The sequence below is a fragment of the Croceicoccus mobilis genome (genome assembly GCF_001661965.1).
Taxonomy (GTDB): Bacteria; Pseudomonadota; Alphaproteobacteria; order Sphingomonadales; family Sphingomonadaceae; genus Croceicoccus; species Croceicoccus mobilis.
Genome location: NZ_LYWZ01000024.1, coordinates 1 through 57,671, shown reverse-complemented (window position 1 = coordinate 57,671; position 57,671 = coordinate 1). Strand labels below are relative to the sequence as shown.

Here is a 57,671-nt window from a genome sequence, read left to right as displayed (position 1 = left end):
CGAACAGAAATAGGGGGTTCGCGAAGCCTCGGCCGAATTCATGCCGCGGATCGTGTCGCGCTGGCGGCCCAGCGTTTCGGCCCGCTGGAACAGATTGCCGATCTCGACGCCCAGCCCTGCGAGCCGGCCCACGATCGAAATGGCGATATCGACCGGCTCCAGCTGCTCGTCCGATGGGAGCAGCATGACGCCATTCTCGTCATTCTTGCCGATGACCAGGGGCTGTATGCCCGAATTATACAGGATCTGCTTGGCCTGGTTCTCGGTAATCGGGTCCTTTTCCTCGACGAACAGCAATTCGTCCTGACCGCGGGCAAAGTCCTTCAACCCTTCCGGTTCGACAGGATAGGAACAGCCCAGCTTTAAGAAGGAGATCCCCAGTGCGCCCGCATCGGTATCGGACAGGCCGAGCAGGATCAGCGCCTGGCGCGCATCCTCCACCGCCTTGCCGGTGGCGACGATGCCAAGCTTGCGAACGGGCGCATCGAACAGCACGCGGTTTATGGCATTGGCGCGAATGAACTTGTGCACCAGCGGCCAGCGGTAACGCTTGACGACGATGTCGGAGGCCAGCCGGTCGAGATGGCTGGGATAATTGTGGAACCCGTGCTGCGGCGCATCGCCGCGCTCTGGCTCTACCGGCGCGGGGGGCAGCGCGACATCGACCGTCATGGTCTGTTCCAGGACTTCGTTGCACAGCTTGAACCCGGTGAACAGCCCGGTATAGCGCGACATCGCCCAACCCTTGAGACCCAGTTCCAGCACGTCCTGCACGTTGGAGGGTGCCAGGATCGGCACCCCGGCATGGATCAGTGCATGTTCCGACTGGTGCGCGACCGTCGATGACTTGCCGGTGTGGTCATCGCCCGCCACCAGCAACACGCCGCCTTTGGGGTGACTGCCCGCCACATTGCCGTGCTTGAACGGATCGCCGGACCGGTCGACGCCCGGCCCCTTGCCGTACCAGATCGCGAACACCCCATCGCGGTTCTTGCCGGGCACGCCGTCCAGCATCTGGGTGCCCCAGACCGCAGTGGCGGCCAGGTCCTCGTTCACGCCGGGCTGGAACAATATGTCGGACTTGCCAAGCAGGTCCTTGGCGCGCCACAGTTCCATATCATAGCTGCCCAGCGGCGAACCCCGATAACCCGAGATGAAGCCGGCGGTGTTCAGCCCGTTCGCCTCGTCGATCTGCTTTTGCAGCAATGGCAGGCGCACGAGGGCATGAGTGCCGCTCATGATTACGCGATCATCGACCTGCGTATATTTGTCGGTCAGGGCTACGTCACGCATGGACTTTCCTTTGAGCTTGATACGCTTCCTCATCGAAAGCAGCGCCTCTGGCGGCGCGATATTCGGCAAATGCGGGCGCGAAATCGGCCAGCACGATCTTTGTGCTCTCACGCCCCTGCATCGCGTGCAGCCAGCGCCCGAAACCCGGTTGGCGGTCCAGCAGCCCATCCCGGCCAAGATGAAAACAGACCCGGTTGGCCAATTCGAAGATATGAAAGGCAGCAAGGTCTGCCATGGTCAGCGCGGAGCCGGTCAGGAACGGTTGGCACAGGCATAATTGGTGCAGCGCCCGCATGGCACGATCGGTCATGGCAAAAGCGGCGGTCGCGGCATCGGGATCGACCGGCTCACCCATGAACACGGCGGGGTAGAGCGAACGCATCGGCAGTTCGATGTAAAGCTGCACGATGTTGAACAGTTGCCGGACGCGGGCGCGTTCGAAAACATCGTCCGGCAGCAATAGCGGACCGGAGGTTTCCTCCAGATATTCCAGGATCGCCACCGTTTCGGCCAACCCGCCCCGTCCGGTGTCCAGCCACGGGATCTTTCCCATCGCGCTATTGGCCAGAAACCCGTCATCGCCCGCCGCGCGGGTAGCCACGTAGTCCGCGCCCAGCCCCAGTTCGATCATCGCGGCGCGCGCGCAATTGAACCAATTGCTGACCGGATAGCCATGGAGGACCGGCGCGGTCATACGTCAGACGCTCACGTAAATGTCGTCGCCGTCGAGAGTGACGGTGTATCGCTCGATCGTCAGGTCGGGGTCTTCCTCGCACTCTCCGGTAACAAGGTCGAAGGACCAGCCGTGCCACGGGCAGGTCAGCACCGCGCCGCAAATCTCGCCCTGATGAAGCGGGCCCTGCGCATGCGGGCACCGTGCCTGCGTGGCCACAGGCACGCCGTCGGCCATGAAGACCAGGATGCGGGTATCGGCGACCTTTGCCTTCAGAGGGCCGTTTTCGACAAGCTGCGAAAGCGTGCCGACTTTTTCTTTCGATTGCAGCATCGTGCCACTGTCCTCCCACCACTCTTTTCACATGCCCGTTTCCTTGCGCGGGAATCGGGCTTTTGTGATTTTTACCCTAGTGGGGGTTTCGGGGGCGGGCCATGGCAGAGCGTGCTAACGGTTGACCGTTCGTGCCAATCTGCACCCGCTGGATCGCGCGATCCCGTTTTTCGCGCCGCCCCATCAAAGAATCATGGGCCAACCGATCACGCAGCAATCGCCGCGCGCCCGCGCAAAGACCAGGGAATGGCAACGGCCGAAACGCCGGCCAGGATCGCCACCGGAATAATCGCTGTTAGCACCGATGCTGGCGAATTCGTCGATTGCAGCACCCATGCGCCGATCAGTGGCCCTGTGATCGATCCAATTCGCCCCCATGCGACGGCAGCGCCCACCCCGGTGCCGCCCAGTGCCTGGGGATAGACGGCAGGAACGATGCTATAGAGATAGGATTGCGTGGTCAGGATTGCCGCGCCCAACAGGAACGCCAGCGCAAGGCTGGACCATGTTCCGTTCGGCAACGCCATCGCGAACAAGAGGCACGGGATCGCGGCAAAGGCACAAAATGCAACCCGCCACGCGTGCCGCCCGTCAAACAGGGGGGCACTTGCGAGGCAGGCGATAAAGCCGCCCCCGTTGAACAGCACTTGCGCAAACAGCGCATGGCGTGCGGTCAGACCCGCCGATGCCAGCAGTATGGGAAGCCAGTTGAGCACGAGATAAAGGATGATCAGCGCAGCGAAAAAGGCGGTCCAGACCAGCAGGGTCGGTATCGCCCGGCCATCGCCAAACAGCGCATGGGCAACCGATGCCTTGCCACTGCGCTGGCTGTCTGCCGTTCCGGCAAAATTCCGCCTGGACCACAGTACCATCGCAAGCAAGACCGGCAGTGCGCCGCCGATGAAAAAAAGCATCGGCCAGTCGTCGGGCATGGTCGCACCCAGAATGCTCACTCCGACCCCGCCGACGGGCACTCCGCAATACAGATAGGCCACCGCCCGCTTTTCCCGCCCGGGCCGCGCACTTTGCGATGTCAGCGCGATCAGGTTGGGCAGCGCCCCGCCCAGCCCCAGCCCGGTCAGGACGCGCATCGCGACGAGGGTCTCCGCGCCGGTTGCAAGCCCGGTGGCGATGGACGCGATGCCGAACAGGGCACAAGATCCGGCGAGAACTTCCATGCGCCCCCACAGATCGGCCATGCGTCCCCCGACGATCGCACCGAACAGCAGGCCGAACGTGCTGGCGCTGAAAAACAGGCCCAGCGCCTGCGTATCCAGCGCCAGCGATACCGCGATGGCCGGTGCCGCAATGCCCGCAACTTGCAGATCGAAGCCTTCGAGTATGGCAACGCCGATGCACAGCCATCCAACCATTGCCCGCTGTGCGCGATCGCCCGCGCCTTCATTCCCCCCGGCCGTCATATGTTCCCCTAATGCCGCTTTCCGGGGTAGTTCGGAATATCGATCCGGTCCCGCATCCCGGCATAGCCGAGCGTCACCGACATGTCCCATTCGGTCATCGCATAGGGATGGCCCTTGTCGAATTCGCCCAATCGGTCCAGCCGATCGAGTGTTTCCGGCGACAGGATCAGGTCGCAAGCGGCAAGATTCTCGCGCATCTGTTCGGGCCGCGTCGCGCCACAGATCGGAACGATTCCGCGCGACATGATCCATGCCAATGCCACATGCGCGGGCTTTGCCCCGATTTCCCCCGCAATATCGGCAAGGCCTCTCGCTATTGCGCGATTGCGTTCGTCAAGCGGCTGCAACTGCATAGAATCCAGCCGGTTGCCACTGTCGGATGACTGATCCTGCCGCGTGTATTTCCCGGTTAATATCCCGCCTGCGAGCGGCGACCAGGCCGTAAGCGCGACATCGTGGGCGGCGGACAGGGGAATATGTTCGCGCTCTATCGAACGCTGTACCAGGCTGTATTCCAGTTGCATGCAGGCAACCGGAGCAAGCCCGCGCAATTCGTGAAAGGCCTGCGCACGCGACACGATCCAGGCCGGCACGTCCGACAGGCCGACATGCAGGATCTTCCCGGCACGGATCAGGTCGTCGAAGGCACGCATGACCTCTTCGGTGGGCGTGGTGAAGTCCCAGAAATGGGCGTAATAAAGGTCGATGTAATCGACACCCAGCCGGGTCAGGCTCTTCTCCACCGACTGCACGATATTCTTGCGGTGCATGCCGGCCTCATTCGGGTCGTTGCGGCCCGGCACGGCATTGACGTATTTGGTGCTGATGACAAAGCGTTCGCGGTCATCCTTCACGAAGCGGCCGATCATCCGCTCACTCTCGCCGCCGGTATACATGTTGGCGGTGTCGATGAAATTGCCGCCCCCGTCGACATAGGCGTCGAAGACGGGGCGGCATTCCTTTTCGGGGCGCGACCATTCGGCAGCTTCGCCAAAGGTCATCGTGCCGAGTGCGATTTGCGATACGCGCAGGCCGCTGCGACCAAGTATCCTGTAACGCATGATCAGCCGATCACGCGTTCAGACCGGGATTGTCGCGCCAATCCTCGCTCGGCGGCGGGATCAACCCCAACTGCATGGCGAATTCGCGGAAATTCCAGTGGGTCCGGCACCGCACGATCTTGCCTTCCTTGTACATCTGCGTGGTGGTGCCGCGCGTCACCGTCGTCTTGCCGACCGCTTCCTCGATCCCGAAGAACGGCGAATTATGCGTGGCCTTCCATATCCACTGCATATAGCCCCACTCGTCGTAGTCGAAACCCGCGCCCAGCCGCTCGGCATTGACGAAGCGGTTGTAGTCGGCCTCGTACCCTTGCCAGTCTGCGGGCATCGGACCCGTATTGGTCACGCCCTTCGATGCACCTGCCGGCCCGCCATCATAGGTGATAACCTCGAACTTGTGCACGCCGAACGGAGAATCCGGGCCGGAATTGTTGAAGACCACGAAGGCCTTGTACAATTCCTCCTTAGTCGTGATCGTCTGGGCGAATTCTATATCCTCCCAGACGAAATCGTCGGCGTAATAACCAAGCACCTCTTCCGCGCCCTTGTCGAAGAAAGCGGTGACCCAGTCCTGCGCCGCCTGGAAGTTCTTGTACTGGCGCGGCGGGGTGGCGCTGGCCGCCGGCATCGCCTGAACGCCGCCCGACGCTGCATCGGCGGTCGCGCATCCGGCCAACCCCACCGCCCCGGCTGCGCCCGCGGCGCCAAGCAGGCTCCTGGAAAAATTCCGGCGAGAGAACGCTCGCTGGTCGGTCGTCATGTGCTCTTCGGTCACCTGGCTGGAATATAGAATATGCACTGCTCTCTCTCCCGGTTGCGGCAATCGTCATGCGGCGAATGCCCGTTTTGCCTGAGACTAGCCGAACGACCGCGCAGGACCACAGCACTTTACGACAGCTTTGGGCCGTTCGTGCCATATGCGGGATTTGGCACAATATGCCTGACGCTGGCACCTAGCGCCCTTCGGATGTCATGCATCTGCGCGTATTCGTGATGCCAATGATGCCACGGCGCCTTGCGTCGATAGAGCCCGCTTGAAGGGAGAGGAACGCGTAATGACCATCCAGACGAAGCCGCGCAGTGCAGGTAAGCAATATGATCCTCTCGACCCCGCGGTAAAGCAGGAGCCCTACCCCTATTACGCGGACCTGCGTCGCGACGAGCCGGTGAAGTGGCTGGACGGGCTGCAGGCGTTTTCCGTCGCGCGCTATGACGATGTCGACAAACTGCTAAAGGACGGGCGAATCTTCAGCTCTGCGCAGTTCTGGCCGGCGCTTCTGGGCGAATACGATCCCGTTCCCGAGGTCGCGCCAATGATCTCGATGGACCCGCCCGGGCACATTCATCTGCGCAAGCTGGCCAACAAGGCGTTCGTGCCAACCAAGGTGAACTTGCTGCGCGACCGCACCTACAGGATCGCGCACGAGCTGATCAACGACATCATTGCCAAGCACGGTCAGTCGGGTGAGTTCGACTGGGCGTGGGAGTTTACCGCGCTCTACCCCGTGACCGTCATTGCAGAGGTCCTGGGCGTTCCGACCGAGCGTCGTTCCGAGTTCAAGGTCTGGGTCGACCTTGTCCTGTCTGCCGCTAACCGCGCGGCCTATGGTCCGGAAAAGCTGTCCGAGATCGAGAAGGCATCGAAAAGCCTGCGCGCTTTCATAGAGGACCTTTATGATCACCGCATCGACAATCTCGGCGAGGACCTAATCTCGTCCTTCATCCAGTCAGAGATCGACGGCCGCAAGATGACCCGGCTGGAAATCATCCAGATGGCGACGCTGCTCCTGATCGGCGGGGTCGAAACCACCACCAACCTTCTGGGCACCACGCTGGTCGAGTTGAAGCGACATCCGGAAACCTATGCCCGGGTGCGCGCCGATACCGGATTGATACCTGCGCTGGTCGAGGAAGTGCTGCGTTACAATCCGCCCGTTCAGATCATCTTTCGCCATACCACGGCAGATGTGGAACTGGGTGGTACAACCATCCCGGCGGGAAGCGCGGTCATGCCAATACTCGCCTCGGCCAATCGCGACGAAACGAAATTCGCGAACCCGGATGTGTTCGACATCGACCGCAAGATCGATTTTCCACTGATGTCGTTCGGTCAGGGGCCGCATTTTTGCCTTGGCAATTACCTCAGCCGGGTCGAGGCAAAGGCCGCACTGGAAGTCGCGATGGAGCGCTTTGCCCAACTCGACGTGATTTCGGACGAGATCCACTGGATCGATTCCTATTTCGCCCGCGGCCCCCATACCCTTCCGGTCCGCTTCAAGGCGGCCTGACCGCCACCCCGACAATGACCGCGGCGAAGCTGGAGCGAACCCATGCGCGCAGAAAAATGCCTGAACATCGGGGATCTGGAACGATGTGCGCGGCAACGGCTGCCGCAACCGCTGTTCGATTACATCCAGGGCGGTTCGGACGATGAAATAACGCTGGCCGCCAATGTCACCGGGTTCGACCGCTATGCGCTGCTGCCCCGATACCTGCGGGATGTTCGAGATGTCGATTCTTCCGTCGCGGTGCTGGGCAGCAGGCTGGCGTGGCCGCTATACCTTGCGCCGACGGGCATGACGCAGATGTTCCACCGCGATGGCGAGATGGCCGTGGCAAGGGCTGCGGCCCGATCAGGTGTCGGCTATACGCTTTCCACCATGGGTACGACCAGCATCGAGGATATCGGCGCGGTGCCGGACCTGCCCAAGATGTTCCAGATGTATCTGCTGAACGATGACAGCCTCAATCGCGCCATGGTTGACCGCTGCAGGGCCTCTGCCTTCGACGCGCTGTGCATTACCGTGGACTGCATCACTGCGGGCAATCGCGAACGCGACATCCGCAGCGGGCTGAGCGTGCCGCCACGGCTCAACCTGCAAAGCCTGGGGCAGTTTGCCCGTCGCCCCGAATGGTGCCTGAACTATTTGCGCGGCGGCGCATTCCGTCTGCCGAACATCGGCGACGGCAACGGCGACGGCAACGGCGGCGGCGATATTTCTACGCTTGCCAGCTATTTCGCACAGAAGATGGAATCGAACATCAGCTGGCAACACGTCGAGGCGATTGCCCGCCAGTGGCAGGGGCCACTCGCCATAAAGGGGCTGCAATCCGCGCAGGATGCGACCATGGCGGTGGAAGCAGGGGCGACGGCCGTGATCGTGTCGAACCATGGCGGTCGCCAGCTTGACGGATCGGCGGCATCCATAGACCTGCTTCCGGCCATTGCCGATGCGATTGGCGGCAAAGCCGAGATCATTCTCGATGGCGGTATCAGGCGCGGTTCGCACATGGTCAAGGCGTTGGCCTTGGGGGCCACGGCATGCATGACCGGGCGGCCCTATCTTTATGGCTTGTCCGCATTCGGCGCGGCCGGCGTGGACCGCTCGCTGGCCATTTTGCACAGCGAGTTCGAACGCACCATGGCGCTGGTTGGCTGCCGTTCGGTGGCGGATTTGAAAGCCGGCACCGCAATGCAGGGCGGCGCGGGTGCCAGATGCAATGGCGGTTTCCACACGCCGAAAGATCAGCCTGCCCCGGCGAACTCGTTCGTCACAGTGCTGGGCCGCCGCCCGGTCCAGTCCTTGAACGCCCGCGAAAACGTTCCATTGTCCGAAAATCCTAGCAGATAGGCCACCTCGCTCAGACTTAAGCCGCGCCTAAGATACCGGAATGCCAGCTCTTCACGCAATTGCTTGAGCACTTCTGCAAAGGTGGTACCCTCGTCCTTGAGGCGGCGCAGCAAGGTCCGCTCGGTCATACCCAGAAGCTTTGCCGTGCGGGCCTTCGTCGGCACTTCGTCGGGGAGCTGCGCGATCATCAGGTCGCGCACGCGGATCGCGAACCGGCCCGCCATGCGCTGCTCTAGGAAACGTTGAGCCGCGCTTTCCAGCATCGAGGCCAGCTCTTCGTCCGATGACATGATAGGACGCAGCAGATCGGCCTTTTCGAACGTCAATCGCGTTCGCGGTGCGTCATAGCTGATCGGGCAGCCAAAGAACTGTGCGAATTCGTCCTGCGCATCAGTCGAGGCGTGGGAGAAACATACTTTTGCCAGCGGCAGTTCGTCCTGCGCGATCCAGCGCAGCAGATTGACGACCGACGCCAGCACCGTATCCACGGTCTGATAGATCGGCGGCTCTCCGCCGGTGTCGAAATGAAACTCGACGATGACCTGCCCGCTGGTCTCGACCAGCCCAGCCGTCGCGGAATCGGAAATCAGCCGGGTGAAGCGGGTAAAGCGCTGAAGCGAGCGCAGCAGGTTCGAACTGCACATCATCAGATAGCCCACGACGTGAAAGGAGGACGGCCGGACCTGTTCCGCCACGCGAAGGCCGAAACACGGATCGCCGGTCAGCGTTGCCGCACGCTTCCACAATTGCGAGAGCTGGTCCTGCGAATAACGGCTATATCCGCCTTCCAGGCGAGAGGCGTCCATGCCGATTTCCGCCAGGACCGCATCGGCGTCGATACCGCGAACCTGCATGGCGCGGACGATGGCGAGAACCCATCCCGTCAATGCCGAACGTCGTGCGTCGTCCAAGGCTGACCTCTCTCATTTATCGGCAGTTCATGCCTCTTTGTCGCGATCTGCATAACAGTTCGCCATTCGGTCTGCAATGAGTTGCACATTCCGCAATCAGTGGATCGGTTTAGTCCCGGCATGTGTACGGGCATCGTTACGGGATGGGACCTTACGCCTGTATTGGCGCAGATCGCGGCGCGAGATCATGATACTTTGGCGGGAGTCGTTTCGGGCTATTGCCTATTTCACTTTCGTCGGCAAAAATCCGGTTAAAGCGGTAAGTGGCGTGACCTGCTTGCTCGAGCATCTCCATATCGTCTGGAAACCCTGAGCACTCCGGCCTTTGGTGACAGCGATACGCAATTCGAGACAATTTCATCAAGCTTGTCTTAAATTGTCGGATAGTGGCACAATCAGCCCTGTCTAAGGGGCCGCTCGCACGGCAGTTCTTTCATGAACGACGGTCATCAAGAAAAAGGGCCGCGACTGAGAGGGAACCGTGATGGCTTCGAAGAAAAAATCCGTGCAGGCGTCGTTGCTTGCTGTCGCATTCGTGCTTGGCTCGAATGCATCCACGGCTTATGGACAGGCGGCCGATACAAGCGCCGAAGATGGTGCGGACACCACCGGTTCTGCAAACGAAATCATTGTCACGGCCCAAAAGCGGGAACAGTCGCTGAACGATGTTGGCCTGTCGATTACCGCGGCGTCGGGAGATCAGCTGACCAATCTCGGCATTACCAACACTGGCGATCTCGCGAAAGTGACCCCCGGGTTCACCTTTACCAAGAGTCAGGACGGAACGCCGCTCTATACGCTTCGCGGGGTCGGCTTTAACGATTACACGCTGGGTGCCAGCCCGGCGGTCAGCGTATATGTCGATCAGGTTCCCCTCGCTTTTGGCGCCTTTACCCAAGGGGCTTCACTGGATCTCGAGAGGGTCGAGGTATTGAAGGGTCCGCAAGGCATCCTATTCGGCCAGAACTCCACCGGCGGTGCCATCAACTATATAGCAGCCAAGCCCACCGATTATTTCGAGGCGGGCGCGTCGGCATCCTTTGGCCGTTTCAATACGTTCGAAGCCAATGGTTTCGTCAGCGGCCCGGTGGCCGATGGACTTGGCGTGCGCGCCGCAGTGGGAACGACGATTTCGGGACCATGGCAATATAACTATAATCGCGATGAAAAACTTGGCCGGCAGGACAAGCTGCAGGGGCGGTTCCAGGCAGCGTTCGAGCCGAGCGACCGGATGAGCTTTCTGCTGAGCGTGAACGGGTGGCGCGATAAGTCGGATACGCAGGCCGGGCAGTTTCAAGGTCTTTATCTTCAGATCGACGAGACTGCAGTAGCCGCCGGAGGCCTGTTCGACCCTGAAGAGGTGCTCAGGCGGATTGCTGCGTTCCGCGCTCTTGAACCTGCCCCGGATAATGCGCGGGCGGCAGATTGGGACCCGAATCGCGATTTGAGGCGGGACGATGGTTTCTATCAAATTTCGCTCCGCAGCGATTTCGAATTGACCGGAGATATTACCCTCACCTCAATTACTGCCTATTCAAATTACAACGAAAATTACTCTGTGGACCGCGACGGAACTTCGCTTATCAATGCGGGGGTCAACGCCGACGGTACGGTTGACAGTTTCAGCCAGGAAATTCGCCTTGCTGGCGAGACAGGCATTTTCAACTGGTTGATCGGCGGGAATTACGCCACGAACGATGTCGTCAGCGCGAATGACATTCTAACGGGCGATTCTACGAATACCGCCATTCTACCCGGAGGGCCCTACATAGCGGCCTCGACCACGACGATCACTCAGGATATTGAGGATATTGCGGTATTCGGCAATGTCGAGGCGATCCTCAGCGACCAGCTCACGGTGCTGGCAGGCGCTCGCTATACCGAAACGACCAACGATTACACCTCATGCATGCGCGGCGATTTCGGAATGCAGACCACCTTCGCGTTCCTTTCCGATGTGCTGTCTGGAACGCCGGGCGCACCGGCCGGGCCGGATACCTGCCTGAACATGGACCAGAACACGTTCGAACTGATCCGCACGCCTTTCGAAGACACGCTGAAAGAAGACAATTTCTCGTGGCGCGTCGGTGCAAACTTTGCGCCCGATAGTGATACGCTGCTTTATGCCTTGGCCTCGCGAGGGTTCAAGTCAGGTAGTTTCCCAACCGTGCCTGCTTCCACCACGGCACAGTTTGCGCCAGTGACCCAAGAGTCGGTGACCGCATACGAAGCTGGCGCGAAGCTGACCCTGCTCGACGGCATGGCACAACTCAACCTGGCCGGGTTCCATTATATCTACAACGACAAGCAGGTCCGCGGGCTGGTCATCGACCCCATTTTTAACCAGCTCGAACAGCTGGTAAATATTCCCAAGGCTCGAATCAATGGCGGCGAGATCGAACTGACGGCCCGCCCAATCGACGGTCTGACCCTGCGCGGAGCGGTTACGTATGTTGACAGCAAGGTCAAGGAGTTCACCGGCATCAATAACGAGCGCATTCTTGCAGACTACAGCGGCTCCTCCCTTCCCTTTTCGCCGAAGTGGCACGTGGTGGCTGACGTCAATTACGAACGCCCCGTCAGCGCCGCTCTGAATGCGTTTGCAGGAGCCAACCTGCTCTACAACTCATCGACGAATTCCACCTTGGGCGATGCGCCGAATTCGGTCATCGATTCCTTTACGACTGTGGACCTCAGAGTTGGAATCAAAGCAGCCGACGATGCTTGGTCGTTCAGTGTCTGGGGACGCAATGTGTTCGATGAATATTACTGGACCAACCAGTTCGTCACCCAAGACGTAGTCGTCCGCTATGCCGCCATGCCGGCAAGCTATGGCGCAACAGTGAAATTCGAATTCAGGTGAGGTGACGGTGAACCCGCCGGTTCCTGCCGCGTCGAGGAAATCGAGCTTGGAGCAATGTGGGCTTCATAGAGTGTGGATTTGCTGGCGCCGTTGGGACCGGCCAGCACGATCATCGTGGGTTTCCTGCGTTGGAGTTGGCGTTCTCGCGCACGAGGTTATAGTCAGGATCTCCTGGCGGCCGAGGTTCTCTTTGCGCCAGCGCGCCCACATCCGTGTGTAATCAGTGGGCGTGCACTCAGAGAACTAGGCCGTGAACCCATAAAGCGCGCTCTCAGGCGCACTACGGAAACACGATAAAGTTGCTTGCAATATGATTGTGAACAATGTAATTGGATGGCTTATCGAAGCTGGAAGGATTGATGATGAGCTATCTCTATACGACACGAGTGAACGCTTATGGTGGGCGCAGCGGCACGATCAAAAGCGAGGATGGTATCCTCGACATGCCCTTGGCGATGCCGAAGGAGCTCGGTGGCAAAGGCGGTGCGACGAACCCGGAGCAGCTTTTCGCTGCGGGTTATGCCGCCTGCTTTGAGAACGCCGTCATCCACGTGACGCGCGGACAGGCGGACAAGGTGCGCGACAATGACATTGAGGTCGCCTGCGAAGTAGGACTGCTGCCGAATGGCGAAAGCGGCTTCAAGCTTGCGGTGACACTGGATGTTGAGATAACGGGCGTTGATCAAGCCAAGGCGGAAGAGATCGTCAAGGCCGCTCATGCCGTCTGTCCCTACTCGAACGCGATCAGGGGCAATGTCGAGGTCAATCTGAGGATATTCGCGCAGTGAGCGGCCCGGAGTCCTCGTCGGGCGACGAGGCCCCCCTGCTGCTTGATCGGCAGGTCTGCTTCCCGCTTTACGCTGCCACCAACCTGCTCAACCGCCTTTACGGACCGGTTCTCCGCCAGCTTGGGCTTACCTATCCTCAGTATCTCGTGATGCTAGTCCTATGGGAGCGGCAGCCCCAGACGGTAGGGGCGCTGGGCTCGCGCCTCTATCTCGACAGCGGAACACTAACGCCGCTGTTGAAGCGGATGGAGGCGGCCGATTATATTACCCGCACTCGCGATCCCGAAGACGAGCGTCGGGTAGTCATAGGGCTGACTGACAAAGGCAAGGCCCTCCGCGAGAAGGCCGTACATGTACCGGGGACAATCGCCAACGGGCGCACGCCCGAAGGAATTGAAGAGTTACGTGAAAGTGTGCGGAATTTGGTCGCTATGCTGGCAGAGCAAGAAGTATTGAGGTGACAGGCTTTGTCCGCATGAGGATCCTTTGGTGCCTTCATTGAGGATCTCGATCACAACCGCATAAACGTCCTATTATGAAGTGAAGGTTACCTGAGGTGCTTGCCTCGGCGCTCTCCCGCTGATTCAAAATCGGGATGAGCCGATATGACCTGACCGACTTCGAGTGGCGAGTGATCGCGCCACTGCTCCCAAACAAGCCGCGAGGTGTTCCGCGTGTCGATGATCGGCGCGTGCTGAACGGCATCTTCTGGGTTCTGCTGTAGCGCGACAAACAGGATGAGAATGTGATTGTCGCGGCGCGTCATTGAGTGCCGATTTTAACTGTCGCTGGCAAGGGCCTCGTTCTTATCCTGATTGTCGCGGATGGTCTCGAGGACTTTGTGCGTGGTATAGGCGGCAGGACGTCCAGCCCCGGTGCGGCGGGCCTGGGCCGTGCGCCGGCGGTAGCTTTCGACGTTCATCTCGAAGATCGTGGCGTGATGCACGAGCCTGTCGACCGCGGCGAGCGTCATTGCTGGGTCCGGGAAGACGCGGTTCCATTCGCCGAAGGGCTGGTTGGCGGTGATGAGCAGCGATCTGCGTTCGTATCGGGCGCTGATCAGTTCGAAAAGGACAGACGTTTCCGCCTGATCACGCGAGACGTAGGCAAAGTCGTCGAGGATCAGCAGATGATACTTATCAAGCTTGGTGATGGCGGATTCCAGCGACAGCTCGCGCCGGGCGACCTGCAGGCGCTGGACGAGGTCGGATGTGCGGGTGAACAGGGTCCGCCAGCCATTTTCCACCAATGCCAGGCCGATCGCTGCCGCCAGATGACTTTTGCCGCCGCCCGGCGGACCGAACAGGATCAGATTGGAACCCTGGTCGAGCCACCCATCACCAGCGCATAGGGCCATCACCTGGGCCTTTGAGATCATCGGCACGGCTTCGAAGGCGAAGCAGTCGAGCGTCTTGCCCGCCGGGAGGTGGGCTTCGGCAAGGTGACGTCCGATCCGGCGGGACGCGCGTTCGGCGAGTTCATGCTCGGCAAGAGCGGCAAGGTACCTGCTGGCGGGCCATCCTTCCTTGTCCGCCTGGGCCGCAAAATCAGCCCAGATGTGCTTGATGGTGGGCAGGCGCAGTTCACCCAGCATCAGGCCCAGGCGCTGAGCATCGACCATGGGAGCCGTGTTCATGCCGCTTCTCCCTGTTCGATCAGCCCGTCGTAGATCGAGAGTGAGACCATCTCGACAACGACTTCGGGCAGAGTGGCGGGATCGGGACTGAAGCGTGTCCGCAATGTCGCCAGGCACGGGACCCGGCGCGCAGCCAGGTCCTCCGCCAGGAAATGGGCGAGTTCAGCCTCGCAGGCGCGCTCGTGGGCCATGGCCAGCAGCTCGACCATGATACGGCAGGCCTTTTTCTCGCCCACCGCTTCCAGCAAGTGCTCGAACATGAGGCGGTAAGGCGCGCGCGGGAACAGGCTGTCGCGATAGACCAGTCCCCGCAGCGCCATTGGTTTGCGGCGCAGGGAATGAATGACATGTCGGTAATCGACGACATGGCCGTGCTTGCCGTTCGCACCAGCGCGGCCGCGCTGCAGGGTCATGAGCCTTGTGCCGCCAATGAAGACATCGAGACGATCGTCGTAAAGACGCACCCGCAGACGATGTCCGATCAAGCGCGACGGGACCGTGTAGAACACCTTGCGCAGCGTGAAGCCGCCCGAGGACGTCACCGTCACGAGAACCTCCTCGTAATCGGTAGTCCGCATGTTCGGCAGCGGTTGCAGCGACTTGCGCTCGGCATCGATGGCAGGGCCATGACGCCGGTTCCTTGCTGTCACGACTTCGTCGATGAAGCGGCGATAATCGGCAAGTTTGGCGAAGTCCGTGGGGGACTGTCAGGAATTCCGTGTGTGGGCGGGCGGTTGAACATTACGCCGCCATGGCTTTGATGAAGCGCTCACCGAAAATTACGGCGAACTGGGCCTTTGCCATGGTCCACTCACGCGGCGGCATTTTCCACTCTTTCTCCGACCGGTTCAAGATCAGATAGAGCAATTTCGTGGCGGCCTCGTCGCTCGGGAAGTGCCCCCTGGCCCTGACGGCCCTGCGGAGCTTCGAGTTGAGGGCTTCTATGGAATTTGTGGTGTAAACGATCCTGCGAACCTCATCAGGAAACGCAAAAAACGGAATGACCTCGGCCCAGGCCCGCCGCCAGCTCTGGCCGATAGCGGGATAGCGCTGGCCCCAGGGTCCAGCCTCGAACGCGGTGAGCGCCTGTTCGGCGGCCTCGGCGCTGGGGGCGCGGTAAATTTCCTTGAGCGCCGTCGCCAGCCCCTTGCGGTCCTTCCAGGACACGAAGTCCATGGAATTGCGCAGCAAATGGACGATGCATGTCTGGACCACGGCTTCGGGAAACACGGCGGTGATGGCCTCGGGGAAGCCCTTGAGCCCATCGACCACGGCAAGCAGGATATCCTCCGTCCCGCGGTTCTTGAGCTCGTTCATCACCCGCAGCCAGAACTTGGCGCCTTCGTTCTGCTCGAGCCACAGGCCCAGCACCTCCTTGGCGCCATCAGCGCGGACGCCCAACGCGATGTGGATCGCCTTGTTGCGGACCATGCCTTCATCGCGGATCTTGACCCGGATCGCATCAAAGAAAACGAGCGGGTAAACCGGATCGAGCGGCCGTTGCTGCCAGCTGGCGACTTCGTCGAGCACGGCGTCGGTCACGGTGCTGATCAGGTCCGGCGACACGTCAATGCCATACAGATCGTGCAGATGCCCGGTGATCTCCCGGGCGCTCATGCCGCGCGCGTACATCGATATGATCTTGTCATCAAAGCCGGGGAAACGGCGCTGGTACTTCGCGATCAGCTGCGGCTCGAAGCTCGACTGACGGTCGCGCGGGACATCGATCTCCAGCTTGCCGGCATCTGTGGTCACGCTCTTGCGACCATAGCCATTGCGCGTGTTCCCGGCCTCTTCGTCGCTGGTCAGATGGTGATCCATCTCCGCATTCAAGGCGCGCTCGGTCAGCGCCTTCTTCAGAGAATCCAGCAAGCCGCCTTGTTCGAAAGCGGCACTGGCAGCACCGCCAGCCAAAAGCTGGTCCAGCAGCTCATTGGGGATCGCAGGTTCTTTGCGTCGGGACATAGTGGGACTCCTTCTTACCCATTATGCCCGCCCACACACGGAATTCCTGACAGTCCCCCGCCGCAGCGCCTTTGCGATCATGGTAGGGTTTGCCGCTCGAAGTGGCGGCATGGACGATGGCATTCACCCCACTCAGCCGGTCCGCCGGAACATCAAGCAAATAATCAAAGCCGCGCGCCTTCCACGCATTTCCCGCCCCGCGCGGCAATACCGACACCGGCCACTCGGGCGGCTTCGGCTCTCCCTTGCGGCAATGGGTGGCGAATTCGCAGTCATGCGGCCTGCTACAATGATCTCCGGGTGCGGTCTGCGGCTCTTCCCCGGTCAGCATGGCCTGCGCTGCGTGCACCACCGCGCCCCGCCCCGCGATGATCCCGCCCAGCTGGCCAAGCATGTCCGCATCGTGCAGTAAGCCGTCCAGATCGCCCGGTACCTGCAGCACAAAGCGGTTGTTCACGTGCCTAATTGCGGCCGAGCGCACATCGATGCCGCAGCCTTGCAGCACCCAGATCTGCGTGGCCAGATCGCCCACATGGTAGTCCTTCGGCGTGGTCGAACTCTTCACCTCGGCAACATGCCAGCCACCAACCGGCAGGCGCTCCATCACATCGACGCGAACAAGCACACCGCGGTGCATGAAGGTCGCTTCGAACAGCGGACCGGGATGGTCTTCGGCGATCAAACGCGCGGTGGTTTCCAGCGCGGCGGCCAGATCGGGCTCCGCCTCGATCATCACGCCATCGGGATGCAGCGCGCAGGCCGCATCGCCCACCTCGTTACCGATGGCGAACAGTGCTTCGGAGCCTTCGTTCCATTCGGCAAGGTCGCGGCGATGCACCTGCAGCCACAGGCGGCGCGGGCATTGCTCAAATGCGGCGATGCGGGATTTGGAAAGACCGACCATCAGGCTATTGCCAGATCGCTTGATGCAAACTGCCATGGCGGCGCTTCGCGGCGAGAAGGTCGAGGCGACCTCGGGCCATGACAGCCATATTGCGCAAGTCTTCGACAAGCTCAGCCATTGCGTTGCGACGTAAATGAGGGGGCGCTTTTTCGATGACCGCGCAATGTGCGGCGACCAAAGCCGGTATATGACAGCGCAGACGCTCGACGATCTGAAGGGTCATCGCATCCAGATCGCCCGCGGCCGCACGGGCCAGCAGCATTTCGCATGGAGCTCTCGCTTCAAGCAGCGGCGTGGCGAATTCCGGACAAGAGGCGAGCGCATGCGCGAATGCATCTTCGACAGCACTGCTCCCATCGGAATTCGTGCGAACAGTCTTCTGGTCGCCCAATACGGGCTTGCCGAAAACGAATGCTGGCAGAGATCCTGTCGCAAGGCGGAGAATGAGGAAGAAGCCAATCATGGCAAGCAAAAACGACAACATCGGCACCATCCCTGCTGGCCGCGGATGTGGCCGTTTGAAGTGATGCTGCCTTTTCCAACAGGCTTACGACAATTTCGGTCGTAGCTCTGCTTGGTCACGGTGATTTCCGAGCCGTGCGTTCGAAACTGCCTCTTGCAGCATGAAGACGTCGGCTCGCTTTTCAACATGACGCCGGCTTGCTTGGATATAGAGAGCTGGCTGAACATTATCCCTACGACCATCTATCGTCCATTCTCCAAGGTCACGCAGTCGATCGCAGTGAAAGGACCATGCGAAGGCAATGGCGCATGAAGCCGGCTAGGATCCAAGCTAGAAATCTAAGCGCTTTAGCAGCAGTGGGAGCGCATTGTGCGGAGTGCTGCCATACAAATTTCGCCTATATCTTGAGTAGATCGAGCAAGGGATCGAAAGCATAAAGGGCGGCGCGGCGTCCGGCTGCCGGTTCAATTGTGCGAAGCAGTCCAGCCTCGACTAGCCTACGAGACAGGGCACGAGCTGACGATGCCGGGATGCCAGACCGGTCTACAAAGCGGTCATTGCGAAAGACAGGACTGGCAAACACGAAATCCAGGGCCTGATCGTGGAACTGAGAATTTAGTGCCTCGCGGAACCGCTCCCGCATTTCGCCATGTAAGGCAAATATCTGATCGGCAGTCTCGATATTGACTGAGGCTTGAGCGTGCATAGCCTCGAGAAAGAATATGCACCATCCTGACCAGTCTCCCGAAGCGGAAACGGCTCGCATTCTCTCGATATATTCTTCCTTATGTGTCTCGAAATATCCTGAGACGAAGAAGTTCGGCTGACTGATGATTCCGAGATTCCAAAGCATCAGGGTGATTAGCATGCGCCCGATCCGACCATTGCCATCTTCGAAAGGATGGAGTGCCTCAAACTCCACATGCGTCAGTGCTGCCCGAATAAGGGGACGCATCTTGCTTTCATTCATGAATTGCACGAGCCCTGCCATGGCGGGGGCCAGTTGCTCAGGGGCTATTGGAACATAGAATATCTTCCCGCGCCGATTGTCGCCGATATAATTCTGTTCCACCTTGTAGGAGCCTGGGCGCTTTCGCGCGCCTCGTCCGAAGTATAGCAATTGCTGGTGCGCCTTCCGGATCAGATGTTCGCTGAGTGGCGCGCCGTCAGCCAAGGCTTGCTGCGCATTGCGCAAGGCGCGGGAATAAAGGTAGGTTTCAATATCATCATTGCGGGCTTCGCGGTAAGGATTTGGCGCGCATTCTGGCGCCAAACTGGCTTGGTAATAGACCGCGCTGATCAACCGGCATTGGTGATAGGATCCACAGCGATGCTGCTGCCAATCGTTTTTAGCCAAAAATTGTCAGCCTTGCGGATATCGACAATGCATTCCTCCGCCGGCCAGCATGTGTTTCGGTCGCTTATAGAGCTGTCTGGGACTGATATCCCAAGTGCCGTCAGCGACGGATAGTCGCAATCTAAGAAGATGCTGCCCCGCCAGAATTGTCCGGCAGGGCAGCTTGAGCGAGCTTCTTATCCCTTCAAATCCTCCCGCCATTTCCGCAGCTTTGCGACGAAACCGGTCTCAGGCCTCGCGCAGAAACGATCGACAATCGCATCGGTGCATGCGGCGCCCGTTTGACCAATCATCTCGATCGACGCAAAGTGGCGAACCGCGATGATCGCGGTGGTCAGCACGTCAGCCGTGCACTGCTCCTCGACCGCAGCCCAGTCGCGGTCGTCGACCAGGCGATTGACCTCTTTGCCCGGTACCGGTTTGGCGGGAATGTCTTGTGCCGCCGCATATTCGGAAAGGTGCACCCGGCTGCTGTATTCGATCTCATTGCACAGATCGATGCGATCGGAACGCTGTGGCCGTGACTTGCGCAGCTGGTAGGGCAGGATCAGGCCATGCTGATGCGCGATGCGGCGCAGGACCGGAACATCGCTGCATTCCCCACCCCAGGTCGTGAGGATAGCATGAGGATGGTTGTCGAGTTCGGCGAAGAAATGCTCGGCGATCGCCACCTCGTCATGATCCGGTCGGCAGCGGCCTTCGAAATGGCTGATCTTGGGTTTCTCGGCCCCAGGTGTGAACTCGAGCGTCAGCCAGCTCCCGCAAACGATCTGCTTGAACGGCCAGCGCAAGCTCTTGCAGGCCGAGCTGCCGTTGGCATGGACATAGGCACCGTGGCGCACCCGGTCCCGCTTGAACTCGAAATCGGCAACAACGATGCTGGTGGAAGGGAAATAGCGGCAGCCTTTGTCCTTGCGGACGGCGGGGCGGCGGTTGTTGTAGTGGGTCATTGATACGTCCTTCGTCGATACGAAAAAGCCCGCTCGGAGGCGGGCCTTTTCGCGTGGGTGGTGTGGTGGATTGCGGGGGGATCAGAGGTGACGGCGCGAGGCGTCGATCATTTCTGAGATGTAATCGAACACATCGTTCCGAAGGAGCCAGCTTTTCTCAGAAAGGTACTCGGCATAATCGCATTCGGTCCACCAGACCTTCTCGTCCGGGTTCCAGCGATAGCCGCGGGCCTTCAGCTGGTCTTTCAGGCTAAATCGCGCGCCGCGCGCTTTCAGAAGCACCGTCTCCATCTCGCTGCGTTCGATCAGCAGATCGAGGAAGCTGCGGCCGTCGGATCCGGGTGCTTCGAGCCGCAGTAGTTGGAATAGCGACCAGACGTCATCATCGGCGCGGTGCGTGTTGGCGAAGTAGCCGCCTTGCAGCAGCAGGTGCCCCAGGGATCGGCCATCATAGCCATGGGCGAGCCAGTCGATCTCGGTACACGAGCAGGCCCACTTCAGGCCCTTCACTTCTGGGAAGCGCGCCTCAACAAACGCACGGTCGAAGCGCGCATTGTGCGCGACGATGAGATCCGCGCTCTTCAGCAGCTTGACTGCGGCGTGGCGGTCGATTTGCAGGCCGACCACCATTTCGGCGGTGAGCCCTGTCAAAGTCGTTACACGCGGTGGGATCGGCTTTCCGGGATCTTGAAGCCAGGCAAACGGCAAGGTGTTTGAAAGCACCTTGCTGTCGTTCGGCCAATCGATATCGAGTGTCATGATAGCGAACTCGATGATGGCGTCGGTCTTAGGGTCGAGGCCGGTTGTCTCGACGTCAACGATCGCGATCCGCCGGGTTCCATCCGGCAGGTTGCGATCCTCCAAAGCGTGTGGCAGTGCGATTTTGCGCAATACGCGGTAGTCCCCGCCCGCCTCGAGCTGGCGGACGAGTTCTGCATTCTTGTCTTGTGTCATGGATGACCTCTGTGGGTTCGTTGATGAAACGAAACCGGCGAGAGCGGGAGCGAAGCCGTTTAAGCTTCTTTTCCCTTGCCCTTCCGGTTTCATATCATCCTAACCCCGTGAGGATTTCTGGATTCACCGGCCCATGCCCATACCGTTTTGAAAGGCTGCCCGTTGCAGCTGTTCAAAGTGGCGCTGTGCACCCAATTCGAGCTCTGCGAGCATGGGTTTTGGCAGTTCTGCCTTGGCCAAAGCAGCTGCCGCCTTGTCTTGTCGTACGCAAAGGGCGAGACGGTCGGCATGCGCGTCACCCTTCTCATGTGCCTTGCGCCAGTCCTGCAATTTCTTGCGCTCTGGCGGCAGCTCACCCCCCTCACCTTCGTGTTCGATCTGCTCGTTTGTTGGTGTTTGTACGGGTTCCTCTTGTGGTGAGGCTGGTGTCGGTTTGGGTAGCTGCTCTTGTCTCGAACTTGGCTCTGCCCGGCGCACGGGCTGGCGTTCGGACATAAGCTGCTCGCGCAACTGCCTGGTACGCTGCGACGCTGCAGCGCGAGCCCGCCTGTCGGCTTCCTCAGCGCAAATTTGGACGGCTTGGCGCATTGCACTCTGCAGTTCCTCGTCGCGCCGAAACTTATGCGCAAACTCGACAAGTTGCTCCGGGGCGTCCGCCGCTAGGCAGACGCTTCCATCCTGGGCCTCAACTCTCTGCGGACATTTCTCGACAAACTCCAGAACGCGCTTGAAGGCGCGCTGGTTGAAGCGCGATATCCCCTTCACCCGCGCCGTTGTCCGCAGATCAGCGATGATCCATCGGTTCGGAAGCCGAAATAGCGCGCAGTCTTGACGCGAGAATATGACGTGTACCGCATCGTCTTCGCGATCGATCTGAGGACGCAGAAGCTTTGTCCGCATCAAATGTATGATCGCCTCGTCGCTCAGTTTCGGCGACGGCGGGGTTTCGGCTGCAGAACGCGTCATTGAACTGACTACCGGTGGCCCTGACGCTTCCGACTGACGCGATTCCGCCCCATTGTCATTTGTCGCGGCGCGGCTTTGCTGCCGCGCGATAATCTCAGTGACCGTCTCCTGCGCCGCCTTGGCGATCGTATCGTGCCGAGCTGCAACGGCATTGCTGTTTGCGATCTGTTTTATTTCACGCTGCATGAGGAGCTCCAGCCCGGCCAGATAGATGCCGGCACTATCGAAATCGGCTTGATAGCGCTGCCGGTCCTTCTGCTGGCGCTTGCTGGCCGTCCCGGCATCGATTGCTTCCAAATGCTTCTTCGATGCCTTCGCGGCTTTTTCGGCGCGCGAACGCAGCCGGTCCAGTTGCTCGTCCATCAGCCGTGCTATGAAGTGATGTTCGGCGGCAATCTGAGCGGACACTTCGTAACGATCGAGAGCTTCCTTCGTGCGCGCCAACTCCTCGGCATTGAGGCCCAATGCGTCGACGTCATTACGCCACTGTTTGAGCTGTCCACTGATCCGCAGTTGGTTCTCTCGGGCCTCGTCTCGGCATTGGCGCAGAATGAACTCCCATTGATTGAGCTCATTGCGGATTCCTTGTTCGGTTGCGATCCCGCCGCTTTCGAGTGCGGACGCCTTGGTCCCGAGATGGGCATCACTCCTCTTGTGGATGCCGATCTCGGTATAGCGGCGCGGATTGGTACGCCGGATGGAGCCCGCCGCTTCCAGTTCCCGATTGGTTAGCTGCGAAAGTCGGCGGCGCAGCATGGGAATAAACTCGCGCTTGTTGCAGTCACGGTCCTTCGGTTGCTGGAAGGGATAGGTGACCTTGCGGCGCCCGCTCGGCTTGCGATATTCGTACGGTACCATGAAATCCCATTGGCCGATGCAAGCCTGTACGGCCGGATCGCCAAGGGCATCCTTTCTCAACTTGGACTGGGCGATCGACTTGCTACCCGCTCCATCTTTAAGCGGCACGATATGATCCTCGGCTTGCCCGGTAAATCGTTTGCTCGGACGATCATGATAGACAAGATGAAAGTGCCAGTTGCGATCGTCATTCGTATGGTCCGGTGCATGCATGACCGCGACGTAAGGTAAGCTGCGCGCTTCGAATTCTGCGGTAAAGTCCTTCAGTATTCGAACGCGCGCTTCGTGTGGAACGTCATGCGGCAATTCGCCGACCACGCGATACTGAATGCGCCCTCCGCGTCCGTCCACAAACTCTGCGCCGCGCGCCGCAGCTTCATCGCGCGCCTTGCGTGCCATCTCCTCATGGTCTGTTTCACCGGCAGCAGGCTTCTCTGGCGGGCGCCATCCATATCGTTTCATGAGGCTGCGGACTTGCCTGTTATCGCCAGTCTGGACATTGATCGACTTGTCGCCTTCGGCCTCCAGCAGCGCTTCGCTAAGCTTTGGAGGACAATCCGAATCTGCAGCTACCGCCGACCAGAACTTTGAATGCTGCTCACGGCCTTCAGGCTTTATCGTGATCATGTCGGGCGACGGTTCGCGTTCGGTCTTTTCGACAAGACGCCAGAAATCGCTCCGTTCGGTTGGGTCATCGGAGATATTCGAGAAGATGACTCTTTCGCCACCCGGCGCATGCGCCACGGCTTCCTCGCGCTCGATATAAGCCGACATTCGGCCTCCAGCGCCCTCCTTGGCGGCGATTGAGTTCGGTTCCCCTGTGATGGCCTCGCTGGGATCGATAGCCACGGCCCCTTCGCGCTCGATATAAAGCACGTGATCGCTTGCAGCGCCCTGTCGATTCCTGACGCCGCGAGCAGAGATCTTATCCTGCCGAGTTTTGCTGATGGCCTCATGCGAAAAATGGAAACTGGTCTCGCCATTCGCATTGGCGGGACGACGCGATCTTACGATCGGCGTCTGGAACTTCGATGGCTGAATTCGGGCCTCGTTTCGCTTTGTGGGTTCATTCTCTTCGCCCCAACTCTGCAACCGAATTCTGCCCGGACGCCCTCCCCCGGTTCGCCCGGTGATATGGTGATCGCCAGGCGGTCCGGTGCGTATCGGCAGATCAAGTGCCTCGGGGCCTCGAAGGCTGCGCCGGGCGCTTGCTGATTGATCGTGGTTCAGCACCCTGTGTTCGTCGCCATCATTACCGACGATCAAATCGCCGTTCATGATACGCGCCGATTTCTCGGTGAGTGATTTCAGGTTAGATCGCGCGGCGATCAGCTCGGCTTCGATTTGCTGTTTGGTCATACTCCAATTTTAGGATGCGATGACAAATCGGAGAAATGGACCTGGCGCGACGCGGGCGATCACATGTCAGCGACTTCCACCGGCCAATTTGCGCGGCGCTGTGCGGCCAATTATGAAGCAAGGTGCAGGCGATCGAGCACGTGACTTCGAGACCACGAAGCATGGAATCAAAAACTCACGGATATGAGGTCAATGGCAAGCCGCTCGGCCAATCAAGATCACAAGCAGCGCGCCATCATCCTCGCGGTCATATCGCTGGTGTCGGTCCTTGCATGGCAAACCCAGCTTGGCAGCCTTGTCCTGTATCCCTTTACGATACTCGCGACATGGTTTCACGAGATGGGTCACGGGCTTGTAGCCTTGCTGGCAGGAGCCCGCTTCGATCATCTCGTCATCTTCCCGAACGGATCGGGCTATGCGCGAATTCTTTCCGACGTCGACCGCTACCGCATCGCCGATGCAATCATCTCCGCCAGCGGTCCGCTTGGTCCCGCAATTGCTGGTTCGCTTCTCATCATTTCATCGCGAGCAGCCGAGACGACAAGGATCGCACTGCTGTTGCTTGGCGCGACGCTCCTGCTCAGCACATTTATCTGGGTGCGCTCGGCGACCGGGTGGCTGGTTCTGCCGGCTCTCGGTTTGATCGTTCTGACGATTGCCATTCGGACACCTGCACGCGTCCAGCAGTTCGCGATACAGTTCCTTGGGGTGCAGGCCTGCATCAGCGTTTGGCGGCAGTTCGATTATCTGTTCAGCAGCGACGGCATTTCAAGCGGGCAGTTGTCGGACACGGCCGCGATCGCGCAGGTCCTTTTCCTGCCTCATTGGGTTTGGGGAACTATCATCAGCGCCACCACGCTCGCTCTGCTCTTTGGGAGCTTCAGGTTTGCATTTCGCAATGACAGGATTGCCAGGTCACCGTTGCGCATCTGATTACGGTCAGCGGCAGTGGTCACGGCATTTGCAGATCCTGTCCGTCATCTAACCCAAGGCGCCGCCGGCGCCGCCCCAAGCGATCTTACCGGAGCGCCGATCGCTGCCTGCCGAGTAGAGACCAAAAAGCCAAAAAAGCAATCAAACAGGGTGCGCGAAGCGCTGACCCTTTTTGAGGTATTGCGCCTAAATCAGAGGGTTCCGAAGGGAAATTGCCTTTTCTTTCGAGGAGGCCCGGGTCGAACCAAAATAGAGATTTCGTTCGGAAGAGCCTGAAAGCTTCGCGAATGAAAAATCGCAAGACGTTCGGCAATTCAACCTCGTTTCTTCGAACCGATGGCGCGCTATTGTTCGTGAAATGCGAGCGCAAAACCGCACCATTTCACAATTTCGGAATAGGTTGGGTGGCGGCAGAAAAAAGTTTTGCGGAGCGATTGGGCAGTTTCTGATCCGCATCCTACAACAAGGATATGATGAAACAGAAACTCGATAAGATCGCCCAATCCCTGCTCGACCGGGTCACGGAATTCGAGCTTAAAAAAGCTGAGCAGCGTCAACGCCATTCCGAACTGGAAGGCAATGCTCGCCAAGCACGCGACACAAAGAAGGCAGCTAGCAAGGCGTATCAGGCAAGGCAGGCCCTCAAGCACCCGGACCTTCTCACGACCTCAACTAAGGCTGCCAAGCGAGCAGCCGCCCGCAGATTGCAGAAGGCTGAAGAGCAAGCCTTTATCGCGATGTTGGAGGACTGGAAATGTCGTCTCATCGCTGAATTCGCTGCGGAAGATTTGGCAGCCTTCGAGGCGATAGAAGCTTCTGGTCAAAATCTGTCTGAAAGCGCGCCGCGCTCGCAAACCAGCGAGCCTAAAGCCCTTCCCGAAGATCCTAAATTGATTGCCCCATCATTCGTGAGTGATCTTGAGCAGTCTGGTTCTGAGGAGGCTGCACCCCGTGTCCTGCGTCCGAACGGAAGCTCCAGAAAAAGCAATCGCCCAATCGTAACAAGCGGACCAGACCCGGCTACGAAAAGCGCGCGGAAGACTGCCACTGCTGAAGCTGATTTCACTTCCCGAAACCAAGCTGGGCACTCCGCGCACCGCATGAGCGACCAAGAGATTCTACCGCCAATCGGTGGTCAAAACGAATATTCAGACAACACGCAAAAGGACCTCTTCTGATGAACGCGATAACACCGATGAACCCGGTCGAGAAACGCATAGCCGACGAAACAGCGGTAACGCTGTCGCACCCGATCTCACTTGGGGATCAGCAACAATCTGCGACGGTCATAATTTGTCGGTCGAGAGGAGGAGTGGGTGCCAGTACAGCCGCTTCGACAATATTCTGCCTCGCCGACGCCGAGAAGAAAGGCACTTTCATCGAGGTTTCTGGCCTTACCGGTTACGCCTTTCGTGCGCACAAAGGCGCAAAGTTTCACGTGCAGAATTCAAATGATCTGATGGCCGAAATCCTCGACAGCAGAATTGCCAGATTCAGTGAACTAACGATAATCGAACTCGAGCCCGGTCGTCTGGAAATAGTAAAAGACCTCTACCACCTTCTCGGATCGACATGCGCAGGCCCCGTTCACATCATATATGTGGCGGACGAAAACGAAGACGACCCAACCTTCGTAGGACATTTAGCAAGGGCCGGATTGCCAATCCCGATGGTCGTCACCAAGCCGACGTCAGCAATGCGGAAATCGAGAGTATTCGTCACATTGCCGCGGCTCGGCGGTGATATCAAATCAAGCTTCTATCGAGATCACTCGACCCTTACCCAAGCGATCTCAGATTCGACGCAACAAGGCAGCAAGCTCATGCTCAATTTCGAGTTGCGCGCGTTCCGTCAGCAGATCGAGGAGTATTGTCGTGGATAATATCTCGATCCTGTGGCGGGGCCTTTTTGACCGGTCTCCGAACAACTTGGAGCGTCAGTTGATGTCGCGGTTGGTCGATAGCGGCATTGACGATTCCTATCTCTGCCTATGCGCGATCCATATTCACTTTCTCGTCATTACCAACAGGGATGCACAGATTTCAGTCCTAGCCCGCGAAATGCAAACATCGATGTCACGGCTGAATGATTTGCTGCCGGTTCTAGCAGCAGGACTGGAAGCAACCATTAATCGCGTCGAGAAGCTGGAAGCTTCCGCACGCTACACTGAGCAGGTCTTGGCGACCGCAGCTCAAACCATGGCCAAGATCGATGATGAACATAGCTTTTGGCGTCGATTAACGACAGCAGCACCGCTCCCCGAAGACCGAAGCTGGTTTTTGGTAGCCGTACTCTCAGCGGCAGCTGGAGGAGCAGTCCTGGCAAATGCTGGAACGATCTTAGCGCTCCTCTCGTAATCTCGCGCTGTCCGGTGAGCGTGAGATTAGGCGTGGGTTCTAGGTCCTGCAACACGGCGGACCGATTCTCGCTGACAGGCGATTCCGGTGCGGCGCACTTGCGTGCCACCGTGATACCTGATGCGCCCTGCCCCGTTTGTGGATCGAGTGAGCACGGGTAAATGGGCGCGGAAATTTCCGCAAAGGTGGACGCTTAAATTTCCCTATGTCGGCCAGTTTGTGAGCTCGGCAATCAACCGCACAGCTCCTCCAGAACAATACGGATCTTGTCCTTTGCCGAGAAATGCCGCCGGGTACGCCGCTTGATGTCTTTGACGACCGCCTCCGCGCTGGGCTTGGCTGTCGGGTTCGACCTGAAGTGTTTTGGATCTGGTGGAAAATATGCCGGGCGTGATCGGCGTTCAAACAATTGCACGCGGTCATTTCTCGTGCTGCTAGCTGACGGCTGCAAGGTCAACAGGCCTAAGCCCGGCCCCCGCACCGTGTCGATCGCAATATCATCTCTGCGCCTTTTTCCGCGATCATCATGACGGGCGCATTGGTGTTGCCCGAAATTATCGTGGGCATGACCGACGCGTCGATGACCCGCAGGCCTTCCATTCCCTTCACGCGCAACTCAGCATCCACCACCTCTCCCATCGCCGCCGTGCCGACGGGGTGGAAAATGGTCGTGCCGATCGCTCCGGCAGCGCGGCGAAGCTCGTCTTCACTTTTGAGTTCCGCGCCCGGCCTCACCTCTTCGGGATGGTATCGCGCCAATGCAGGCTGGCCGACGATCTCGCGGGTCAGGCTGATGGCGCGCGCGGCCACGCGGCGGTCCTCTTCCGTGGCAAGATAGTTCGGCCGGATGCTGGGAGCGGCAGCAGGATCGCGCGAGATGATCGATGTCCTGCCACGGCTTTCGGGCCTCAGGTTACAGACGCTTGCCGTAAAGGCCGGAAAAGGATCGAGAGCGCCGCCAAACGCCTCGAGGCTGAGGGGCTGGACGTGATATTCCAGATTGGCCGTGGCGTAACGATCGTCGCTTTTGGCGAACATGCCCAGCTGGCTGGGTGCCATCGCCATCGGGCCGGTGCGGCGCAGCAGATATTCCAGACCGATCAGCCCCTTGCCGAACAAGGTCGAAGCCAGCTCGTTAAGCGTTGCAACACCGCTTACCCGGAAAGTGCAGCGCAATTGCAGATGGTCCTGCAAATTCCCGCCAAGCTGCGGCAGGTCTTGCAGCGGCTCGATCCCAAGCGCCTTTAACGCCCGCGCGTCGCCGATCCCCGATCGTTCGAGGATCGCGGGGGAGCCTATTGCACCGGCCGCCAGCACCACCTCGCCGCGGGCGCGGGCCACATGGGTTTCCTCGCCCAGACGATAGACCAGACCGGTCGCGCGCCCGTCTACGATTTCCACGCGGTCGACCAATGCGCCCGTGACCACTTTCAGGTTCGGACGTTTCCGCACGGGCTTGAGAAAGGCGTCCGACGCGCTCCAGCGCCACCCCTTGCGCTGGGTCACATCGAAAAAGGAGGACCCTTCATTGTCGCCGCGATTGAAATCGGCGATCGCCGGCAGCCCCCATTCGGCGGCGGCGCGCTGGAACGCTTCCAGAATGTCCCAGCGGTGGCGCTGCTTTTCCACCCGGATCTCGCCACCGGCACCGTGGAATTCGTCGGAGCCTGCGTAATGGTCCTCGGCCTTGCGGAAAAAGGGGAGGACATCTTCCCATCCCCATCCCGGATTGCCTGCCTGGCGCCAGCCGTCGTAATCCGCTGCCTGACCGCGCATATAGATCATGCCGTTGATCGAGGAGCAGCCGCCCAGCACCCGCCCGCGGGGGTATTTCAGCGACCGGCCGCCCAGCCCATCTTCGGCCTCTGTCTTGTAAAGCCAGTCGGTGCGCGGATTGCCGATGCAGTAAAGATAGCCGACCGGCACGCGGATCCAGATGTAATCGTCCTTGCCGCCAGCCTCCAGCAGCAGGACACGATTGCGCGGATCAGCCGACAGCCGGTTGGCCAGCACGCATCCAGCACTGCCGCCACCGGCAATGATATAGTCGAAAATATCCACGGCGCCCGGCTATTCGCTCCCCTGACTTTGGTCGGATCAGACCATTATTGTCTTTGCCGGCAAGTCTGGACCGCCAGGTCTCGAAGGTAAAGTTCCGATCGGTCGGGCTCCGGGCTATCTCCGCCCTGCAGGTTCAGGCCAAGGACGCGCCCGACCTGTTCCACGATGCCTCGACCTCCAGCGTCTGACGGTCGCGTCCGCAGGATGCCAGCGCCTGCGCTTCGTCAGGGCCGCCCTGCTTGCCAAAGAAAATGGCGAATTCGCCGTCCTCGACCTTGCCTTCCTCATGCACCGGATCGGGCTTTGCGGCATGGCCGACATAGCGCAGCTGCGTGCCGAAATGGCCGCTCCAGAAAAACGGCGTCTCGCTGAACGGCGCGTCGCTGCGGCCCAGCAGCAGCCACGCGAGATGTTCGCCATGGCGCTGCGCCAGCACCCAATGCTCGATGCGTAGCTGCTGGCCGAGTCGCGGGTCGGGATAGCTGGCCAAATCGCCGATGGCCCGGATCGCCGGATCGTCGGTCCGAAAGCGGCCATCGACCGTCACCCCGCCATTATCCGCATCCAGCGCCAACCCGGCCTGTTTTGCCAGATCGCTGCATGGCGCGACCCCTGCCCCTACGACAAGCAAATCGGCGGGAATCTGCGCCCCATTATCGAGGCTGACCGATGTGCCGTCGAAGCCGGCAATCTGGCGGCCAAGGTGGAAACGAACCTCATGATCTTCGTGCAGGCCCTGCACGAATTTGCCGATCTGGGACCCGAGCACGGGTTCGAGCGGCACGGCAGACTGATCGACGACATCGACAGAGAGGCCCCGCTCGCGCAGCGATGCGGCGACTTCCAGCCCGATGAAGCTTGCGCCCAGCACGACGGCGCTTCCCGCCTTTTCCGCTGCCGCGATCAGGCTGTCCGCATCGGCAAGCGAGCGAAGCTGGAATACGTTATCACGCTCGCTTCCCGGAAAATCGGGCATGACAGGCCGCGCCCCGTTAGCAAGGACCAGCACATCATAGGCGATCTCCTCGCCTTTTTCCGTGCAGATAGTGCGCGCATTGCGGTCGATAGATGCGACTGGCGTTGCGGTGCGAACCGTCACGCCGGGAAGGCCGTCTTCGCCATGGGGCAGGAAGCAATCGTCCCGCCCCTTCCCTCCTGCCAGATATTGTTTCGACAGATAGGTCCGGTCATAGGGCTGCTCGTCCTCACGCGTGATCAGCGTGACGCGATCGCCCTCGCCCGCCTTGGCCAGTTCGCGCGCCAGCGCATAGCCGGCCCCGCCAGATCCGATGATGACGATGCTTTCGCTGACCGCCCCTCCCGCTGGGACAGGTGCCGCGCCGCGCCGCCCGGTCACGCGGATCGTGGCATCGGTTTCGGCCACGTCGAAGCAGCCCAGCGGCTTTATGGCGGGGCCGCCCACGGCTTCACCCGAAGAGGCGGAAAACCGCGCATGATGCCACGGGCAGCGGATCTCGCCATCGACGACCACGCCGGTTTCCAGCGGTGCGCCCAGATGGGTGCATTCGCCCGACACCGCCACGATGCCGTCATCGCGGCGCAGCAGCACGACGCGTTCGCCGCGATAGGTACCGGCCACCATTTTCCCCGCCGCCAGTTCGCTGCCCCGAATGCCGTTTTCGAGATCGGGTAGGTCGGACATCGTCATTCTCGCTTTCAGGAATATCTTGCTAGTTCAGAGCAGAACGAACGTGCGAGGCGGCACATCGTTCAAAATCTCCTTGATCGCCGCTGCTGGTGGCAGCGGGGCGAGATAGGTCCGCGCCCGTCTTATCCGCGCCTCTTTATCCGCGCCTCTTCATCCACGACGCCGGATCTGCCGTGCGATGGCGCGCCGCTGGGTCTGTTCCAGCCATTGCTCGATCGTCAGCTCGCCTTCGGAAATATCGGCCAGCACCGCGCCGCGCTGACCGCGTGGCTGGTCGGGGCCAATGGTACTGTCGATACTGGTGTGCCGTTCCACTTCGGCGTTGAGCAATGCGCCGAAGAGCACGCCATAGGCCGACAGGAACAGCCACATCAGGAAAACCACGATCGCCGACAGCGACCCATAGGTCGCGTTATAATCGCTGATATACGAGACATAGAACGAAAAGCCGAAAGAGATTGCCAGCCAGATCAGCGTGGCGCAAAGCGCGCCCGGTGCCAGCCATCGCCATCGGGCCGGGCGGCGATCGGGGCCGTAACGCATCATCATCGCAAAGCCAAAACTGCCCAGGAATATCGCCGCTGCCCACGCCAGCAGCTGGAAAGCATGGGCAGCGCCCGGCCCCAGCACCTCTTGCGAATGACGCTGCAGCCAGGCGAACGCACCCCCGCTGACAACGCCCGTGATCGCGATGCCGATCGCCGCTATCGTCAGCAGCAGGACGCGCAGGGTCAGGCGGATGATATTGCGGCTCTCATGCTCTTCATTGATGACGTTGAGCGCGCCGATAAACCCGTTCGCCGCCCGCATCCCGCCATAAATGGCGAAGACAAGCGCCACCACAAGCGCAATTCCCGTCACCCCGCTGCTGGTCGTCACGGCCGCCATCATCTGGCTTTCCACGATGCGCGCGGCATCGGCGGGCAGCACCTCGTAGATGCTGCGCATCTGGCGCTGAACGGTGGAGACATCGCCGATCAGCCCATAGATCATGACCGTCGCGGCCAGCAGCGGCGTGATGGCCAGAAAGGTGAAAAATGCCATCCCTGCGCCCAGCAGCGATAAATTATGGAAACCCCACATGGTGTATACGCGTTTAAGGATCTTGAGCCATGCCTTGCGCGGGATTTGCAGCGGTGAACGGGCGTCCGAACCGGGCGCCGAAACCGTCTGCGCCGCCTCTTCATCCGGCTGGCTCTCAGGATCGTCCGGCGCAACACGCGGGCCGATATCGACATGAGGGTTCGTTTTGCCGCTTTCCAAACTATGCCGCCTTATCAAAACAAATCGTGGCTGGTTTGTTTGTCAAACGGGCGCGGCCGGAAATGGTGCCGGATCTACAAATGCAGGCCGCTTTCTGATCGCGGGGTCCATCCTTGCGCTCACCGCTTCATGGGCGGCGCCCGCTCTTGCTCAGGATGGGGCTGTTCAGGACGGGGGGGCCGATCAGACGCGGGACACCGCCGGCACCGATACCGCTGATCAACCCGACGTGCCCTCCCCGCCGCCCGGCGCGGCCCTGCCCGAGATCGAACCCGTCATCACCGACGATGAATTCCAAAGCGCGGTCCCCGACCTCGCCACCGGGGACGAGGCCATGGACGCCCCGCTGGAATCGATCGAGGAATTCGAGGCACGGCTGGCGCGCGAACAGGATGGCGCCGAAACAGCGCAGGACAGTGTTGATCAGGCCACAGAAGGCCAGTCCGCGCCGCTGGGCGATCCGGCGCTGGCCGATGGCGATCCGGTCGAGGAAATTGGCGACGCGCCCATCCGCGATACCGAGCTTGCCGCCCCCTTGCCGCCGCTTTCGACCTTCGATGCCGAGCCTGTCGAACTGGCGGAGGACGAATCCGGCGACGACGAGACGGTCGAGATCGACTATGATATCGAGGTCAACGGGCTGGAATCCGCAGATGAGGAAACCGGCACCGATCTTGCAGCCATGTATCGCGACCTGTCCTTGCTGCGCACCGACGGGCGCAAGGCTGCCAACAGCGCGCAGGTTTCCGCCCGGCTGACAGAGGATAGCGCCCTCCTCCAGCGCATCCTGGCATCCGAAGGCTGGTACGAGGCGCAGGTCACGACACGGCTCGACCGCGCAGGCGGCAGCGACAATGGCGGCGGAGCCCCCGAAGACGGCACGCTGACCGCCGTGCTCGACGTCGCGCCGGGGCAGCGGTTCACCTTTTCGCAGATCACCCTGGATGCGCCGCCGGTGGTGCCCGAAACCCTGCTGACCGATAATTTCGCGCTGGAAGTCGGCGAACCGATCATCGCCGCCCGCGTGCAGGGCGCCGAAGCGCAGCTGGCGGTGGCCCTGCCGCAGAACGGCTATCCCTTTGCCGAAATCGGACAGCGCGACATATTGCTCGACCAATATACCGGCGAAGGCGCATATACGCTGCCCATCGACACCGGCCCCCGGTCGGTATTCGGCGGGATCGAGACGACGGGCGATCTGGCCTTCGATGCCGAGCATGTCGAGACGCTTGCCCGCTTTGAACGCGGCGAGCTGTATGACAGCGACGACGTCGATGACCTGAGGAAGGCTTTGGTCGCGACCGGTCTGTTCAACACCGTATCGGTCACCGCCCGGCAGAGCGGCGAAAGCACAGGCACTGTCGAGGGACCGGACGGCGCAATCGGCGAGGCGCAATATGCGACAATCGTCGTCGATCAGGAGGCAGGCCCTGCGCGCACCATCGCGGGCAGCGCCGGCTATGGCACCGGACAGGGGCTGCGCGTGAAAGGCAGCTGGACCCACCGCAACATGTTCCCGCCCGAAGGCGCGCTGTCCTTCGACGCGGTGGCGGGCACCAGCGAACAGGGGCTTGGCGCGACATTCCGCCGGTCAAACGCCGGGCGGCGCGACCGCACGTTCCAGCTTTCGGCCAATGCGCTCCATTCCGATTACGACGCGTTCGAGGCGTTCACCGGCCGCCTCGCCGCGATCTGGAGCTATGATTCCACGCCGATCTGGCAAAAGCGCCTGACCTATGCCTATGGCGCGCAGCTGATCGGCACGGTGGAAGAGGCATGGGACCCCGCGCTTCAGGAACGGGTCGACCGCACGTTCTTCATCGGCGGGCTGACCGGACAGGTGGGCTTCGACCGGACCGACAGCCTCTTGAACGCCACGAAGGGTTTTCGCCTGACCGCGCTGGTCGAACCGGAAGGTTCGCTGCAGGGCGGTTTCACCCCCTATGTCCGCAGCCGGATCGACGGGTCGGCCTATTTCCCCTTTGGCGATTCCTTCGTGCTGGCGGGCCGGATCACGGTGGGTTCGATCCAGGGGATCGACCGCAGCGATCTTGCGCCTTCGCGCCGGTTCTATTCGGGCGGCGGCGGATCGGTGCGCGGCTTCGGCTATCAGGAACTGGGGCCAAAATCTGAGGAGCCCAATCCCAAATACGATGCCACCGACCCCGACAATGATGCCAACCCCTACGTCTATCGCCCATTGGGCGGGCGCAGCCTGAACGAGGCGGCGGTGGAAGCGCGCTATCGCTTTGGCAATTTCGGCGCGGTCGCCTTTGTCGATGCGGGGCAAGTGTATGAGGATGCGATGCCGCAATTCTCGAACATTCGCTACGGCGTCGGCGTGGGCGGGCGCTATTACACGAACTTCGGCCCGCTGCGCCTTGATGTCGCCATGCCGATCGACCGGCAAAAGGGCGAAAGCAGCTTTGCCGTCTATATCTCGATCGGGCAGGCTTTCTGATGACGCAGGATACCACGCCCGGCGTCTCCCCCGGAGACACCGACAACATGGCGCATGGCGAAGATGCGCCCGTGCGCCATCATTCCACCGGACGGCGCGTCGCCAAATGGGTCGGCATCGTCATTGCAGCGCTGATCGTGCTTGTCGGCGCGGTGCTGCTCTCCCTCAACACCGGGCCCGGCAAACGTTTCATCATCGGCCAGCTGGAAGGGATGGAGTTCGAAAACGGCATGGGGATCGAGATCGGCGCCATCGACGGCTCGATCTATGGCGAGATGACACTGCGCGACCTTGCGGTCAGCGATCCCAAGGGGGTGTTTCTCTCCTCGCCCGAGATCAATGTCGACTGGCGGCCTTTCGCCTTTGCATCGAGCCATGTCGACGTGCGCTCTCTGACCAGCCCGCTGGTCACGCTGCGCCGCCTGCCCGAATTCGACGAAACACCGCCCAGCGACGCGCCGCTGCTCCCCGATCTCGACATTGATGTCGACACGCTGAAGATCGACCGCTTCGTGGCCGAGGCGCCGGTTGCGGGCGAAAAGCGCGTTCTGGGCATGGACGGCACGGTGCATATCGCCGACCGCCGTGCGCAAGTGACCTTCAATGGCGCGACATTGGGCGAAGCGGGCGCTGCGGGCGGTGACACGCTGCGCCTCGCGCTCGATGCCGTGCCAGAGGATAACAGGCTCGACATCGACCTCGTTCTGGATGCGCCGGGCGACGGGGTCGTCGCCGCCATGGCCGGCCTGACCGAGCCGCTGACGGTGCGCCTTGACGGCAAGGGCAACTGGCAGAGCTGGGACGGCAATCTGAACGCAGATCTGGCGGGCAGCGAATTTGCGCGGCTCGCGCTTTCCGCGCGCGACGGCACCGTCGCGGTAGAGGGGCCGACGCGCGTGGCCCGCCTGTTCGAGGGGCCGACCGCGCAGCTTCTGGGCCCCGTGCTCTCCATCGATCTTTCCGCCGCGCTCGACGAACGCAGCGCGCAGCTGGCAGGCGCGGTGTCGAGCGATGCTTTCCGCCTCGATACCAATGGCGGCATCGACCTTTCCGACAATAGCTTTGACGGGCTGTCCCTCGACTTCACCCTGTTCAAGGCATCGGCGCTGGCCGAAAACCTCGCCGGACGGGGAATCGCGGCCAAGCTGGCGCTGGACGGGGCGTTCACGACGCCCGCCGTTTCCTATGACATCACCGCCGCGCGCGTCGCGATGAACGACATGGGGATCACCAACCTGCGCGCCAGCGGCGATGCCACGGTCGCTTCCGATGCGATCCTGATCCCGGTCAACGCCAGCATCGGGCGCATCACCGGGGTCGATACGGTCGCTGGCGGCACGCTGCAGGACATCCGCCTCGACGGCGATATCGCGATCGAGGGGACGCGCATCCTTTCGGACAATATGACTATCAGGTCGAACCGTCTGAACGCCGATCTCATCCTGGTCGCCGACACCTCGACCGGGATCTATACCGGCGCGATCGACGGCAGGCTCGACGATTACCGGGTCGAGAGCGTGGGCGTGTTCGACATCAACACCGACATGGATCTTCGCACCGACCGCGACGGCAGCTATTCGCTGGCAGGCCGCGTCGGCGTGCGCTCCACCCGAATAGAGAACGAAAGCCTTGCCGGATTCCTTGGCGGCAATGCCGTGGCGGGCGCCGACATACGCTATGGCGGCGATGGCACCTTGCGCTTCACCAATCTGCAATTGCGAGCCCCGGCCGCACGGATCGACGGGGGCATCGGATATTATTCGCCCGATGGGCAGATCCGCCTGACCGCCGATGCCGCCACCGATGCCTATGGCGCGGTGGGCGTGCGCGTGGCCGGTACGATCAGCGATCCCGATGCGCGCATTACCGCCGAACGCCCTGATCTTGGCATCGGGCTTGCCAATGTGACCGCGCGGGTGACTGGCGCGCGCACGGCAAACGGACAGGGCGGCTATCGCCTCGTCGCCGATGGCGACACCGATTACGGCCCGCTGACGGCAGATGTGGTGCTGGGCACGGGCGATGTGACCACGCTCGACATCACGCGCGCCAATCTGGGCGGCATCGATTTGGCCGGATCCCTGCGCCAGACGCCCAGCGGCCCGTTTGCGGGGCAGCTGACCGCCAATGGCCAGGGTCTGGGCGGCGTGGTGCGCCTGTCGGCGCAGGGTTCGTATCAGGAAGCGCTGGTGAACCTGCGCGCCAATGGTACGCAATTGCCGGGGCCGGGCAATCTCTCGGTCGAAGCGGCAATCGTGGATGCGTGCGTCGTTTTGTATGACCAGCCACTGGTCAAGGCCGATGCACAGCTTGCCGGCATTACCTATGGCAGCTCGCGGCTGGCCGCCGGGCGCGTGCAAGTGGATTACCGCGAGGGCAGCGGCACCGCGAAGGTCTTGGCCGAAGGCGTGGCGGGCGTGCCCTTCCGCGTGGCGGCCAATGCGCAGCTTTCGCCCGAATTGTGGCGCATCGCGGCCAAGGGGCGCGCACGCGGCATTGATTTCGCCACCGCATTCCCGGCGCGCATCGTGCCCGGTAGCGATGGTTATGAATTGCTGCCCACGCGCATCGACGTGGGCGGGGGCAATATCCGGCTTGCAGGCAATTACGGGGCCGGGAATTCCGGTACTGGCATGAAATTGCAGAGCCGGATGGAAGGCATCGACATCGCGCTCGCCAATGCCTTCGTGCCGGGCCTCGGGCTTGGCGGCAAGGCGAGCGGCAGCCTCGATTTCCAGCAAACCTCGCCCGGCGCATTTCCCCGCGCCGATGCGCGCATCAGGATCAGCGATTTCACCCGCACCACCGCCGCCGCGGTCAGCCAGCCTGTCGACATCAGCTTTGTCGGCAAGCTGCTTGCCGATGGGGGTGAGGCGCGCGCCGTCATGCGGCGCAGCAATACCGTAATCGGACGCCTCGTCGCCTCGCTGCGGCCGCTGCCACCCGGTTCGGGCGACTGGGTGACGCGCATGATGGCAGCGCCGCTGTCGGGCGGTTTCCGCTATAATGGCCCGGCGGGCACGCTGTTCTCCTTTGCAGGCCAACCCGACCAGACGCTGAAGGGCAATATCGGCGTGGCTGCCGATTTCTCAGGCCAGGTGCAGCAGCCGGACCTTTCGGGCGTGATCCGCGCGAAGAACCTGACTTATGAGAACCAGACCTATGGCACCCGCCTGTCCAAAATGCAGGTCAATGGCCGCTTCACCGGCAGCCGGATGGAGATCGAGCAGTTCCAGGCGCAGGCAGGCGATGGCACGGTATCGGCCAGCGGTTTCGTCAGCCTTGCCGCCGATGATGGCTATCCCATGAACCTCCAGGTCGAAATGGACGACGCACGGCTTGCGCGCAGCAACGCGCTCAGCGCATCGGCGACGGGCAATCTGGCGCTGACCAAGCAAGCGGGCGAGACCGCATTGCTGTCTGGCACGATCACCCTGCCCGAAACCCGGTACGAGATCGTCAATCAGGGGGGCGCCGAAGTCCCCTCGCTGACCGGCGTTAGGTTCAAGCCGCCGCGCGGGCGCCAGCGCATCACCGGCGATGAACCGGCAGAGGCGCAGCCCGGCATGTTCGATCTCGTCCGGCTCGATTTGACGGTGCGCGCCCCCGAACGGCTCTATGTTTCGGGCATGGGCCTCGAGAGCGAATGGAGCGCCGATCTCGCCCTGTCGGGCACCAGCGCAGCGCCCAGCCTTTCGGGCAGCGTCGATCTGGTGCGCGGCACGCTGGGCTTTGCCGGACGCTCGTTCGAACTGGATGATGGTGAGGTGACCTTCACCGGCGGCAACACCATCGACCCGGTGATCGACCTGTCGGCGAGCGACGATATCGACGATGTCAGCGTGACGGTAAACGTCACCGGCCGCGCGATGGACCCGCAGGTGACGTTCTCCAGCACGCCCGGCCTGCCGCAGGACGAGATCGTGTCGCGCATCCTGTTCGGCAGCTCGGTCGGCAATCTGTCGACCATTCAGGCGGTGCAGCTGGCCGCCTCGCTCAATTCGCTGCGCGGATCGGGCGGCGGCGGGCTGAACCCGCTGGGCACGCTGCGTTCGGCCACGGGGGTCGACAGGCTGCGCATCCTTGGCGGCGATGAAAGCACCGGACGCGGCACCGCGCTGGCGGCCGGGCAGTACATCACCGATGACATCTATGTCGAATTCATCACCGATGCGCGCGGCTTTACCGCCACCCAGCTGGAAGTCAGCCTCACCCCGTTCCTGTCGGTCCTTTCGCAGACCGGCGGATCTTCGGCGACCGATTTCTCGGTCCAGTATCGCAAGGATTACTGATGCGCGTGGCGATCGCCGTCACTGCTCTGGGCTTGCTGCTGGGCGGCTGTCAGCAGGAACCCGATTTCGACGAACGCTTCGACAAGGCGCAGGAAGAGACAAGCCGTCTGGCCAAGGACATAGACCGGCAGATCGATGAAACGGCTCCGCCTGAAACCGCCCCGGCGACGCAGGTAACGGGGGCAAAAGGGCGGGCAGCGAACTGACCGGAGGTCATGCGGCTAATGCCGGCGTGGGCGCCGCGTGGCGGGTAATCCCGTGGCGACAGGTACAGATTGGCAAAACGACCGTGCCGAAAGCCTGCCGCCAGATCGTCATCGCCGGCCCCGCGCCCCGGCGACGCGGCCGGCGAAACCGGTCAGGTGCTTCTTGGGCAGCAGGTACTGGAGCAGGACTTTATGGCGATCGGTCATACGACCCCATGACGCACAAAGCTGTGCGCCGCCGCCGATGATCCCTGTCTAGATAACCCCTGTCTAATCGCGGTCCGTTAGAAGGTCGTCGGTTACATCCAGCAGCAAGGGTTCCTGTGCCCAGTCCGCCAGCGCATCGACGAATGCGGCACGCGTTTCAGCTTCGTCATAGTCCATCGCATTATCGAATGCCGCCTGCCAGCTGGCGCGGTCGGGCCACTCGGCGATACCGATAAAGCGCCCCTCTTCGTCGCGGTGGAGACGCGAGCCGAGTGAGCCGTATCGCTCGCGGATCAGCTCGGTCCCGCGGCGCCAGGCGGCGCGGAACTGTTCCTCCTTCCCCGGTTTCACTTTCCACCAATAGGCTGCAACAAATGTCATGGGTCTATCCCGTTCCGTATCGCCACCAGAAAAAACCGATGATCGCGATCACGGTCCCGACGTAAAGCATGACGCCCAACTCGGCGAGGCGGGCCGCCTCTTTCGCGCGGTCCCTGATCACCAGCGCGTCATGCGAGATTCCCACGAGCATCGCGCCAAGACAGACCGCGAAAAAGGCATAGAAAATATATTCGATCGCCACCGTATAGCCGACGGCGGGCAACTGGCTGTTCAATGACAGCAGCAGCACCGCGCTGGTGAGGATCGCGGTGATCGGGATGTTGATCCGCTCTCGGAACAGGTTCCTCGGCAGGATCAGCGTTGCAAAGACGACCAGCACCAGCAGCAGCAGCGGGGTCAGCGTCTTGATGATGTAGATACCGTAATCGCGCTCCAGCATGATCGCGGCATTGAAACCGGCATGCGTGATTGCGGCATTGTCGCGAAAGCGCAGCGGATTGCCCAATGTCGATGTCGTGCTGCGCGAATCCACGAAATAGCGCATGCCCTTTTGCGACCATTGCTCCAGCCCGCCATAGGGATCGAGCCGTGCGGGGACGACATTGTCGGTCTTGGTCAGCCGCAGCCCGGCGGTGTCGATGGCATAGGTGACAAGGTCGCTGCGCTGGCGATTGTTCTGGAAACGGATAAGGAGTTCCTGCCGGTCGAACGGGTAATCGTGGAGATCGAAATCAAACCGGAAATCGCCGGAAACCCGGTACAGGTGATAGGTCAGCGTGTCGTCCGGCCCCACCCCCAGCGGGCGGACCAGTCCGGGCCCGATGGAATAGGGTCCGACCTCGCGCGGATCGTCAGGGTCATAGGCATCGGGATCGGCAAGCGCGGGGAATTCGACCTGGGTGGGCGCGTCGTCGCCGACAAAGCGCATCCACAGGTTGAGATCGGCGGAAAAGGTACCGTTCCTGATATCCAGCCGGTCGATATTATTGAGATCGATGCCGGTATATACCACCCGTTGCCGCCAATAATGCCGGTCCCCGATCTCCACGACATCGCCACTTTGTATCAGCGCGCCAAGATCGAGGAGTTCGGGCCGTTCGATCAGGATGATTTGCTGCGGCGAGGTGGCGAAGCGGTCGAAGACGAAGGTCCCCATGCGGGTCTGGCTGGGAATGCTTCTCTGGCTGTCGAAATAAAGGATGCGGGTCAGCCCCTCCACCCCGGTCGCCGGGCTGGTCATCCCGGCCAGCGCATCGCGGACGCGGGTGCGAGCACGCCTGTCGGCAACCCCGCGCAGATCGGCCCGGCGGATCGCCTCTATCATCATGCGGGTCGCATCATATGAACCTGCCGCGACCCAGCTCGGCACCTTGCCGGTGCGCGCGCGATAGCGCAGGGAAAGCGCCTGCGCCTTTTCACCCGCGCTGTCGAAAATCAGGGGCGATGCGGCCGACAGGTTGCGGCTGAAATAGCCCTGATCGCGCCGCTCCTCCGGTTCGTTCCTGAACCGCTCCAGAAACTCCGGCCCGCCAGCGCCGCCAGCGGCGATCACCATGCCGGAAAAACCATTGCGGCGCAGCGCCATCAGCATGTCGGCGATATGATCCGCGCCGGTTCCGATCACGACCATGCCGACATCGCCCTGTCGCACGATCGCCCTTGCCAGCTCGTTAGTGGATGCCGCCCTTGCCCCGGGGTTCGAATCGAATGTCCAGAGGCGGTAGTTCTTGGGTTGATAAGCGCCGGTGAACCCCTGCGCGAAGCTGAGGCCGAAGCTGTCGTCGGAATGGACCAGCTCGATCGGGGCGCTGGCCTGGAACACCTCCAGATATTCCGCGATCGAGCGGCCCTGTACCGAGGCCGTCGTCTGGGCGCGGAAATACCATGCGTTCCCCTGCGTCAGCTCATCGACGAAGGACGTGCCCGTCAGCGCCGCGATTTTCGCCTCGCGATATCCGGGACCGGCAGCAAGCGATGCAGTGCTGAGGTAATGGCCCAGCACCGCGACGCATTCGCTTGCGGCGATGTCGGACCCGATGGCGCGGGCGCCCTCACCCGTGCTGCGATCGTCGAAAAGGACGAATTCGATGCGGCGGCCCGATATGCCGCCCGCATCATTGGCATCGTCGAGCGCGATCCGCGCTGCCGCCAGGCTTTCCAGCCCAGCCGAAGCGGATGGCCCCGTCAGCGAATTGGCAAAAGCGATGCAGACCGGCGCGGGCTGCCGCGAAATGAACAGGACAAGCCCTGCCACGCACACGGCAATGGCTGCCGCGATTGCGAGCAGGAGCGACCGCTTCGCCTTGAGCCTTTGTCGCAACATGGCATGTGCCCGACGGGCCTGACCGTCTCCCTTGGCCCGCTCTCTCTTTCGGCGAGCGGGCCGCAGGATAGCACATAAGGCGCGACAGGTCAGATCCCGTCGACGGCCTTGCTGACCAGCACGTTCACGGCGACGCGGCGGTTCTGCGCCTTGCCTTCACGGGTATCGTTGCTGGCCGCCGGATCGTAATCGGCCATGTCGGTCGGGTTCAGCATGCGATAGGGTTTCCACCCGCAGGCCTGCTGCAGATAGTTCACGACGCGCGCTGCACGCTTTTCGCTCATCTGCTGGTTGATTTCATAGCTACCGGTGGAATCGGTGTAACCCACGACGAGCAGCAGCGCGTTTTCCATCGCCTCGGCCTCTGCCGCGACGGCGCACAGATCGTCCTGCGCCAGACCCGAAAGCGTGGTCTGAGCCCTTAGATTTCCTCCATAGACAAGTAGGTTCCGGCCCTGACAAGGAGACGGACGAATGAAGCGGAGCAGATATATTATCGCACTAAAAACGACCGGCGCGCTGGTCGCTGACAAAGCAGAAATGTGAGCGTCGGCCGGGACTCAGCGCTTGCGTCGAGACCGGACTTTGCCCCGCATGAATTGAACCGACCTGCCCTGGCCGGAATCGGCGGCGCAGGTTCAATCCTCGGCTTCGCCGCAATGCTTCGATCCGGGCGGTATTGGATCACGCCGGTCGTGAAATCGGGGCGAGGAAAAGCGATTATAGCGGATTTGACACGCTGAAGCTGCGACGAAACCCGCCAGCTCCGCGCAAAACCCTCGGTAAACAAGGTGAATTTTGCCTAAACCCTCTCTCGACAGACGGTTTTAACGATGCCTCCGTCATGTCTGGAAGCCGATGGCCATGGCTGAGGCGAAGCGGCCCCGGCCCGGATTTGAAGAGGGAGTAAGCCGATGACTGCTTTTGCCAAGGGTCCACGCGCCATGATGCTGGTCGCCCTGCTTGCTATTCCGGCAACCACCGGCTTTGCCGCCCAGCCCAATAGCATGGGTGAGAATTCGAACGACGACGATGTGCTGCTCACCGTCTATGGCTCGACCAAGGGGCCAGAGATCAAGGGCATCATTTCCGCCCGCAGCGGCGACAGGATGCAGGTCGTCATGGAAAACGGCCGCCGCGCCGTCATCACCATCGACGACGAAACCGAGATCAAGGCCAGCGGCGGTTTCCTCGGCCTTGGCGGCAAGGATCGGGCGGCATCGTCGCTGTTCACAGGCCTGCCCGTCACGGTGAAGACCGCGCGTTATGAAAACGTGCTGGTCGCGCGCCAGATCAAGTTCAAGAATGACGATCTCAAGACCGCTGCCATGATCCATGGCGGCACCAATGCCCGCTTTTCCGCGAACGAGGCGGCGATCAAGAGCAATGCCGCCGCGACCGAGGCTTTGAAGAGCCGGGTCGGCGATCTTGACGAATATAATGTCAAGGCCACGACCAATGTCTATTTCGACAGCGGCAAGACCACGCTTTCGGGTCTGGCGCAGGACGATCTGTGCGCCGCCGCGTCAGAGGCGGAAGCGATGGACAATGCGCTGCTGCTGGTCGTGGGTTACACCGATTCCACCGGGAGCTATGAAATCAACCAGCAGCTCAGCGAAAAGCGTGCGGCGCGGGTGGTCAATTATCTCCAGCAGGCCTGCGGATGGAAACCCTATCGCATGCTGACCCCGACCGGCATGGCCGATTACGATCCGGCCGCCAGCAACGACACCCGCGAAGGCAAGGCGCAGAACCGCCGGGTCGCGGTGAACGTGCTGGTCAGCAAGGCCGTCGACGGGCTTTGACTTTTCCAAGCCGCCCCGGTCCGCCAGCGCACCCGAAACGGGGGCCTGCCGGGCCGGTAGCGGTGAAACGGGCGTCATTGCCAGTCTTGCGCCTTTGCCATAGGCATGCGGGTCATGTGCCGCCCCTTTTTCCGCCAGCCCGTCTGAATGGGCGCCCAGACCGACGGATCGGCCCGCGGTGTCGACCATGGCGCGAAGCTGCCATATCCGGCGACCATGAACGAAGCGGCCAGCGCAGCTGAACACCAGAAACCGCTGAGCGCGCGGCAGAAAGAGCGCCGCCAGCGTATCCTTGAGGCCACGCACGGCCTGCTGGTCCGCGAAGGCTACGAGGGGCTCTCGATGAAGGCCATCGCGCTGGAAGCGAGGGTCGCCGAGCGTACGCTTTTCAATATCTACGCGCTCGCCTATGCCATATCGCTCTATTCGCTGGCATTGCTGATCAAGGAAGGCGCGCCGCTCAGCATCATGATGCCGCTTTTGGCGGCGGTGGTGCCGCTGGGCACGATCGTCATGGCGCTGACGATACTGGGCGAACCGGCATCATGGCCGAGAATTGCGCTGCTGTGCCTGTCGTGCCTCGTGATCGGGGCGGCCAGCCTGGTCTGACGCAGCAGATGGCAGGGTGGCGGTATGGGCCCGACAAGCCTGCCAGAAGCTCACGGCCTCACCGCGCGTTTCAAACGAGCGTGGGCCGGGAGCGGATGGCGTTCAGGACCTGGGGCGATACGATATAGACCGCATGTCGTCCCCCTCCCCTGTTCCGGTGCCCTTTGACCCGCCCCGCATAGTGGCGCCGCACGAACCCAGCCTTGACCAGATCGGATACCGCACGACTGACATTGGCCTTGCCCACGGCCAGAGCTTCTTCCTCGAGTGCAGCTATCACGAGTGCCTCGTCGCTGGCGCGGGCGCCTAGTCGATCCTCGACCTTGCGCCGCAAGGTCGCCCTTCGCCTGTCATGCGCGGCCAGCGGGACGAGCTGGCCCGCCACCCATTCGCGCAAGGGTTGCGGCACTCCGTCAACCCCTGCCACCCACGGCCCTGCCTGCCCATCGGGCCGCGCCGCTTCCGCGATAAGGCCCAGGACCATGAAGGCATAGCGAGGCCTGCGCGACGTTTGCGAAAGCGCGCTAAGGATCGAGCCGATATCGGCTGGCCGGCTGGTAGATACAGGTGAGCACATAAGGTGAATCTGACACAGGCGGAATCGCTTGTGAATCCCGCAAATGCGCCAATTGCAGCGGGCAAGTGCACTTTGTCATCCGTGACACTTTGCCCGCAGCGGCACGATCGAATACGGAGCTGCTCTGGGCAAAATTCATGCGCTGCCCCTGAAAACGCCCCTCCCCTTGATTTGCAATAGCCCGGGCTGCCGGCTTCTGCCCTCCCCGGCAAAGTGTCACCGGTGGCGTAGTAGCGGTCCTGCGAGAATTTTTCTTATTCCGAACAGCACACACGCCGCTTACTGTGAACGCACGGGCGGATAGCCCACATCCACCTGCAAGCTGTCGAAACGGATCCGGCCCCTCCGAGTGTCCCGATTTCCATTTTTGGATTGGCCGCGATGAAGGAATGAAAGGACAAGGAGGCACAAGCCGGAGGAGATCACTGCCTGCGCGTCGAGTGGCAAGTAAAGGACTGAGCCTTTGTCTTCGGCCGCGACGTTCATAGCGAATTTCCGCCCCAGGCCATCCGGCTACTGGCCTACTGCCGCGCGGCTTTAGGGCACTTTGTTTAGCGCAGCGTTGCCAGCAAACCCGAGCCTAGCCGCCCAGCGGCAATTGCGTGGTGGACTTGATCTCCTGCATGGCGAAGGACGAGGTCACGTCATGCAATTCGGCAACCTTGATGAGCTTGCGATAGATCCGGTCGAAATCGGCGATATCGCGCGCGACGACCTTAAGCAGATAATCGATCTCGCCGCTCATGCGGTAGAATTCGACGACCTCGGGCAGGTTGGCGACACCTTGTGCGAAGTCGCTTAGCCATTCGTCATTATGACGCGCTGTCCTGACCGCAACGAAGACGGTCACGCCAAGGCCCACCGCCTCCCGGTTGACGAGGCCGATGCGCCCCATCAGCACGCCCTCGGCCTCGAGCCGCTTGATCCTTTTCCAGCACGGCGTGGTCGACAGCCCTACCCGCTCCGCGATCTCGGCAACCGGGACGGTCGCGTCCTGCTGCAGGATAGTGAGTATCCGGCAATCGATACGATCGAGAACAATTTTCTCTATGAGTGACCAATAAGAGATTTTTCTTCATCTGAAAACGGCGTTCGCATCAAAATCGATAAGGACATTCCCGCTGCTGCGCCTATCCTGTGTGGCAAAGGAGAATTGCATGATCGAACGCCTGTTCCTCGACCATCCGCGCAGCGTCAACGAAACCTATGGCGAACATTTCATCGCCGCCAGCGGCTTCGGTCTGGCGATGATCGCGGCCGGGATGGCTTGTCTTCTCCACGGCCTGCTGCCCCGGCTTTTCGTGACCACAGGCAGCGACGCGATCCGCCGCCTGCATAACCGCGTGATCGAAAACCGCATCCGCAAGGACCATATTCGCAAAGACAAGGAGCAGCGCTAAAGCCTGCACCGTCTCAGCCGAGAGCTTGCGCCAACCTTCCATCTGGTCGCCGCTGGCACATCAAAACGGCCAAAGTCACCGCCACCGCGCCGTTCGTCCGTCGCTGGCCATCAGCCCGGACTGCGCTGTCAGCCAGGATAACGCCGCGCGATACTGATTGAGTCGCTGATATTTTACGCAATGCCAGCCTACGAAATACATATATCCGGCGATCATCAAGGTTTATTTTACGCTTTTTATGCAATTGCCGGGCTCCGTCCCCCACGGAGCCAGTACCGACATGTTCGTATCCCCCGTCCAGCCCATGCAAACATCCCTGCCCGAACTGATGGGAGCCTTCTCCTTCGCTCTCGACCTGACGGAGGGGCAACCCGAGGGCCACAGCCTTCGCGCCTGCTCGATTGCCACAGCGGTTGCCCGCGCCCTCGGGATTGAGGGCGATGAACTGCGGACAGTCTATTATACCGCGATGCTCAAGGATCTGGGCTGCAGCAGCAATGCCGCCCGCGTCGCGGAAACCTATCTGGCCGACGATCGCAGCTTCAAGCATGACTTCAAGCTGATCGGTGACGGCATCGGCCCTGCCCTTCGTTTCGTTTTCGCCAAGACGGGACGGGGTCAGCCACTTCCTCGCCGGGCGGGAGCTATCCTCAAAATATTGCGCAACGGTCCGCAGATCGTGGACGGCATGATCGCGGCACGCTGCACCCGCGGCGCGGAAATCGCCCGATTGCTCCGCTTTCCCGAGGCGGTGGCCGAGGCTATCTACCACCTCGACGAACATTGGGACGGGGGCGGCCGGCCCGATCATCTGTCGCGCGATGCGATCCCGCTCGCTTCACGCATTGCCCTGCTCGCGCAGGTGGCAGACGTGTTCTTCATCAATGCCGGGCCCGACGCTGCCCGCGAAGAGGTGGCACGCCTGTCGGGCAGCTGGCTCGACCCTGAGCTTTGCCGCCATTTCGAGCAGGTGAGCCGCGAACGATCATATTGGCAATCGCTATGTGCGGACAGCCTGCCCGAACGCATCGGCAATCTCATTCCGGCAGAAGCGGCGATGGCGGTGGACGAGGATTTCCTTGATGACATCACTGCCGCCTTTGGCCAGGTGATCGACGCGAAAAGCCCCTACACCGGCGGCCATAGCGAACGCGTAGGCGATTATGCCACGCTCCTTGGCCGCACCATGGGTATGACAGCGGCCCCGCTGCGCAAATTGCGCCGCGCGGCGATACTGCACGATGTGGGAAAGCTGGGCGTATCGAGCACCATCCTCGAGAAACCGGGAAAACTGGACGATGACGAATGGCAGGTCATGCGCGGCCATGCCGGCGAAACGGCGCGCATCTTGTCGCGCATCGCGCCGCTGCAGGGCATGGCGAATATCGCCGCCGCACATCACGAGAGGCTCGACGGCAAGGGTTATCCGCTAGGCCTTGGCGCGAGCGATCTGGCGCTGGAGGCCCGCATCATCTCGACCTGCGATTTCTTTGACGCGCTGACGGCTGACCGCCCCTATCGCGCCGCACTTCCCGCCGATCGGGCGCTGGAGATCATGGAGAGCGAGGCCGGACGCGCGATCGACCCGGCCTGCCTGTCGGCGCTGCGCGAAGTGCAACTCTGAACGGCTCAAGCTTCCCTCGTCCCACTGCCGCGCCCGCTGTCAGCGCCTAGCGCGTCGCTTTCGCCTGGCAATCCAGCGGGCGGCCTGCCGCGGCGTCTGCTTGTCCTCGGCACGGTCCACCATCAGGTTCGCCTGACGCATGGTGTCGATGTCGATGCTGCCGCCAAGGCCCGAAAGCGCCGCGACCAGCGCCTTGTCCTTGCGCGCATGCGGCGAAAGCAGGATGACCGCGTCATAGCGCGGCAGCCGCCCGCGCGGATCTGACAGGGTGACGAGGTCGAGCGCCTTGATCCGCCCATCCGACGAAAAGGCGCTGATCGCATCGACCGATCCGTCCGCAATCGCGCGATACATGAATGTCGGGCTGTATTGAACGGTATCGCCGAAACGCATGGCATAGCCATCCTCTACCGACTGCCACTCGGGCCGGTCGGTAAATTCGAGATCGGTGCCTAAAGTCATGCCGGGCGACACGCGGGCCAGGTCGGCAAGCGAGGCGATCCCTTCGCGCGCTGCCCGGTCGCGCCGCATGGCCAGCGCATAGGCGTTTTCGAACCCCAGCGGCTCCAGCAGCAGCACGCCGTCGCGCCGGTCGAGTTCCCGGCTGAGCGCGGACAGCATGTCATCGCGCGAAGGGCGGTCGTCCCGGCCCAGCACATTGGCCCACAGCGTGCCGGTATAATCGACATAGACATCGATATCGCCCGATGCGAGCGCGCGATAGGCGACCGCCGAGCCGAGATTGTCGCGCCTCTCGGTCTTGAAGCCGGCTTCTTGCAGTCGGCCAGCCATCAGCTCGGCCAGGATATATTGTTCGGAGAAATTCTTGGCGCCGATCGTAACCGTGTCCGGCCCGCCGTCAGATGTCAGCGGCGCAAAAGGCAAGATGCACAGCGCCGCCAGACCCAGCCCCGCGATAATCTGCCGCACCCGCGAGCGCCGCGAAAGCCCGCTTTCCAGCAGGCCGAGAAGGGCGTCTGCGACAATCGCGATGACGGCCGCGAACAGGCATCCCACCAGCACGGCCGTCCAGTTTTCTGTCTGAAGCCCCGAGAAGATAAGATTGCCGAGCGTCGGCTGGCCCACTGTCGTTGCCAGCGTGGCGGTGCCGATGGTCCAGATCGCGGCGGTGCGCACCCCGGCAAGGATCACCGGCGCGGCCAGCGGGATCTGCACCATGCGCAGCCGCTGCACACCCGTCATGCCAAGGCCGTTGGCGACATCGACCAGCACCGGATCGACCTGCTCTATCCCCGTCACCGCGTTGCGCACGATAGGCAGCATGGCATAAAGCGTCAGCGCCATGACCGCAGGCAGGAACCCCAGCGCCGGTATGTCGAGGCCCGTCACCCGCCCCGCCAGCAGCAGCGCGGGATAGAACAGCGCCAGCAGGGCCAGCCCCGGTATGGTCTGCACGACAGAGGTCACGCCCAGCACTGCCGTGCGCAGGGCCGGTCGCCCCACGGCTACCAGCGCGACAGGCAGGCCGATGGCACAAGCCAGCACAAGTGCTGTCAGGCTGAGCGCGAGATGCGCCTGCAGCAAGGCAGGCACCTGCGCCAGCGCCGCGTCAAAGGCGTTCATGCCCCCTTCCCCGCCCTGTCGCCCAGCGCGGCAAGTTGACGGGCATGGCCGATCGGCGGGTCGATGAGCGCCCGCACGCGCTCATCTGCGCTGCGCACCAATACTGCGGGTTCGTCATGCGCGGCGAGCATGCCCCCGTCGATCACGATCACCCGATCGGCAAGCGACAGCGCCTCAGCCACGTCATGCGTCACCATGATCGTCGTCTGCCCCGCGCCGCGCTGCAAATCGCGATAGGCTGTACCCAGCGACCAGCGCGTCGCCGGGTCCAGCGCGCCAAACGGCTCATCCATCAGCATCACGCGCGGGCGGCGATACATGGCGCGGGCTATGGCCACGCGCTGCGCCTGTCCGCCCGACAGGCTGGCGATATCGCGCTGACCAAGGTCGCCGGGAAGCTGGAGCAACTTGAGCAGCTCCCGGATGCGGTCCGGGTCGGCCGCCTCCCCCGCAATCCGCGCGGGCAGGGCGATATTTTCGGCCACGGTGCGATGGGGCAAAAGACCGATATGCTGCAGCACGTAGCCGATCCGGCGCCGAAGCTGCTCGGCACTCTGCGCGCGCGTGTCCTTGCCATCCAGCAGGATCGTGCCGGCATAATCGTCGACCAGCCGGTTGATGCTGCGCAGCAGCGTCGTCTTGCCCGCGCCCGACGGGCCGACAATGGCGGTCAGGCTTCCGCCTTCCACCACCAGATGCCCAACCTTCAGGATGGCACGTCCGGCGCGCACGACCTTGAGGTCGTGGATCTCGATCCCCACCGGGATTGCAGCACCGGTCATTCAGGCGGCAGATCTGCGAAGCGTTGCGCGCATGAGGCGACGCTAGGCGAGAGCGGGCAGGCTTGGCAACGGCAGCGCGAGGAATTGCAGGACGGCTCGCGGCTCAGCCCAGCGCTGCCGACAGCGTCATCATCGTGCGGGCATGGCGCAAGCCGATGGCTATCCGGTCGTCGCCATAGCCGCCGCCAAGCGTGCTCGCCACGGGCACGCCCCTGCGGCGCGCCTCCAGCCCCACGTAACGGTCGCGCGCGATCAGGCCATCGTCGGTCAGGGCAAGTCGGCCGAGCTTGTCGTCGCCATGGGCATCCACACCCGCCTGCAGCAGGATAAGTTCGGGCGCGAACCGGTCGAGCACATCGGGCAGCGCGCCCGCCAGAGCGTCCAGGTAATCGGCATCGCCCGTCAGATCGGGCAGCCCGACGTCCAGCGTGGAGCGCGCCTTGCGCGTCGGGAAATTCTTCTCCGCATGGAGCGAGAGCGTAAAGACCTCCTCTCGCCCCGCCATAAGCGCCGCGGTTCCGTCGCCCTGATGCACGTCGAGGTCTAGGATAAGGATACGCGCCACGTCCCCTTCCTCTATCAGCCGGTTTGCCGCCACCGCCAGATCGTTGAACACGCAGTAACCGGCCCCGGTATCGGCCAGCGCATGATGGCTGCCGCCCGCGCTATTCGCTGCATATCCGTGCTGCAGCGCCAGCCTTGCGGCCAGCCATGTCCCGCCGGGCGAAAGCTGGGATCGGTGCGATACGCGCTCATCCACGTCGAACCCGATCCGGCGCTGTTTTGCTGCAGGGACGGTGCAGCTGATGACTTCCTCGACATAGGCGGGATCGTGGACCGCCTCCAGCCAACGGCGCGGCATGATTTCGGGCGTGTGCACGGTCATCGGCACGCCACTTTCTTCCAGCGCGCGCATGGTCAGCGCATATTTGTCATGCGGGAAAGTGACCGTTCTCTGCCGCGCGACCGCATAGCCGGGGTGGTGGACGACATGCAGCATTATCAGCGGGCAGCGCCGATCACGAGCGCGTGCCCATCATCTCCCCAAGACGGACCGCGCGTTCGGGTGCCCATTCGGGATTGAAGGTGATCGCGCCTTTTTCGAACAGCATCACGATGGTCGATCCCAGCAGGAAGCGCCCCATCTCCTCGCCCTGTTTCAGCTCGACCTTGCCTTCGGGATAAGACCATTGCGCGATCCGGCCCGTGCGTTTCGGATTGACCACGCCGTGCCATACCGTGGCCATGCTGCCGACGATGGTCGCGCCGACCAGCACCATGACGAACCGCCCGTGGCTTTCGGAATCGAACACGCAGACCACGCGCTCGTTACGCGCGAACAGGTTCGGCACCCCGCGCGCGGTAACCGGATTGACCGAGAACAAGGCGCCCGGCACGTAGATCATTCGCTGCAGCGTGCCATCGCACGGCATGTGCAGCCGATGATAATCGCGAGGCGAGAGATAGAGATTGGCGAAACTGCCATGGCGGAAGCCGGCGGCCAGCTCTTCGTCCCCGCCCAGCAGGGCGGACGTGGTAAATTCGTGGCCTTTCGCCTGGAAAATCCGGTGATCGTCGATCGCACCGAACTGGCTGATCGCGCCATCGACAGGGCAGACGAAATCGGCGGCCGCCATCGGGCGTGCACCCGCCTTCAGCGGGCGGGTGAAGAAGTCGTTGAAGCTCTCATAGCTTGCGATATCGGGGTTTTCCGCTTCGCTCATGTCAACGCCATAGCGGGCGACGAACCAGCGGATCTGGCGCTGCGTCAGCGCGCCGCTTTGCCCACTGGCGACGCGTCCGGCAAATCCGGTAAGCATCCGCTTGGGCAGCAAATATTGGAGGAGGACCTTGAGGCGATCAGACATTTACACCTCATAACGCAGCAAAGTTCGATTTGGCTATGGCAGCGTGCAAGTTGCGCGCGACAATAGCTTGCCGGACAGGACGATTGGCTGTCTTGTCCGCTTCATGACGACAGTTTTGCGGCGAATTGATCTGCGCATGATGTCTCCTGCAGGGAGTTTCAGCCCGTGTGAGCCCGCAAGGGCCTGGCGCAACTGTCCTGAAAGCTGCAACGCAGACGGGCTTGGCAAGCCTCACGGATCTGCCGCATAGGGAAACCACGCGGAACGCATCACCATCAGGGACATGCAGATTGACACTCAGGCCTTTCCACCTCGCCTTTCCGGTGCACGACCTTGATGCCGCGCGCGCGTTCTGGGGCGATACGATGGGCTGCCCGGAAGGGCGCAGCAGCGACGAATGGATCGATTTCGATTTCTTCGGCCACCAGATCGTCGCCCATAAGGTCGCGGGCATGAAGGCCGACGCAGGCGGCAATCCGGTCGACGGGCACGACGTGCCGGTGCCGCATTTCGGCATCGTCCTTGCCATGGACGACTGGCAGAAGCTGGCCGACCGGCTCACTGCTGCAGGCACCGAATTCGATATCGAACCCTATGTCCGGTTCAAGGGCGAACCGGGCGAGCAGGCGACGATGTTCTTTCGCGATCCCAGCGGCAATGCCATCGAGATGAAGGCGTTCGAGGACCTGGGCCAGCTTTTCGCGAAATAGCGGCGCTATGCCAGTTGCCCGGGCAAAGGCCGGTCCGACATACCCGGTCTTGCGTCAAGGCCGCGCGGATCGACCTTGCCGTGCCCAAGGGGCAGGACGCGACCATCGGCCTTGCCTTTGGCGATACGTCAAAGCTGCGCTCGCCCGTCAGCTACCGCGTGCTGATCTTCGTCAATGGCTGGAACATGGGCCAGTTCATCGCCCATGTCGGCCCCCAGCGCGTGTTCCCCAACCCGAGGGTATCTTGAACTATCGCGGTGCCAACACCATCGCCCTTGCCGTCACAACCGATGGCAAACCCGGCGACACGCTGGAGGATGTGAGCCTTGTGACCATGCGCAATGTGAGGGGCGGGCTGACAGTGAACATGGTCGACGCTCCGCGCGAACCGGCGAACCCTGGCGGGAAATAGGGGATGCGCGTGCTGATGCGCCGTACCGATTTCGGGCCAGTCAGGTGGGGTCGAGCCGACCATCCCGGTCACCCGCCCTTGATTAAAACCGCACCCTCGGCAAGGCGTTGCAGCGAATGAAGCGGCCACGCGGTCACTGCTGACGCTGGAACGCCCCGATCCATCAAGATGGGCGGCCCGCTAGCCTACTCTGCCAACATCGACATAGCCCTGCCGCGCCTTCCCGCAGGCGAGAGCAGGGTGGAGTTCCGCTTGGCCCCGATTTCGTGCTTGTCCATATCAATGTCAGGCTCGACGTCGCCCCTCGATTTTAAGGCGCGCCGCGTAGCCGGTAATCGTCAGTGGCAAGCCTTGCTGCCCACCGCGGTCGCCCGCGTCAGATCGCCGCGGTCGGCAGAGACATGGCTGGCGAGTGTCGTATCGGTCTGCGCCAGACCGTCCGCCACCAGATTCGCCATGCGCCGCGCCCCCATTTCGCTGAAATGGGTGTCATCGCCGATACCGTCAGGAAAGGCGGGATATTCGCCCGGCTTGTAGTGCAGGTACAGGCTGTTCGACGCATTCTCCCCCATAGTGTCGATATAATGGCGCGATGCCGTCTCCAGGTCGACAAGCGGTACGTCGTACTGCTTCGCCAGGTCGCGCATCACTGCCGAATAGGCAGCGAAATCGGCGACAGCGTGACCGTCCTTGAAATTATGGCGCGTGACGGGGGTGACCAGAATCGGCGTCGCACCGGTAGCGCGCGCATCGGCGATGAAGCTGACGAGATACTGGCGATAGGCGGTGTCCGGCGCGACATAGCGTTCGGCCTTCTCCTTGTTCGCATCATTATGCGCGAACTGGATCAGCACCGTGTCGCCCGGCTTCAGGCTGGTGCGGATGGAATTCCAGCGATCCTCGTTGACGAAGCTGCGCGTGCTGCGTCCACCCACGGCGCGATTGTCGACCCTTACGCCATCGAGCACACAGCCGATGAAACTGCCCCACCCCGATTGGGGATAGCGATCCGGCTTGTAATCGGCGACCGTGGAATCCGATGCGAGATAGACGGTTGGCACTGCCACGGGCGCAGCGTTTGTTGGAGCAGCCTCCATGGTCGCCGTGCACGATACCAGCGGCAATGCGGCAAGGGCGAGGCAAAGGCCGATCCGCGAAGAGACCTTCCGGGCCGAACTATGTGTCATGCGCGCTATCTCTCCTCTCGGCGCCGGCCCTGCGACGGGCGCCTGTTTTCAAAACGCTACGCGGAAACCAGCTGAAACGTCAGCGCCGGACATCGCCTCCCGATGGGTTGAAGTCATGGAGTTCCTCTTCCGTTGCCAGGATCATGTCGCCTGGCACGCCATGTTTGAGCGCGGCCAGGGCCAATCCGGTTTTTGCCATTTGCTTTGCATCGCCGCCGCCAAGCCAGCTGTAGATCACGCCCGCGGCATAGGCGTCGCCGGTGCCGATGCGGTCGACGATGTTCTCGATCCGGACCTCGTCGGTCTGCCAGTGGCTGGCGCGCAGGTCGATCCGGCCCGCAAGGCGGTGGGTGCAGGCGGCCTCTACATGCCGCGCGGTGCTGGCGATCAGCTGAAGGTTCGGGAACGCCTCGAACGCCGCCTCGCTCGCTTCGCGGCGGCGGTCCGCGCCGTCGCCTGAAAATGTCTTGCCCAAAAGCAGCGAGATGTCGCGGTGATTGCCGATCATCAGCGTGGCCGCACCGACCAGTTCGGTCAGGATGGCGCGCGGATCGCTGTCCCACGCATCCCACAGATTGGCGCGGTAATTGCCGTCGAAACAGATCGGGACACCTGCGTCCTTCGCCGCGGCGACGGCGGCGCGCGCGAGTTCCACGCCTGCGGGCCCCAGCGCCGGGGTGATGCCCGACATGTGCAGCAGGCTCGCCCCTTCCAGCGCCTGCGCAAACGGCAGGTCGGCAGGATCGGCAAGCGCAAAGGAACTGCCCGCGCGGTCATAGGTGACGCGCCCCGCGATGGGCCCAGCAGGCGGCTCGAACCAATAGAGCCCGATACGCCCGCCGCCCACGCCCGCCGGGACAGACGCGATAAAGCGCGTGTCGCTGCCCGCCGCGCCCAGCGCCGCCTTTGCCTTGCGGCCCAGCGGATTGTCGGGAACGACGGTCAGCATGCGCGTCGGCACGCCAAGGCTGGCAAGGGCTGCCGCGACATTCGCTTCGGCCCCGCCGACATCGATGGCGACACCGCCCGCCTGTTGCAGCGGTATTGCGCCCTGCGGCGAGAGGCGCAGCAGCATCTCGCCAAAGCAGACGACGGGGCCGACCATCGTTTCTATCACCGGCCCAGCCAGCCACCGTCAACGGCAAGGACCTGCCCCTGCACGTAATCGGCGGCGTCGCTGGCAAGGAAAACGGCGGCTCCGCCGATGTCGCTGGGCTTGCCCCAGCGGCCTTCGGGGATGCGTTCCACGATCTGGCGGCTGCGTTCGGGATCGGCCTGCAGCGCGGCGGTGTTGTTCGTCGCGATATAGCCGGGTGCGATGGCGTTCACATTGATGCCCCTGGTCGCCCATTCATTGGCGAGCAGCTTCGTCAGCCCGCCCACGCCCGACTTGCTGGCGGTATAGCTGGGCACGCGAATGCCGCCCTGAAAGGTCAGCAGCGAGGCGATATTGACGATCTTGCCGCGCTTGCCGTCCTGGCTGGACCAGCCGGTCATGTGGCGCGCTGCTGCCTGGCACAGGAAGAACAGCGTCTTGAGATTGGTGTCCATTACCGCGTCCCAGTCCTCTTCCGAGAAATCGAGCGCGTCGGCGCGGCGGATGATGCCGGCGTTGTTCACCAGAATGTCGAGCGATCCGAGTTTCTCGACCACCGTGTCGACGACCTCGTTCACCGGTTCGATGCTGGAAAGATCGGCGCCGATCAGCTCGCAGCGGCGGCCCAGTGCCTTCACTTTCTCGCAGGTCTCGGTCGCGGCGCTGCGGCCGACCGCGGCGATATCCGCGCCCGCTTCGGCCAGCGCGAGGGCGATGCCCTGGCCGATGCCGGTGTTCGCGCCGGTGACGACCGCCACGCGGCCGGAAAGATCAAAGGGGCTCTTCGTCATTGCATCCTCGCTGTCTGCCGCCGCCCGGCGCATGGCGGGGCGGCGGCACTGGTCATCCCATCTTGCCGGAATATCTGTCCGGCAGGCCCCGATCAGAGGCTCTTGAGATAGGCGCTGATCTCTTCGTCCTGAGAGTTCGCGTAGAAATATTCCTCGAAACGCTCGCCCGATACCGCGGTCTTGAGGAGGTCCTGGTCCACGCTCTTGAGCACGGTCAGCATGTCCTTGCACGACGCGGCCTTGAGGTCTGCCAGCACGCCGCGGTTCTTGGCCATGACGGCGGCGCGTTCCTTGGGATAGCCGACGCCGCTCTCGCCTTCGAACAGCTTGCGATAGCAATCCTGCAGGTTGAGTTCGGCAGCCCAGCCAAAGCCCTTGGCATAGGGCATGGCGATGGCGTTGCCGTCGTTGATCTGGGCAAACAGGAACGCATCGGTCGGGTCGATGACCAGACCGCAGAACACGCCCGGCATCGCATTGCAGGCCAGCATCGAGCCGGTGCCCGTGCCGCAGCCGGTGACGACGAAATCGGCAGCCTTCGCATTGAGGATCGAGGCGGCAAGCAGACCGACCATCGGATAGGTCAGGTGCGCCTTGTCCTCGGGCGTGTACATCCCGTAATTGTAAACCTCGTGGCCCAAAGGCTCCACAACCGACTTCAGCGCATCTTCAATGATGCAGTTCTTCGCGGCCTGGCTGTTCTCGGTGATGACGGCAATCTTCAT

The 57,671-nt window shown here is 61.8% G+C and carries 49 protein-coding genes and 4 pseudogenes (1 of these 53 running past the window's edge); 20 read left to right on the top strand and 33 right to left on the bottom strand.

Annotated features, from left to right (window positions below; translation table 11 throughout):
- From A9D13_RS13900 to A9D13_RS13875, 6 genes are all read right to left on the bottom strand, one after another.
- Positions 1 to 1,293, bottom strand: the 5' end (the start) of a protein-coding gene (locus tag A9D13_RS13900) for an indolepyruvate ferredoxin oxidoreductase family protein (protein WP_066774864.1). Its footprint begins 2,193 nt before the window's first position; 1,293 of the gene's 3,486 nt are visible here — the first part of the coding sequence; the start codon lies at positions 1,291 to 1,293; the stop codon falls past the left edge of the window.
- Complete coding sequence (locus A9D13_RS13895) at positions 1,286 to 1,987, bottom strand: glutathione S-transferase family protein (RefSeq protein WP_066774862.1); 702 nt, start codon at positions 1,985 to 1,987, stop codon at positions 1,286 to 1,288. The genes A9D13_RS13900 and A9D13_RS13895 overlap by 8 nt, the downstream gene beginning before the upstream one ends.
- Before the next feature lie 3 nt (positions 1,988 to 1,990).
- The gene (locus A9D13_RS13890) at positions 1,991 to 2,299 is read right to left on the bottom strand and encodes a Rieske (2Fe-2S) protein (protein ID WP_066774859.1); all 309 of its coding nucleotides are present in this window, start codon (positions 2,297 to 2,299) and stop codon (positions 1,991 to 1,993) included.
- A 206-nt stretch (positions 2,300 to 2,505) separates the two neighbouring features.
- Positions 2,506 to 3,720: an MFS transporter gene (locus tag A9D13_RS13885; RefSeq protein ID WP_066774857.1), complete on the bottom strand. Its 1,215-nt coding sequence runs from the start codon at positions 3,718 to 3,720 to the stop codon at positions 2,506 to 2,508.
- Between the two features lie 8 nt (positions 3,721 to 3,728).
- Entirely contained in the window at positions 3,729 to 4,781 is a 1,053-nt protein-coding gene (locus A9D13_RS13880; protein WP_066774855.1) for an aldo/keto reductase, read from the bottom strand.
- 10 nt (positions 4,782 to 4,791) lie between these two features.
- Positions 4,792 to 5,580, bottom strand: coding sequence for a nuclear transport factor 2 family protein (locus A9D13_RS13875; RefSeq protein WP_066774853.1), 789 nt, complete (start codon positions 5,578 to 5,580; stop codon positions 4,792 to 4,794).
- A gap of 256 nt (positions 5,581 to 5,836) precedes the next feature.
- Here A9D13_RS13875 and A9D13_RS13870 point away from each other — a divergent pair, with 256 nt between their 5' ends.
- Together A9D13_RS13870 and A9D13_RS13865 are read left to right on the top strand one after the other, a co-directional pair.
- Complete coding sequence (locus A9D13_RS13870; RefSeq protein WP_066774851.1) at positions 5,837 to 7,069, top strand: cytochrome P450; 1,233 nt, start codon at positions 5,837 to 5,839, stop codon at positions 7,067 to 7,069.
- Positions 7,070 to 7,111: 42 nt separating this feature from the next.
- On the top strand, positions 7,112 to 8,413 hold the full coding sequence (locus A9D13_RS13865; RefSeq protein WP_066774848.1) for an alpha-hydroxy acid oxidase: 1,302 nt from the start codon (positions 7,112 to 7,114) through the stop codon (positions 8,411 to 8,413).
- Here the strand turns inward: A9D13_RS13865 and A9D13_RS13860 are convergent.
- Positions 8,308 to 9,324: an AraC family transcriptional regulator gene (locus A9D13_RS13860; protein ID WP_156522080.1), complete on the bottom strand. Its 1,017-nt coding sequence runs from the start codon at positions 9,322 to 9,324 to the stop codon at positions 8,308 to 8,310. The two genes, A9D13_RS13865 and A9D13_RS13860, sit on opposite strands and share 106 nt — an antisense overlap.
- 484 nt (positions 9,325 to 9,808) lie before the next feature.
- Between A9D13_RS13860 and A9D13_RS13855 the strand changes: the two genes are divergently transcribed.
- From A9D13_RS13855 to A9D13_RS13840, 4 genes and pseudogenes are all read left to right on the top strand, one after another.
- On the top strand, positions 9,809 to 12,187 hold the full coding sequence (locus tag A9D13_RS13855; RefSeq protein WP_066774842.1) for a TonB-dependent receptor: 2,379 nt from the start codon (positions 9,809 to 9,811) through the stop codon (positions 12,185 to 12,187).
- Between the two features lie 362 nt (positions 12,188 to 12,549).
- Positions 12,550 to 12,975 (top strand): organic hydroperoxide resistance protein, encoded by a 426-nt coding sequence (locus A9D13_RS13850; RefSeq protein WP_066775037.1) that lies wholly within the window; start codon positions 12,550 to 12,552, stop codon positions 12,973 to 12,975.
- The gene (locus tag A9D13_RS13845) at positions 12,972 to 13,436 is read left to right on the top strand and encodes a MarR family winged helix-turn-helix transcriptional regulator (RefSeq protein ID WP_066774839.1); all 465 of its coding nucleotides are present in this window, start codon (positions 12,972 to 12,974) and stop codon (positions 13,434 to 13,436) included. The genes A9D13_RS13850 and A9D13_RS13845 overlap by 4 nt, the downstream gene beginning before the upstream one ends.
- Positions 13,437 to 13,570: 134 nt before the next feature.
- Positions 13,571 to 13,687, top strand: a pseudogene (locus tag A9D13_RS13840) (transposase); the annotation flags it as partial.
- A 66-nt stretch (positions 13,688 to 13,753) separates the two neighbouring features.
- Here A9D13_RS13840 and istB read toward each other — a convergent pair.
- The 9 genes and pseudogenes from istB to A9D13_RS13795 form a co-directional block, all read right to left on the bottom strand.
- Complete coding sequence (istB, locus tag A9D13_RS13835) at positions 13,754 to 14,611, bottom strand: IS21-like element helper ATPase IstB (RefSeq protein WP_066774836.1); 858 nt, start codon at positions 14,609 to 14,611, stop codon at positions 13,754 to 13,756.
- Positions 14,608 to 15,306, bottom strand: a pseudogene (locus A9D13_RS13830) (Mu transposase domain-containing protein); the annotation flags it as partial. The gene istB and the pseudogene A9D13_RS13830, both read right to left, overlap by 4 nt.
- A 46-nt stretch (positions 15,307 to 15,352) precedes the next feature.
- Positions 15,353 to 16,576: an IS256 family transposase gene (locus tag A9D13_RS13825; protein ID WP_066774833.1), complete on the bottom strand. Its 1,224-nt coding sequence runs from the start codon at positions 16,574 to 16,576 to the stop codon at positions 15,353 to 15,355.
- On the bottom strand, positions 16,542 to 17,480 hold the full coding sequence (locus A9D13_RS13820; RefSeq protein ID WP_066774829.1) for a hypothetical protein: 939 nt from the start codon (positions 17,478 to 17,480) through the stop codon (positions 16,542 to 16,544). Before A9D13_RS13820 ends, A9D13_RS13825 begins: the two co-directional genes overlap by 35 nt.
- A gap of 4 nt (positions 17,481 to 17,484) precedes the next feature.
- The gene (locus A9D13_RS13815; RefSeq protein ID WP_156522078.1) at positions 17,485 to 17,964 is read right to left on the bottom strand and encodes a hypothetical protein; all 480 of its coding nucleotides are present in this window, start codon (positions 17,962 to 17,964) and stop codon (positions 17,485 to 17,487) included.
- 376 nt (positions 17,965 to 18,340) lie between these two features.
- Positions 18,341 to 19,300, bottom strand: a complete 960-nt coding sequence (locus A9D13_RS13810) for a Fic family protein (RefSeq protein ID WP_082922429.1) — start codon at positions 19,298 to 19,300, stop codon at positions 18,341 to 18,343.
- Between the two features lie 176 nt (positions 19,301 to 19,476).
- Complete coding sequence (locus A9D13_RS13805; RefSeq protein ID WP_066774823.1) at positions 19,477 to 20,250, bottom strand: 3'-5' exonuclease family protein; 774 nt, start codon at positions 20,248 to 20,250, stop codon at positions 19,477 to 19,479.
- Between the two features lie 81 nt (positions 20,251 to 20,331).
- Complete coding sequence (locus tag A9D13_RS13800; protein ID WP_066774820.1) at positions 20,332 to 21,204, bottom strand: 3'-5' exonuclease; 873 nt, start codon at positions 21,202 to 21,204, stop codon at positions 20,332 to 20,334.
- 123 nt (positions 21,205 to 21,327) lie between these two features.
- The gene (locus A9D13_RS13795; protein ID WP_066774818.1) at positions 21,328 to 24,387 is read right to left on the bottom strand and encodes a MobA/MobL family protein; all 3,060 of its coding nucleotides are present in this window, start codon (positions 24,385 to 24,387) and stop codon (positions 21,328 to 21,330) included.
- Positions 24,388 to 24,579: 192 nt separating this feature from the next.
- Here A9D13_RS13795 and A9D13_RS13790 point away from each other — a divergent pair, with 192 nt between their 5' ends.
- The 4 genes from A9D13_RS13790 (at position 24,580) to A9D13_RS13775 (ending at position 27,677) form a co-directional block, all read left to right on the top strand.
- Positions 24,580 to 25,320, top strand: coding sequence for a M50 family metallopeptidase (locus A9D13_RS13790; protein ID WP_066774817.1), 741 nt, complete (start codon positions 24,580 to 24,582; stop codon positions 25,318 to 25,320).
- A 473-nt stretch (positions 25,321 to 25,793) separates the two neighbouring features.
- Entirely contained in the window at positions 25,794 to 26,498 is a 705-nt protein-coding gene (locus A9D13_RS13785) for a hypothetical protein (RefSeq protein ID WP_156522076.1), read from the top strand.
- Positions 26,498 to 27,202: a hypothetical protein gene (locus A9D13_RS13780; RefSeq protein WP_066774812.1), complete on the top strand. Its 705-nt coding sequence runs from the start codon at positions 26,498 to 26,500 to the stop codon at positions 27,200 to 27,202. Before A9D13_RS13785 ends, A9D13_RS13780 begins: the two co-directional genes overlap by 1 nt.
- Positions 27,195 to 27,677 carry a hypothetical protein gene (locus A9D13_RS13775; protein ID WP_066774809.1) on the top strand — a complete coding sequence of 161 codons (483 nt, stop codon included), beginning with the start codon at positions 27,195 to 27,197 and terminating at the stop codon, positions 27,675 to 27,677. The genes A9D13_RS13780 and A9D13_RS13775 overlap by 8 nt, the downstream gene beginning before the upstream one ends.
- Positions 27,678 to 28,139: 462 nt before the next feature.
- Here the strand turns inward: A9D13_RS13775 and A9D13_RS13770 are convergent, their stop codons facing one another.
- From A9D13_RS13770 to A9D13_RS13760, 3 genes are all read right to left on the bottom strand, one after another.
- Positions 28,140 to 29,738: a GMC family oxidoreductase gene (locus A9D13_RS13770; protein WP_066774806.1), complete on the bottom strand. Its 1,599-nt coding sequence runs from the start codon at positions 29,736 to 29,738 to the stop codon at positions 28,140 to 28,142.
- Positions 29,739 to 29,871: 133 nt separating this feature from the next.
- Entirely contained in the window at positions 29,872 to 31,401 is a 1,530-nt protein-coding gene (locus A9D13_RS13765) for an FAD-dependent oxidoreductase (protein WP_066775034.1), read from the bottom strand.
- Between the two features lie 156 nt (positions 31,402 to 31,557).
- Positions 31,558 to 32,670: a YihY/virulence factor BrkB family protein gene (locus A9D13_RS13760; RefSeq protein WP_229665563.1), complete on the bottom strand. Its 1,113-nt coding sequence runs from the start codon at positions 32,668 to 32,670 to the stop codon at positions 31,558 to 31,560.
- A gap of 229 nt (positions 32,671 to 32,899) precedes the next feature.
- Here A9D13_RS13760 and A9D13_RS13755 point away from each other — a divergent pair, with 229 nt between their 5' ends.
- The 3 genes from A9D13_RS13755 to A9D13_RS13745 are packed head-to-tail and all read left to right on the top strand — an operon-like array spanning position 32,900 to position 39,629.
- On the top strand, positions 32,900 to 35,131 hold the full coding sequence (locus A9D13_RS13755) for an autotransporter assembly complex protein TamA (RefSeq protein WP_066775029.1): 2,232 nt from the start codon (positions 32,900 to 32,902) through the stop codon (positions 35,129 to 35,131).
- Entirely contained in the window at positions 35,131 to 39,423 is a 4,293-nt protein-coding gene (locus tag A9D13_RS13750; protein WP_082922426.1) for a translocation/assembly module TamB domain-containing protein, read from the top strand. The genes A9D13_RS13755 and A9D13_RS13750 overlap by 1 nt, the downstream gene beginning before the upstream one ends.
- Positions 39,423 to 39,629, top strand: coding sequence for a hypothetical protein (locus tag A9D13_RS13745; RefSeq protein ID WP_066774803.1), 207 nt, complete (start codon positions 39,423 to 39,425; stop codon positions 39,627 to 39,629). Before A9D13_RS13750 ends, A9D13_RS13745 begins: the two co-directional genes overlap by 1 nt.
- Before the next feature lie 270 nt (positions 39,630 to 39,899).
- Here A9D13_RS13745 and A9D13_RS13740 read toward each other — a convergent pair whose 3' ends face one another.
- The 3 genes and pseudogenes from A9D13_RS13740 to A9D13_RS13730 form a co-directional block, all read right to left on the bottom strand.
- Positions 39,900 to 40,217, bottom strand: a complete 318-nt coding sequence (locus A9D13_RS13740; protein WP_066774800.1) for an antibiotic biosynthesis monooxygenase family protein — start codon at positions 40,215 to 40,217, stop codon at positions 39,900 to 39,902.
- 4 nt (positions 40,218 to 40,221) lie between these two features.
- The gene (locus tag A9D13_RS13735; RefSeq protein WP_066774796.1) at positions 40,222 to 42,501 is read right to left on the bottom strand and encodes an ABC transporter substrate-binding protein; all 2,280 of its coding nucleotides are present in this window, start codon (positions 42,499 to 42,501) and stop codon (positions 40,222 to 40,224) included.
- A gap of 89 nt (positions 42,502 to 42,590) precedes the next feature.
- Positions 42,591 to 42,908: pseudogene (locus A9D13_RS13730) on the bottom strand (OmpA family protein); the annotation flags it as partial.
- A 507-nt stretch (positions 42,909 to 43,415) separates the two neighbouring features.
- On the opposite strand from A9D13_RS13730, the gene A9D13_RS13725 reads away from it, so the two are divergent.
- Both A9D13_RS13725 and A9D13_RS13720 read left to right on the top strand, forming a co-directional pair.
- Positions 43,416 to 44,306, top strand: a complete 891-nt coding sequence (locus A9D13_RS13725) for an OmpA family protein (protein WP_066774793.1) — start codon at positions 43,416 to 43,418, stop codon at positions 44,304 to 44,306.
- Positions 44,307 to 44,453: 147 nt separating this feature from the next.
- Positions 44,454 to 44,915 carry a TetR/AcrR family transcriptional regulator gene (locus A9D13_RS13720; protein WP_066774790.1) on the top strand — a complete coding sequence of 154 codons (462 nt, stop codon included), beginning with the start codon at positions 44,454 to 44,456 and terminating at the stop codon, positions 44,913 to 44,915.
- A 70-nt stretch (positions 44,916 to 44,985) separates the two neighbouring features.
- Here A9D13_RS13720 and A9D13_RS13715 read toward each other — a convergent pair whose 3' ends face one another.
- The 3 genes and pseudogenes from A9D13_RS13715 to A9D13_RS21350 all read right to left on the bottom strand — a co-directional run.
- Positions 44,986 to 45,399, bottom strand: a complete 414-nt coding sequence (locus A9D13_RS13715; RefSeq protein WP_082922424.1) for a hypothetical protein — start codon at positions 45,397 to 45,399, stop codon at positions 44,986 to 44,988.
- A 673-nt stretch (positions 45,400 to 46,072) separates the two neighbouring features.
- Positions 46,073 to 46,387 (bottom strand): Lrp/AsnC family transcriptional regulator, encoded by a 315-nt coding sequence (locus tag A9D13_RS13705; RefSeq protein ID WP_308420413.1) that lies wholly within the window; start codon positions 46,385 to 46,387, stop codon positions 46,073 to 46,075.
- 12 nt (positions 46,388 to 46,399) lie between these two features.
- Positions 46,400 to 46,519: pseudogene (locus A9D13_RS21350) on the bottom strand (Lrp/AsnC family transcriptional regulator); the annotation flags it as partial.
- 130 nt (positions 46,520 to 46,649) lie between these two features.
- Between A9D13_RS21350 and A9D13_RS13700 the strand changes: the two are divergent.
- Together A9D13_RS13700 and A9D13_RS13695 are read left to right on the top strand one after the other, a co-directional pair.
- Entirely contained in the window at positions 46,650 to 46,892 is a 243-nt protein-coding gene (locus A9D13_RS13700) for a DUF6356 family protein (RefSeq protein WP_066774784.1), read from the top strand.
- Positions 46,893 to 47,172: 280 nt separating this feature from the next.
- Complete coding sequence (locus tag A9D13_RS13695) at positions 47,173 to 48,516, top strand: HD-GYP domain-containing protein (protein ID WP_216635509.1); 1,344 nt, start codon at positions 47,173 to 47,175, stop codon at positions 48,514 to 48,516.
- 39 nt (positions 48,517 to 48,555) lie between these two features.
- Here A9D13_RS13695 and A9D13_RS13690 read toward each other — a convergent pair whose 3' ends face one another.
- The 4 genes from A9D13_RS13690 to asd form a co-directional block, all read right to left on the bottom strand.
- Positions 48,556 to 50,100 carry an ABC transporter permease/substrate-binding protein gene (locus tag A9D13_RS13690; RefSeq protein WP_066774783.1) on the bottom strand — a complete coding sequence of 515 codons (1,545 nt, stop codon included), beginning with the start codon at positions 50,098 to 50,100 and terminating at the stop codon, positions 48,556 to 48,558.
- Entirely contained in the window at positions 50,097 to 50,882 is a 786-nt protein-coding gene (locus A9D13_RS13685; RefSeq protein WP_066774780.1) for an ATP-binding cassette domain-containing protein, read from the bottom strand. The genes A9D13_RS13690 and A9D13_RS13685 overlap by 4 nt, the downstream gene beginning before the upstream one ends.
- Positions 50,883 to 50,985: 103 nt before the next feature.
- Entirely contained in the window at positions 50,986 to 51,882 is an 897-nt protein-coding gene (locus A9D13_RS13680) for a histone deacetylase family protein (protein ID WP_066774778.1), read from the bottom strand.
- Between the two features lie 19 nt (positions 51,883 to 51,901).
- Positions 51,902 to 52,750: an archaetidylserine decarboxylase gene (gene asd / locus A9D13_RS13675; protein WP_066774775.1), complete on the bottom strand. Its 849-nt coding sequence runs from the start codon at positions 52,748 to 52,750 to the stop codon at positions 51,902 to 51,904.
- A 290-nt stretch (positions 52,751 to 53,040) separates the two neighbouring features.
- Between asd and A9D13_RS13670 the strand changes: the two genes are divergently transcribed.
- Genes A9D13_RS13670 through A9D13_RS21125 form a run of 3 tightly spaced genes read left to right on the top strand, consistent with a single transcriptional unit; the run spans position 53,041 to position 53,872 of the window.
- Positions 53,041 to 53,460 carry a VOC family protein gene (locus tag A9D13_RS13670; protein ID WP_066774772.1) on the top strand — a complete coding sequence of 140 codons (420 nt, stop codon included), beginning with the start codon at positions 53,041 to 53,043 and terminating at the stop codon, positions 53,458 to 53,460.
- A gap of 14 nt (positions 53,461 to 53,474) precedes the next feature.
- Complete coding sequence (locus A9D13_RS21130; protein ID WP_066774769.1) at positions 53,475 to 53,708, top strand: beta galactosidase jelly roll domain-containing protein; 234 nt, start codon at positions 53,475 to 53,477, stop codon at positions 53,706 to 53,708.
- Complete coding sequence (locus tag A9D13_RS21125; protein ID WP_229665562.1) at positions 53,705 to 53,872, top strand: hypothetical protein; 168 nt, start codon at positions 53,705 to 53,707, stop codon at positions 53,870 to 53,872. The genes A9D13_RS21130 and A9D13_RS21125 overlap by 4 nt, the downstream gene beginning before the upstream one ends.
- Positions 53,873 to 54,210: 338 nt before the next feature.
- Here A9D13_RS21125 and A9D13_RS13660 read toward each other — a convergent pair whose 3' ends face one another.
- From A9D13_RS13660 to A9D13_RS13645, 4 genes are all read right to left on the bottom strand, one after another.
- A complete protein-coding gene (locus A9D13_RS13660; RefSeq protein ID WP_229665561.1) occupies positions 54,211 to 55,059 on the bottom strand; it encodes a rhamnogalacturonan acetylesterase in 849 nt (282 codons plus the stop codon).
- 79 nt (positions 55,060 to 55,138) lie between these two features.
- Positions 55,139 to 56,164 (bottom strand): sugar kinase, encoded by a 1,026-nt coding sequence (locus A9D13_RS13655; protein ID WP_066774766.1) that lies wholly within the window; start codon positions 56,162 to 56,164, stop codon positions 55,139 to 55,141.
- Positions 56,165 to 56,172: 8 nt separating this feature from the next.
- Positions 56,173 to 56,946 carry a 2-dehydro-3-deoxy-D-gluconate 5-dehydrogenase KduD gene (kduD, locus tag A9D13_RS13650; protein WP_066768412.1) on the bottom strand — a complete coding sequence of 258 codons (774 nt, stop codon included), beginning with the start codon at positions 56,944 to 56,946 and terminating at the stop codon, positions 56,173 to 56,175.
- A gap of 92 nt (positions 56,947 to 57,038) precedes the next feature.
- Positions 57,039 to 57,671 (bottom strand): RpiB/LacA/LacB family sugar-phosphate isomerase (locus A9D13_RS13645; protein ID WP_066768387.1); only part of this gene is annotated, 633 nt, incomplete at its 5' end.

Excerpts from the sequence above, each read along its gene's own strand:
- A9D13_RS13825 (WP_066774833.1), bottom strand. The coding sequence starts at position 16,576 with ATGTCCCGACGCAAAGAACCTGCGATCCCCAATGAGCTGCTGGACCAG.
- A9D13_RS13720 (WP_066774790.1), top strand. The coding sequence starts at position 44,454 with ATGGGCGCCCAGACCGACGGATCGGCCCGCGGTGTCGACCATGGCGCG.
- A9D13_RS13855 (WP_066774842.1), top strand. The coding sequence starts at position 9,809 with ATGGCTTCGAAGAAAAAATCCGTGCAGGCGTCGTTGCTTGCTGTCGCA.
- A9D13_RS13885 (WP_066774857.1), bottom strand. The coding sequence starts at position 3,720 with ATGACGGCCGGGGGGAATGAAGGCGCGGGCGATCGCGCACAGCGGGCA.
- A9D13_RS13740 (WP_066774800.1), bottom strand. The coding sequence starts at position 40,217 with ATGACATTTGTTGCAGCCTATTGGTGGAAAGTGAAACCGGGGAAGGAG.
- A9D13_RS13695 (WP_216635509.1), top strand. The coding sequence starts at position 47,173 with ATGTTCGTATCCCCCGTCCAGCCCATGCAAACATCCCTGCCCGAACTG.
- A9D13_RS13895 (WP_066774862.1), bottom strand. The coding sequence starts at position 1,987 with ATGACCGCGCCGGTCCTCCATGGCTATCCGGTCAGCAATTGGTTCAAT.
- asd (WP_066774775.1), bottom strand. The coding sequence starts at position 52,750 with ATGTCTGATCGCCTCAAGGTCCTCCTCCAATATTTGCTGCCCAAGCGG.
- A9D13_RS13745 (WP_066774803.1), top strand. The coding sequence starts at position 39,423 with ATGCGCGTGGCGATCGCCGTCACTGCTCTGGGCTTGCTGCTGGGCGGC.
- A9D13_RS13880 (WP_066774855.1), bottom strand. The coding sequence starts at position 4,781 with ATGCGTTACAGGATACTTGGTCGCAGCGGCCTGCGCGTATCGCAAATC.
- A9D13_RS13785 (WP_156522076.1), top strand. The coding sequence starts at position 25,794 with ATGAAACAGAAACTCGATAAGATCGCCCAATCCCTGCTCGACCGGGTC.
- A9D13_RS13815 (WP_156522078.1), bottom strand. The coding sequence starts at position 17,964 with ATGTTGTCGTTTTTGCTTGCCATGATTGGCTTCTTCCTCATTCTCCGC.
- A9D13_RS13735 (WP_066774796.1), bottom strand. The coding sequence starts at position 42,501 with ATGTTGCGACAAAGGCTCAAGGCGAAGCGGTCGCTCCTGCTCGCAATC.
- A9D13_RS13700 (WP_066774784.1), top strand. The coding sequence starts at position 46,650 with ATGATCGAACGCCTGTTCCTCGACCATCCGCGCAGCGTCAACGAAACC.
- A9D13_RS13870 (WP_066774851.1), top strand. The coding sequence starts at position 5,837 with ATGACCATCCAGACGAAGCCGCGCAGTGCAGGTAAGCAATATGATCCT.
- A9D13_RS13805 (WP_066774823.1), bottom strand. The coding sequence starts at position 20,250 with ATGACCCACTACAACAACCGCCGCCCCGCCGTCCGCAAGGACAAAGGC.
- A9D13_RS13685 (WP_066774780.1), bottom strand. The coding sequence starts at position 50,882 with ATGACCGGTGCTGCAATCCCGGTGGGGATCGAGATCCACGACCTCAAG.
- A9D13_RS13655 (WP_066774766.1), bottom strand. The coding sequence starts at position 56,164 with ATGGTCGGCCCCGTCGTCTGCTTTGGCGAGATGCTGCTGCGCCTCTCG.
- A9D13_RS13690 (WP_066774783.1), bottom strand. The coding sequence starts at position 50,100 with ATGAACGCCTTTGACGCGGCGCTGGCGCAGGTGCCTGCCTTGCTGCAG.
- A9D13_RS13680 (WP_066774778.1), bottom strand. The coding sequence starts at position 51,882 with ATGCTGCATGTCGTCCACCACCCCGGCTATGCGGTCGCGCGGCAGAGA.
- A9D13_RS13820 (WP_066774829.1), bottom strand. The coding sequence starts at position 17,480 with ATGGTCGGTCTTTCCAAATCCCGCATCGCCGCATTTGAGCAATGCCCG.
- A9D13_RS13725 (WP_066774793.1), top strand. The coding sequence starts at position 43,416 with ATGACTGCTTTTGCCAAGGGTCCACGCGCCATGATGCTGGTCGCCCTG.
- A9D13_RS13660 (WP_229665561.1), bottom strand. The coding sequence starts at position 55,059 with ATGACACATAGTTCGGCCCGGAAGGTCTCTTCGCGGATCGGCCTTTGC.
- A9D13_RS13750 (WP_082922426.1), top strand. The coding sequence starts at position 35,131 with ATGACGCAGGATACCACGCCCGGCGTCTCCCCCGGAGACACCGACAAC.
- A9D13_RS13850 (WP_066775037.1), top strand. The coding sequence starts at position 12,550 with ATGAGCTATCTCTATACGACACGAGTGAACGCTTATGGTGGGCGCAGC.
- A9D13_RS13865 (WP_066774848.1), top strand. The coding sequence starts at position 7,112 with ATGCGCGCAGAAAAATGCCTGAACATCGGGGATCTGGAACGATGTGCG.
- A9D13_RS13715 (WP_082922424.1), bottom strand. The coding sequence starts at position 45,399 with ATGGTCCTGGGCCTTATCGCGGAAGCGGCGCGGCCCGATGGGCAGGCA.
- A9D13_RS13890 (WP_066774859.1), bottom strand. The coding sequence starts at position 2,299 with ATGCTGCAATCGAAAGAAAAAGTCGGCACGCTTTCGCAGCTTGTCGAA.
- A9D13_RS13795 (WP_066774818.1), bottom strand. The coding sequence starts at position 24,387 with ATGACCAAACAGCAAATCGAAGCCGAGCTGATCGCCGCGCGATCTAAC.
- istB (WP_066774836.1), bottom strand. The coding sequence starts at position 14,611 with ATGAACACGGCTCCCATGGTCGATGCTCAGCGCCTGGGCCTGATGCTG.
- A9D13_RS13800 (WP_066774820.1), bottom strand. The coding sequence starts at position 21,204 with ATGACACAAGACAAGAATGCAGAACTCGTCCGCCAGCTCGAGGCGGGC.
- A9D13_RS13705 (WP_308420413.1), bottom strand. The coding sequence starts at position 46,387 with ATGGGGCGCATCGGCCTCGTCAACCGGGAGGCGGTGGGCCTTGGCGTG.
- A9D13_RS13790 (WP_066774817.1), top strand. The coding sequence starts at position 24,580 with ATGGCAAGCCGCTCGGCCAATCAAGATCACAAGCAGCGCGCCATCATC.
- kduD (WP_066768412.1), bottom strand. The coding sequence starts at position 56,946 with ATGACGAAGAGCCCCTTTGATCTTTCCGGCCGCGTGGCGGTCGTCACC.
- A9D13_RS13780 (WP_066774812.1), top strand. The coding sequence starts at position 26,498 with ATGAACGCGATAACACCGATGAACCCGGTCGAGAAACGCATAGCCGAC.
- A9D13_RS13765 (WP_066775034.1), bottom strand. The coding sequence starts at position 31,401 with ATGTCCGACCTACCCGATCTCGAAAACGGCATTCGGGGCAGCGAACTG.